This window comes from Endothiovibrio diazotrophicus, assembly GCF_054657215.1.
On record NZ_BAAHXB010000039.1, the window covers coordinates 1 to 47,237 of the forward strand.

Below are 47,237 nucleotides of genomic sequence, written 5' to 3' on the forward strand. Positions count from 1 at the left end.
CCTGACCTCCCGCGGCTCGATCCCCCATAGTCCGACAGGCTCCTAGAGATTTCGGTCGTCAGACCTGCTGAACGATTCCCCCGCGACGCAGCCGCTCTCGATATAGCGCCTTGTCCTCTTCCAGTACCTGATGAAGGTAGGCCAGATTCTGTCGGATCATCCGCTGGTAGAGATCCTCCTGGATGCCCCAGCGCTCTCGGAAATGGGGCACCATGTGTCGGTAGACGCCGCCCAGTTGCTCTTCCAGGCGCCGCTTGACCACCCCGGTGTAGAAGGCTTCGGTCTTCTCCAGCAGAATCAGTTCACTGTCGAAACCGGGGATCTCCGCCTCTTCGAATTCGCGAAACAGCAGCAGCAGTTTCTCCAGATAGGTCCGTTCGGCCATCTGGGCCAGCAGGTCGGCGGTGCCAACCATGAAGCCGAGGAGCCGCAACTCGTCGTTGCCGAAACGGAACTCCTGCGGGGAGCGGGACATGATGGTACAGCCGATGAGTTGGCCCGCCTCTTCGATGGCGTCCTGGCCGATGCCCACTTCGGCAAGGTAGCTGCCGAGAAATTCGACACTGCGATGCTCATGGCCAAGGGTGTATTTGGCCCCGGTCCCCTCCAGGTCGTCGCTCTTCTGGATCAGGCCGACATCGTGGAACAGCGCGCCAAGCAGCCCCAGAGCGACGCCGCGGTCGCTCCATCGAACGCCCTCGCAGTGGGCGCCATGGAGCAACCGTGCCATGGCGAGGACCACCGCGCAGGTGTGGTCGAGATCATGGTAGCGGGTGTTGCTGGCGCGGTATCCGGGGTATTCGCCATGGAACAGTCGGATGGTGTCGTGAAAGGCGCGCCTGATCAGCTCCTTGTCGCCGGCGCCGATCCGCTCCACCAACAACAGAATTTCGATCAGGGTCAGCTCAGGCTCCCCGGGCGGAATGAGGTCCTCCAGATGGGTGGCGCTCATGCTCTGTTTCTCCCCTTACCGGTCTCCGGCTGCCATAATTACTCCTCAATATTTATTTTGTTTTCCATGAACATATCATACAAACCTGAAGTCGATTATTTCTTGTACCAACGCCCATCCGAGGCTTGGCACCACCAGCCGGAATGGGCGTTGACGCGCCAGCGGTCGGCGAAGGTGGCTCGTACCCGGGCTTCCCACTCGGGGTGGCCGTTGGCCTGGGCGATCTCGCGATAGAGGCGATTGCGGTCCTGATTTTCCTGATCGACCAGTTGCTTGACCTCGTTGCGCTGGCGCAGCGCCACCGCCGCCGGATCGCGCACGGTGAGCAGTCCCTGGCGGTCCAGCCCCAGCGCACCACTGCCGTAGTGGGGCTCCAGCTGGCGGTGGCGCGCCTGCATCGCATCCCGCAGTGAGCGGATCGCAGGGGTATTGATGTTGAGATCCGGTTCGGCGGCCCGGGCGGGCGGGATCAGCCAATCCAGGGCGGCGACCCACACCCCCGGGCGCTCGTCGCGGGATTGCGGCGACGGTGCGTCCCGCGGTGGCGTCGGTGACTGGGGCTGCCCCTCCTCCCCCCCCGACGGCGCTCCCGCCGGTTTCTCTCCCCACACCCCTTCGATGATCCGGTCGGCCGCCTTTTCGGCGGCGGCGGCGGGAAAGTAGATGTTGATGGTCACGCAGGCGCCGAGCAGCAGCGTAGTGAACCATAAAGGCAGGACGCGGATCGTTTTCATCTCATTCGGCTCCATACAAGTTGGATTGGACCTAACGAATTTCGGGGTTTTCCAGGGTGACGCTGCGCAGGCGGGCGATCAGCTCGTCCCAGTCGACGTCACGAGCGTAACCGATGACGTCGATGCGCGGCAGCCCCCCCCCCTTCACCAGATAGTAGCCGCCATCATGGGGAGCCACGCCGCGCATCCGACAGACCCCGTCCCGCAGCCGGCAACCGATGCCGATGCGATCGTAGCCGAACTGCTCGAACAGCCCGAGCAGCCCGCGGGAGAGGGCGCCGCCCATGGCGCCACCGCCCACCTTGGAGAGGTTTTCCACCGCCTTTTGGCTGATCCGGTGACGGCTGTCGTCGTCCTTCGGCGTGGAGAACCAGGCGTCGAAGGCGACCGGCTTCCACTGCACCAGACGGAGCCCCGTCACCTCACCGTCGAGGCGGCCTTGGATACTACCAAAGGAGAAGGTACGGGTCAGTTCGTCCAGGTCGAGGCGGTGCGCCTGCACCTCCGCGTCGACCCGGCAGAGCGGGCCGAAGGGGTGTTCGAGGCGCAGGCCGCGGATCAGCACCTCCCCGTCGAAGAGCCTGGCCAGCAGGTCGCCGCCGACGCTCATCACCCCGTCGTGGTAGCCGAGGCGCGGAATCACCCCGGAGAGCCGGCCGTTCATCCGCGGCCACCCCAGGGCCTCGCTGAGTCGTCCCATGGAGACCGGGGTGAGCACGGCGTCGAGGTCCCACCCCACCGCCCCGTCCGGCGCGAGGGTCAGCTCCACGCTGTCCACCAGAAGCCGCCCGTCCAGCAGCGGCTGCTCCATCGCTTCGCGCAGGGCGAGCCGCCCCTGTCGGCTGCGTGCGTGGAGTCCGCTCGCGCCGAGGTCGAGGGCGAGGAAGTGGCCCCCCTGCCACGTCAGGTCGCTGTCGCGGGAGCGGTCGCTCCCGCTCCAGCCGAGCGTTCCATCCAGGTCGTAGAGCCCGAACCGCCCGGCGGGGTCGTCGATGAAGAGGTGATCGATGCGCAGCTCCGCGTCGGCCACGCCCCCGCTCCCGCGCCAGCTCAACGCGCCGGCGAGGCGCCCCTCCACCTCCAGCGGCGGCTGGCCGCCGCCGAGCAGCGGCTGAAGATAGCGCCGGTAGGCGGCACCGGCCACGACCTGCTCCAGGTTCGCGTCCATCCGGAGAAGCCGCCACTCCCCTTGCCGCTCCGTCAACACCCCCTCCCCACTCCCCTTCACCGTGCCGGGGTCGTCGACGGTGATGCGCTTCACGTTGATCTGCGCAGCCCCGTCCCGGGTCCCCTGGAGCAGTTCGAAGCCGATCACGGTAGGCCGTTCAGCGGCCTGCCAATAGAGGGGGTCGGCATACAGCTCCCCTCGTTGGAGGGAGATCTCGCCGCTGCTCTCTCTGTCCTCCTTCCGAAGTTCGCTGTGCAACTGGAAAGCGGCTTCCAGTCCGGCGGTCGCCAGCCGGCCATCCGGGCTCTCCACCGCGGCCGCGGATATTCCCCCATCCAGCGACAGCGCCTCCACCACCGGCCCGCGCCCCGCCAGGCGGAAACGCAGGTCGCCCGCTCCCCGGGCCGCCCAACCATCCAGTTCGGGCCGCAGCCCTTTGGCTGAGGAGATCAGCTGTTCCAGCTGCGCCCCCGCCAACGCTCCCCGTGCCCGCCAGTGCAGCTCGTCGTCCCGTTCCAGATGCAGGTCGAGACGGCCTCCGGCGAACCGCTCGCCACGCAGCGCGACGCTCCCGCCGCCGCTGGCCGGCTGGAATTCGAAGGAGATCGCCAGGCGCAACGGGCCGAGCGGACCCTCACCGAGGCTCAACGTCCCGGCGGGGCAGCGGATCCGCTCCGTCTCCAGGGAGAAGCCGGGACAGCGCAGGGAGAAGGCGGCCGCGCGCAAGGGGCCGTTCAGAACGATCCGCTCGACGTCGAGCGCAAGGCGGGCACCCTCGACGGAGACCCCTTCCAAGCGAAGATCGACCCCCTCCAGCGTTCCCCACGGGGCGATCAACCGCGCCAGGGCGAGCTGCACCCCCTCCACTGCCCCTGCCACCATCGTCACCCCGAACGCCAGTAGGAGTAGCGGGATCACCGTCAGCCGTGCAAGGCGGCGCTTCATCTATGAGGCGGGGAACACGCCGGTGGAGAGGTAGCGGTCGCCACGGTCGCAGATGATCGCCACCACCACCCCCCCTTCCACCTCGGCGGCCACCTTCAGCGCGGCGGCCACCGCGCCGCCCGAGGAGATGCCGGCGAAGATCCCCTCCTCCGCCGCCAACCGGCGGGCCGTCTCCTCCGCCTCGGCCTGGGTGACGTCGATCTGGCGGTCGACCCGCGAGGCCTCGAAGATCTTCGGCAGATAGGCCTCCGGCCAACGGCGGATACCGGGAATGGAGGAGCCCTCCGCCGGCTGTACGCCGACGATCTGCACCGCGGCGCTCTGCTCCTTGAGATAGCGGGAGGTACCCATGATGGTGCCGGTGGTGCCCATGGCGGAGACGAAGTGGGTGACGGTGCCGGCGGTGTCGCGCCAGATCTCCGGACCGGTCCCCTCGTAATGGGCCCGGGGGTTGTCGAAGTTGGCGAACTGGTCGAGCACCTTGCCCTTCCCCTCCGCCTGCATCCGGTCGGCCAGGTCGCGCGCGCCCTCCATCCCCTCCTCCTTGCTCACCAGCACCAGCTCCGCGCCGTAGGCGGCCATCGAGGCGCGCCGCTCGACGCTCATGTTCTCCGGCATGGTCAGGATCATCCGGTAGCCCTTGATCGCCGCGGCCATCGCCAGGGCAATGCCGGTATTGCCGCTGGTCGCCTCGATCAGGGTGTCTCCGGGCTGGATCTCGCCCCGCGCCTCGGCGCGCTGGATCATGCTCAGCGCCGGACGGTCCTTCACCGAGCCGGCGGGATTGTTGCCCTCCAGCTTCACCAGCACCGTGGAGGGGAGCCCCGTGGCGAGGCGCTGCAGACGGACCAACGGCGTGTTGCCGACAAACGATTCGATGGTGGGAAAATCCATGGGCGACGGGCTCCGAGGGGGCTGAAGGTGTGCCGATGATAGCAATCGAACGGGGATCCTTCCCCCCTTCGCCGTGGATTTTCCTTGAGGTAAACTCGGCCGTTCGGCATCCCGCGCCAACCTGGCGGGAGCGCCAACCGCCACTAGTCGTCTGTCAATACTTCATTGACGGACGACTAGCCTCCCCCCGGGAAGGGGGGGCGTCGAAGGAATCGAAGGATCGACCGCATTTTGGGACGGATCGCCATCAAGACCCGCATCTTCCTCGCCATTCTGCTGCCGGTGCTGGCGGCCGTTGCCATCCTGTTCCAGCTCACCGTCGGCCAGCGGATCGAAGACCTGGAGGCGCGTCTGGTCGACCACGGCCGGCAGCAGGCCCGGCGCCTCGCCCACTTCGCCCTCGGCGAGGAGGTCGACGGCGAGCGGCTCGCCCTGGTGGCACGTCAACTGCTGGACCGGCAAGTCATCGCCCTGCGACTGGTCGACGGCCAGGGACACGAGCAACTCGCGGTCGCCAACCCCTCCACCCCCGCCGCCAGGCCACGGCATCCGAGCTACCGCTGGCTGACCGGTCCACAAAGCGAACTGATCCTGCACCTCCCCTTCGGCGACGGTCGACCGCCGCGTGCGGAGGTGACCGTCACCCTCTCGCGGATCGGCCTCCGCCAGGAGCAGGAGCAGATCATCGACCACCTGGCGGCGAGCGCCCTGCTCTCGCTGCTGCTGGCGGGATTCGCCGCCGAGTGGCTGCGCCGCGCCATCCGCCACCCGATTCGCGAGCTGGGCCACGCCTTCCATCAGCTCCAGGCCGGCGAGCTCAACCTGCGCCTGCCGGAGGGGCGCCGTGACGAGCTGGGCGAGCTCTATCGCGGCTACAACCGGATGGCCACCACCCTGGAGGAGAGCCGCGAAGCGATGGAGCGGCGGGTCGCCGAATCGACCAACATGCTGAGCACCACCATCGAACAGCTCGACGACTCCAACACGGTGCTCCGCGCCACCCTGGAGTCGAGCGCCGAGGGGGTACTGGTGGTCAACGTCGACGGCCGCGTGGTCAACTTCAACCAGCGCTTCCTGGAGATGTGGGGGGTCGGCTCCAGCGACGCGGCGCGCAACGATGCCGCTACCCTGCTCTCCTACCTGGCCGGCCGGCTGATCGATCATCAGGCCTTCCTCGCCCTGACCGAACGGCTCGCCGAAGAGCCCGACGCCAAGATCACCGAGGTGCTGGAGTTCCGTGACGGCCGCCTGCTGGAGCTGTTCACCATCCCCTACGCCCTCGGCGGCCTCTTCTCCGGACGGGTCTGGAGCTTCCGCGACATCACCGAACAGCGGCGCATGGCCGACGCCCTGCGCTGGGTGGCCGAGGGGACCGCCTCGAAGACCGGCGACGACTTCCTTCTCTCCCTGGTCCACCACCTCGCCACCACCCTCAACGCCGACCACGTCTTCATCGGCGAGTTCGACCCCGAGGCCCCCAGCGGGCTGCGCATCCTCGCCCACTGGGGCAACGCCCCGGCGGAGCAGTTGGTGGCGGTGGCCAAGCAGTGCTGCGGCGACCGCTACACCCGCCAGCCCTGCCTGCGCACCCACGGCCTCGGCGAGCACCAGGAAGAGGAGGTGTTGCGTGAGCTGAAGGTGGAGAGCTATCTCGGCATCCCCCTCTACAACGCCCGCGAGGAGAGCATCGGCCACCTGGCGATCCTCGCCGGCAAGCCGATCGAAAGTGAGGAGCGGGCCACCGCCATCGCACGCATCTTCGCCGCCCGCGCCGGTGCCGAGGTGGAGCGGCGCAACACCGAGATCGCCCTGCGTGCGGCCAAGGAGAGCGCCGAGGCGGCGAGCCAGGCGAAGAGCGAATTCCTCGCCAACATGAGCCACGAGATCCGCACGCCGATGAACGGCATCATCGGTTTCACCAACCTGCTGCTGAAGACCGACCTCGACAAGGAGCAGCGCGACCACCTGGAGACCATCCGTAAATCCGCCTCCAGCCTGCTGATGATCATCAACGACATCCTCGACTTCTCGCGCATCGAATCGGGCAAGATGTCGATCGACGAGGTCCCCTTCAACCTGCGTCAGGTGCTCGAGGACGCCCTCTCGCTGCTCGCCCCCACCGCTTACGACAAGGGGCTCAACGTGGCGCTGATGATCTATTCCGACGTCCCCGAGGAGTTGATCGGCGACGGCCTGCGGGCGAAGCAGATCCTCATCAACCTGCTCGGCAACGCGATCAAGTTCACCATCACCGGCCATGTGGTGATCCGGGTGATGCTCGAGGAGGGGCTCGACGAGGAGGAGGAGCTGCTGCTGCGCTTCACCGTCACCGACACCGGTATCGGCATCAGCCGCAGCGACCAGCAGCGGCTGTTCGGCGCCTTCTCCCAGGTGGACAGCTCCGCCACCCGCCAGTTCGGCGGCACCGGCCTGGGGCTGGCGATCAGCCGCCGGCTGGCGCAGCTGATGGGCGGCGAGATCGGGGTGGAGAGCGATGAGGGGCAGGGTTCCACCTTCTGGTTCACCATGGGCTGCCGGCGCGGCGCGGCGAGCGAGGAGTTCGGTCGCCACCACCCCACCCTCTTCGGCTGCCGCGCGCTGCTCTACGACGCCCTGCCGATCTCCCGCCTGGCGCTGCGTCACCGGCTGCTGGAGATGGGGATGATCGTCGAGGAGGCGGAGCAGAAGTCGGACCTCTACCGTCTATGGAAACGGGCCGAGGAGTTCGAGCTGGTGGTACTGGGCCTCTCCCGGGAGGAGCAGAAGGAGGTGATCAAGCACCACTTCTGGCGTCCCGACACCACCGCCGCCGCCCCCCCCATCGTGGTCCTCGCCAACAGCGTCGACGGCCGCTGGCACCAGCGGATGCTGGAGGCGGGGGCGATCTGTTCGCTGCCGAAACACATCACCCGCGAGACCCTATACGGCGAACTTGCCGCCCTGTTCCGGCGCGACGAGCCCGCCACCGAACCGGAGGCGCTGCCGGCCGCCCCGCCGCAGCTCGATCTCCACGTGCTGGTGGTCGACGACAACGTGGTCAACCGCAAGCTGCTGGTGGCATTGATGCAGGAGAAGGGGGTCGAGGTGGACGAGGCCGCCGACGGTGCCGAGGCGGTGGAGATCTCGGCGCGCCACCGCTACGACATCATCCTGATGGACATCCACATGCCGGAGATGAGCGGCATCGAGGCCACCGAACGGATCCGCCGACGGGAGGGGGAGACGCGACATACGCCGATCATGGCGGTCACCGCCCTGGCCCTGCCCGACGAGCGGGAGCGGGTACTCGCCTCCGGGCTGGACGACTGCCTGACCAAGCCGATCGACGAATCGCGGCTGTGGGAGTTGATCACCCATTGGTCCGGCCGCCGATTGGGCGGCGCCACCGGGAACGGCGACGATACCTCACCGAGACGCAAGGCGTTGAACGACGAATTGACCGGGATGCTGCTCGCCGAGCTGCCGGAGCAGCGGCGCCTGATCCAGCAGGCGCTGAGCGACCGCGAGTGGGACACCCTGCGCTTCCACTGCCACAAGATCAGCGGCGCCGCCGCCTACTGCCAGCAGCCGGTGCTGCGCGAAGCGGCGAAACAGGTGGAGCGCGCCGTCCTCAGCGATCAGCTCAGCGGCATCGACCACCGCGTCGCCGATCTCGACCTGGTGATCGAGGGGCTGCTGACGGAAAACGGCTAGTCCTTCTCAAGCTGCGCCAACCAGTTCGCGATATCCTCCGGCGCCATTTGCGGATTGCTTGTCAACTTACGAGCAAACCTCATGCGTAGTTTGGGTGAGCGCACATTCCATTTTCCTCCATGAGCAGCTCGAACCAACATGCTGCCCAAGAAGTATCCGGATGCCACATTTCCCTGAACCGAGAACAAGATGTCGTCGCGAACTTGAGCGGGCTTCTGTAAAGGAAGGTGTCTACACCACGCCGAAATGAAACGACCACCGAGGACATAGCCGTTGGAAAGCCCGTTGTCGGGAGCACCAGGGGACGCCGGCTTCATCAATTCGTGGAAGTGTTCAAGAGACTGGGCCAGTCGCAGGGGATCGAAGCAGTCTCCCCAATACAGTCGCCCCGAAGAGGCGAGAGTGGCGATTCGTCGTTGGAACGGAGACCAGTACTGGAGCTTTTCGATGAACTCGTAATAAGCGGATGAGGATACATCCAGATCGTCCGAATCAAGAAGTCTTTGCAGCACCCCCCTTCCTCGAATATTTCGAGATATCATCCGCATCCCCTTGTTTCTTTTCTCTATTTTCTTGAGTAGAGCCATTCAATCCAAAGGCATCAAAAGTCGCCTCTCCCTCATCCCTCGCGTGCGCAACGGCAGCCTTATCCAGCTCATCAGAGGAAAAAGAGACCCCCTCAAAATCGGGTGTATTCGAAACGAAATCTCCCCCTCGCGTGGCGGCGTTTGCCTTCGCACGCATTATGGATTTCCACTCTTCCGCAAGTAGCTCTTTGAGCTTCGCTTCCATCTTCTTGGCAGGGGTCGCCATATCGAATCCTCAGTTTAATAGTCCAGTCTTCCGCAGAGCGCAAGCAACTGATTTACAGAAGAATTTGAGGTGCGCGAGTGATAAGAAAATTTAATCGACATGCGCACTTTCCTACCGACCGAACAGAAGTATAGCGCGCACCCCTACCCCTCGCTACACTGCGCACTTTCATACAAAACGCCGCGCACAATAGCGCGCGACGACGACAACAAGACTAACGCGCCGTCTCGACAAAATAACTAACGGGCGAATCGGCGGCAAAGTGGCTAACAGATACTGGCCGTTACTTAATAAAAACAGGATGTTGTTATGGGAAACGAACGATCGGTCAATGATCATGAAAGCGCTGTCGTCATCGAAGTGAACAGCCAGCCTTCGATTCCCCACTCCATCGATGACGGTTTTCCCCGAAGATTGAGCAAGGTTGTAAAGAACAGTGGAAAGAGTCTTCGGCAGTTCGCGATAGAAGCGGGAATTTCCGACAGCATATTGAGGAAATATCTGGCTGGAACAAGCGATCCAGGCCGAAAGAATTTGATATCGATATCCGAGGTAGGGCGTGTATCGATCGAATATCTCGCAACCGGTGCGGAACACCTCGCTATCGGCACGGTGTCACCGAAAGAATACGTTCCAATCCCCATGTTGAACTTGGAACAGTTCACCAATTTTGGAAAAAACGTGGGGCATGAGTTCCCCGAAGAGAGCCCCTTCTCCTTTCATCGAGAATGGATCGATCGTCTATCTCTCCATCGAGAGAGAACGCTCGAAATCATCATTACCCCCAACGACAATATGGCCCCTACCCTATGCAAAGGAGACTGGATGCTGGTTGACCGAAGTGCCACCACCCTCCGCAATGGCGTCCTATATGTATTCGCCTTCGCGCAGGAAAAAGTGGTAGACGTCCGAAGGGCACTGTTGAGTGAAGATGGCGGATGTTGCCTACTCAAAGTGGACCACAACCCGAACATGGATCAGCTGTTCAAACTTGATGACAAGGGGATACCCAAGATTTTGGGAGAGGTGGTGTGGGTAGGACGAGTGATGACCGGGGTCTATCGGTAACTACTACCTCCCCACAGGCATTCTCAACAGTCTCCCCTTATATGGCTGACGCCGTCTGCTCAAGAATGACATAAGCGATGGCGTGCTCCTCCTCGTCGGAGAGGCTGAGGTGGGCGGCGGTGACCCCGCGCTCCGCGATCAGCTGCGCGGCGCGACCGCTGAAGCTCAATAGCGGACGGCCGAGGGGGTCGTTCTCCACCTGGATCTGGGGCAGGGTGAGGCCGTCGCGGAAGCCGGTGCCGAAGGCCTTCGCCACCGCCTCCTTGGCAGCGAAGCGCTTGGCCAGGAAATGGGCCTGGCGCGGTGCGCGGCGGAACCCCTCCAACTCGTCGGCCCCCAACACCTTTTTGGCGAAACGTTCGCCGAAGCGCTCCAACGAACGCTTCAGCCGCTCGACACGCACCAGATCGACGCCGATGCCGACGATCACCGGCGCGCGTCCACCATCAGCCGCTTCATCTCGCGCACCGCCTCCTCCAGCCCGGTGAACAGCGCGCGGGCGATGATCGCGTGGCCGATGTTCAGTTCGCGGATCGGCGCCAGCGCCGCGACCGGGGTGACGTTGTGGTAATTGAGGCCGTGGCCGGCATTGACCTGGAGACCCAGCTCCACGCCCTTGGCGACCCCCTCGACGATCCGCCGGAACTCCGCCTCCCGCGCCTCCCGCCCCTCGGCGTCGGCATAGCGGCCGGTGTGGATCTCCACCGCCGGGGCGCCGACCCGGGCGGCGGCCTCCAACTGGCGCGGGTCGGCGTCGATGAACAGCGAGACCCGTACCCCGGCGGCGGCGAGGCGGGCACACGCCTCCCCCATCTTCGCCTCCTGGCCGACCACGTCGAGCCCCCCCTCGGTGGTCAACTCCTCGCGCCGCTCCGGCACCAGACAGCAATCCTCCGGCCGCACCCGCTCGGCGATGGCGAGCATCTCTTCGGTCACCGCCATCTCCAGATTCATGCGGGTCTGCAGGATATCGCGCAGCATCGATACGTCCCGCTCCTGGATGTGACGTCGATCCTCCCGCAGGTGGAGGGTGATGCCGTCCGCCCCCGCCTGCTCGGCGAGGATCGCCGCCTGCACCGGGTCGGGATAGCGGGTGCCGCGCGCCTGGCGCAGGGTCGCTACGTGATCGATGTTCACACCGAGAAGAACGCCGTTGTCCATGGTTCCTGCCTGCCCTAACAAGTGAAATTGAAGAATTTAACGCAAAGGCGCAAAGACGCTAAGGACGCAAAGCGGGAATTGCACTTAGCGTCTTTGCGCCTTTGCGTTGGATGTTCTCGCTTTCCCGTTCCCATACATCGACAGAAAAAGCTCGCGGCTCTTCAACGGACGGTCGCCGAGATGCGGGGCGAGGGCCACGCGCATCAAGCGCTTCGCCTCCGTCAATCCCCTGGTATCCAGCTCTCCGTTCGCCAAGCCGGTCAGGGTGGCACCATGGAGGCGTGGACCGGGCAGATCGTCACTCACCGCTTCGACGGCCACCGGACCGGATTCCAGCGAGTAGCAGTAGCGCCGCTCCGCCACGATCGGCTCGCCGACGCCGTCGTGGTCGAGGATCAGGCCGTAGCCGACCTCCTGCAGCAGCTCCGCCTCGAACAGCCGCAGCGCCGCCTCCCCCTCCCCCAGCGCCAACCGATGGAGGGCCAAGGTGTACTGTCCGTAGAGCCGCTCCATGGGATCATTGCGCCCCACCAGGCGGATCAGCAGCTCGTTGAGATAGAAACCGCTGATCAGCGCCGCTCCCTCGGGGGCGGCGACCACCCCATCCGCCTCGGCAGCGGTGAGCGTCCCCAGCTCGCCCTTGGCGCTCCACGAGAGGAGCAGCGGCCGAAACGGCTGCAACAGCGCCGCCAGACGGGAGCGCCCACTACGCGCGCCGCGCGCCACCAGGCCGACCCGCCCGAACTCCCGGCTGAACACCTCCAGCAACAGGCTGGTGTCCCGGTAGGGCCGGTGGTGCAGGACGTAGCCCGGCTGCAACGCGACCCGCTGGGTCATTGCGCGAGAGATTTCAACGCGAAGGCGCAAAGACGCGAAGAACGCAAAGATGAAAAACCATTCTTTGCGATCTTTGCGCCGCTGCGCCTTTGCGTTGGATGTTCACAACGCTCAGTGGTCGGTATAGCCGAGGCTCTGCAGGGCGCGCTCGTCGTCGGCCCATCCCTCGCGCACCTTGACCCATAGCTGGAGGAAGATCTTGCGCTCGAAGTTCTTCTCCATGTCGAGCCGCGCCTCCTGGCCCACCGCCTTGAGGGTGGCGCCCCCCTTGCCAATGACGATCGCCTTCTGGCCGGGGCGGTCCACCAGGATCACCGCGGCGATGCGGGTGAGCTTCCCCTCCTCCTTGAACTGCTCGATCTCCACGGTGAGCGCATAGGGCAGCTCCTGACCCAGCTTGCGGGTGAGCTTCTCGCGGATCAGTTCGGCGGCGAGGAAGCGCAGCGAGCGATCGGTTACCTGATCCTCGGGGTAGAACGGCTCGCTCTCCGGCAGCAGTGCGGCCACCTTCTCCTCCAGCGCCTCCAGGTTGGTGCCGTCGCGCGCCGACAGCGGGATCACGTCGGCGAACTCGCGCCGCGTGGCCAGCTCCTGGAGATGGGGCAGCAACGCCCCCTTCTCCTTCACCTTGTCCACCTTGTTGACCGCCAGAATCACCGGCTTGTCGGTCTCCGCCAGCCGCTCCACCACCAGTTGGTCCTCCTCGGTCCACCGCATGCCGTCGACCAGGAAGATGATCACGTCGGCCTCCTCGATGGAGGTGGTGGCAGCGCGGTTCATGTAGCGGTTCATCGCCTTCTTGCCGCCCTGGTGGACGCCGGGGGTGTCCAGGTAGACCGCCTGGAAGCCGTCGCCGGTACGGATACCGAGGATGCGATGGCGGGTGGTCTGGGGGCGGCGGGAGGTGATACTGATCTTCTGGCCGAGGATCCGGTTGAGCAGCGTCGATTTGCCGACGTTGGGCCGCCCGAGCAGCGCCACGTAGCCACACTTGTGAGGTTGGTTGGTCATGATTTAAGAAGAAGAGGGTCCGCAAATGAACGCAAATAAACGCGAATGAAAGAGATAGGAAAAGATCATGGGCGAGGCGATGATGCCGTCCGCGAAGCGGACGCAATTCCAGATTTGCGTTCATTCGCGTTCATTTGCGGACTCATCTTCTCTTCAGGAGGCGGTGAGCTGGGCGAGGGCCTTGTCGGCGGCCTTCTGTTCGGCGCGCCGACGGCTGTTGGCTTTCCCCTCGGTGGGGGCCGGCAGCTCGTTGACCAGACAGCGGACGTGGAAGGTCTGGTCGTGGGCGGCGCCGATCACGTCGATCACCTCGTAGCGCGGCAGCTCCAGGCGCCGACCCTGCAGCCACTCCTGCAAGCGGGTCTTCGGGTCCTTCAGCTCGCGCTCGGCGTTGACCCGCCCCAGCCGTTCCTCGTAGAGGGCGAGGATCAGGCCTCGTACAGCCTCGAAGCCGCCGTCCAGGTAGACCGCGCCGAACACCGCCTCCATGGCGTCGGCGAGGATCGAGGCACGGCGGAAGCCGCCGCTCTTCAGCTCACCGGAGCCGAGCCGCAGATAGTCGCCCAGCTTCAGTCCGGCGGCGATCTCCGCCAGGGTCTCGCCCTTCACCAGGGAGGCGCGCAACCGGCTCAGGGTCCCTTCCGGGGCCTCGGGGAAACGCTGGAAGAGGGCCGAAGCGATGACGAAGTTGACCGCCCCATCGCCGAGGAACTCCAGACGCTCGTTGTTCGCCGCGCCGAAGCTGCAGTGGGTCAGGGCGACCCGCAGCCGCTCGGGGTCGTTGAAACGGTAGCCGAGCCGCTCGGCCAACCGCCCGAAGTCATCGCTCAATTACCGGGCCCCACGGTCACGGTCTTGCTGAAATCGGCCACCGCACTGAGGTTCTTGAACAGCGGCACGCGCGCCTCGTAGGCGATGGTGATCTCCATCTGGCCACCCTTCACCCGCTTGAGCGTCAGGTGCTCCTTGAGGTTGACGTGCTCGACGCTGTTGACGTCGAGGCGGCGCTGCAGCAGGTCGGTGATCTTGGCCTTGGTCTCCATCTTGGTCGAAAGCTCCTGGGCCAGCCCGTCGAGCGAGGTGGTGACCTTCCCCCACTCCATGTAGAGCGGGCCGATCTTCAGGCCGAGCAGGGTGAAGAAGCCGATCAGGACGAGCATCATCATCCAACCGGAGAGACCCATTCCGCGCTGCTTGTGAGGCATCCGCATATCCACTGCTCCTCTCGAAATATTTGGCTCTCGAAATACTTGATTAGTGGATGGTATCACCGATCCGCCCCCACTCGCCCCAGTGGAACCAGATCAGGAACGCCCGCCCCACCAGGTTTTCGTCGGGGACCACCCCCCAGTAACGGCTGTCGTTGCTGTTGTCGCGGTTGTCGCCCATCACGAAGTAGCTCCCCTCGGGGACCACGAACTCCCCCTCGACGCTGAACGCCTGGGGGCGGATCAGCAGTTGGTGCTCGACCCCGGTGAGGTTCTCCTGGATGCGCACCGCGCCCTGCATCTCCGCATCGTCCAGCGGGCCGACGTAAGGGCCCAGGTACTGCTGCTCGGCCGGGGTGCCGTTGATGAAGACCGTCTTGTTGTAGTAGCTGACCCGGTCGCCGGGGAGACCGACCACCCGCTTGATGTAGTCGGTGGAGGGGTCGCGCGGATAGCGGAATACCACCACGTCGCCGCGCTGCGGGTCGCCCAGGTCGATGATCTTCTTGTTGATCACCGGCAGGCGGATGCCGTAGGTGAACTTGTTGACCAGGATGAAGTCGCCGGAGAAGAGGGTCGGCATCATCGACCCGGAGGGGATACGGAACGGCTCCACCAGGAAGGAGCGCAACACCAGCACCGCCAGCAGCACCGGGAAGAAGGAGCGGGCGTACTCCACCAGCAGCGGCTCGGAGACCGTCACCGGGGCGGCACTTCCCTCACCCGCCCCCTCGGCGGCGCGCGCGGCGGCCAGCCGGCGCCGCGGCGCCAGGAGCGCGGCGTCGAAGGCCCAGATCGCGCCGGAGATCCCCACCGCGAAGGTCAATATGGTCGGAAAATCAAAATTCATAAACTCATCTCAACGTTGGTTCCATTTGCCACGGAGCCACGGAGGGCACGGAGCAACCGATCGAGAACTCCGTTCCCCGTGCCCTCCGTGGCTCCGTGGCCAATCATCTTCACTACTTGCTGTCGCCCACCTTGAGCACGGCGAGGAAGGCCTCCTGGGGGATCTCCACCCGGCCCACCGTCTTCATCCGCTTCTTGCCCGCCTTCTGCTTCTCCAGCAGCTTCTTCTTGCGGGTGATGTCGCCGCCGTAGCATTTGGCCAGCACGTTCTTGCGCAGCGCCTTGACCGTGGTGCGGGCGATGACGTGGCTGCCGATGGCCGCCTGGATCGCCACCTCGAACATCTGCCGCGGGATGATCTCCTTCATCCGCTCGGCCAGCTCGCGGCCGCGGCTTTGGGCGAAGTCATGATGGACAATCACCGCCAGGGCATCCACCTTCTCGCCGTTGATCAGGATGTCCACCCTGACCAGCGGCGCCGCCTGGAAGCGGACGAAGTCGTAGTCGAAGGAGGCGTAGCCCCGCGACACCGACTTCAACCGGTCGAAGAAGTCGAGCACCACCTCGGAGAGCGGCATCTCGTAGTTGAGCGAGACCTGATTGCCCAGGTACTGCATGTTCTTCTGCACCCCGCGCTTCTCGATGCAGAGGTTGATCACCGCCCCCAGGTAATCCTGCGGCACCAGGATGTTGGCGAGGATGATCGGCTCGCGGATCTCCTGGATGTAGTTGGTCGCCGGCAGTTCCGCCGGGTTAGAGATGTCCACCACCTCCCCTTTGGTGTTCTCCACCTGATAGACCACCGTCGGCGCGGTGGTGATCAGGTCCAGGTCGTACTCGCGCTCCAGCCGCTCCTGGATGATCTCCATGTGCAGCATGCCGAGGAAGCCGCAGCGGAAGCCGAAACCGAGGGCCTGGGAGGTCTCCGGTTCGTAGTGCAGCGCCGAGTCGTTGAGGCGCAGCTTGGAGAGCGCATCGCGGAAATTCTCGTAGTCGTCGGAGCTGATCGGGTAGAGCCCGGCGAAGACCCGCGGCTGCACCTGCTGGAAACCGGGCAGCGGCTTCGATGCCGGATTCTGTTCCAGGGTGATGGTGTCGCCCACCGGGGCGCCGTCGATCTCCTTGATGCCGGCGATGACGAAGCCCACCTCACCGGTCCGCAACACCCCGGTCGGCGTGCGCTTGGGGGTGAAGACGCCCACCTGCTCCGCCTGGTAGCTGCGGCCGGTGGACATGATTTTGATCTTCTTCTTGGCGGAGAGTTCCCCGTTGACCACGCGCACCAGGGAGACCACGCCGACGTAGGAGTCGAACCAGGAGTCGACGATCAGCGCCTGCAGCGGTCCGTCCTCGACCCCCTGCGGGGCGGGAATGCGCTGGACCAGCTCCTCCAACAGGTCTTCGATGCCCAAGCCGGTCTTCGCCGAGGTGCGCACCGCGTCGGTGGCGTCGATGCCGATGATCTCCTCGATCTCGGTGGCGACGCGGATCGGGTCGGCCGCCGGCAGATCGATCTTGTTGAGCACCGGCACCACCTCCAGGCCGAGGTCGATGGCGGTGTAGCAGTTGGCCACGCTCTGCGCCTCGACGCCCTGGGCGGCATCGACCACCAGCAGCGCCCCCTCGCAGGCGGCGAGCGAGCGGGAGACCTCATAGGAGAAGTCGACGTGGCCGGGGGTGTCGATGAAATTGAGCTGGTAGGTCTTGCCGTCGCGGGAGTGGTAGTCGAGGGTTACCGCCTGCGCCTTGATGGTGATCCCCCGCTCGCGTTCCAGGTCCATGGAGTCGAGCACCTGGGCCTGCATCTCGCGGTCGCTGAGGCCACCGCAGACCTGGATGAAGCGGTCGGCAATGGTCGACTTGCCGTGGTCGATGTGGGCGATGATCGAGAAGTTGCGGATCTGTTCCATAAGGGGGGGGCGGTTACCGGGCCGTAAAAGCCGCGCATTATAACGTAGCGGGAGCGTAACTACTCGCTCCATCACAGAGAACCAACCGCAGATCAACGCAGATTTCCGCAGATTGAACCGACCGTTCAGAGACTCCCGGGCGCCCTTCCCCGGTAGGTCGGCGATACTTCGCCGACGCAAACGAAGGCACGACATAAACACCGGCATCCGCCGTCCGAGTACTTGCCCGTCCGGGGCATACCGCGCGGACGGGTGAAGGAGACCGAGTCGCCCGAATCCAGAGCGAAGACGCGGCCAATTACCTTGCAAATTGATGATGCCATCATCATTATTACAGACATGTACCGCCACCGTCTCCTTTCCGACCGCCTCCGCCGACTGACCGACGCCTTTCCCGTGGTGGTGGTGAGCGGGGCCCGGCAAGTAGGCAAGACGACCCTGCTGCGTCACCTCTTTCCCGACCTGGACTACGTGGTCTTCGACGCCACTCAGGACCTGGAAAACGCCCGTGGCGAGCCCGACCTGTTCCTGAAAAACCATCCGCCGCCGCTCATCCTCGACGAAATCCAGTACGCACCGGAGGTGGCAACGGCGATCAAACGCCGGGTCGACCGCGCCGAAGGCGCCGCCGGCCAATATCTGCTGACCAGCTCCCAACAGTGGCAGGTCCTCCGCTCGATGGCCGAGAGCCTGGCCGGCCGGGCCGCCTTCCTCGATCTCCAGGGCTTTTCGCTACAGGAGCTCGGCGGGAGCCGCGACGGCTGGATCGTCCGCTGGCTGGACGATCCCGACGGATTCCCCGCCTGGAGCCGGGGGGCGCAACGCTATGGAGGGACACTCCAGGAGTGGCTCTGGCGCGGAACGCTGCCGCGGGCCACCACCATCGACACCGCCCTGGTGCCCGATTTCTGGACCGGTTACCACCGCACCTATGTGGAGCGCGACGCACGGCTGGCCGGCGACGTGCACGACTGGCAGGAGTTCGGCCGCTTCGTGCGCCTGATGTGCGCGCTGACCGCCCGGGAGATCAACTACAGCCAACTCGGCCGGGAGATCGGCATGACCCCGCAGACCGCCCGGCGCTGGCTGAAGGTGATGGGTGACACCTTTCAGTGGTTCGAACTGCCGGCCTTCTCCGGCAATCCCGCCAAGCGGGTCTCCTCGCGCCCCAAGGGGTACATCGCCGACACCGGGCTGGCGTGTCACCATGCCCACCTCTCCGCGCCCGGCGCCCTTGGCGGACACCCCCTGTTCGGCGCGCTGTTCGAGACCGCCATGGCCAACGAGCTGTTCAAGCAGACGGCGCTGCTCGGCACCCGTCCCCTTTTCTCCCATTGGCGTTCGGCCGGCGGCGCCGAAGTGGACCTGATCCTCGAACGCGACGGCGTGCTCCACCCCATCGAGGTCAAGCTCACCGCCAACCCCTCGCGCCGTCACGCCTCCGGATTGAAGGCATTCCGTCAGGCCCACCCCCACCGGCAGGTGGCCCCCGGCGCGCTGATCTGCGCGGTCGACGAGGTGCGCTGGCTGGCGGAAGAGGTGCTGGCCATTCCCTGGGATCTGCTGGGGTGATGCGCCCTCCTGTTTGGGCCCGCGGAAAAGAACAAGTCATGTGTGCCGGGGCGGTATTTCGGTACTCCTGCACGAGATGCCGGCGTTGGTCGGCATTATTACAAAAGTGGGGATCTCTCAGCCGACGGCACGGAAAGCACCGGGTAATCCCCCATCGCGGAACCACCACCGCCGGTCCGCTCGGCGTCATCGTGCCTGTCGAGGCCACCGGCTCTATGGTAGAGTTTCTCCTGCTCCAACCCGCTTATACCGGTCTTTTATGCGGCATTTCATCCCCCGGGTCCCTCTCATGCCGAAACTCCCCCTGCTTCCCCTCCTTTTCGCACTTTTCGCCCTCGCGCCGCCGCCCGCCGCGGCCGCCCCGACGGAGGCCACGGACTACGACGAGATCCACGCCGGGGCGATGCGCGCGGAGGAGGCCAAGCCGGGCAAGAAACACGTGCTGGTGATCAACTCCTACAGCCAGGGCTATGCCTGGACCGACGAGGAGGTGCGCGGGATCGAGGAGCGGCTGGCCGGTGACCGCAATCTGGTGCTCCACATCGAGTACATGGACACCAAGATGATCAACGACGCCCGCTACTTCGACCTGCTGGCGGAGGTGTTCGAGCACAAGTACCAGCAGCTCCGCTTCGACGTGCTGCTCACCACCGATGACGACGCGCTGCGTTTCGTCCACCGCTACCGCGACCGGCTGTTCCCCGGCGTGCCGCTGGTGTTCGCCGGGGTCAACAACTTCGACGACGCCAAGGCCGCCGGTCTCGCCAACTACACCGGGGTCAACGAGGCGGCCGATTTCCCCTCCAACCTGGCGCTGATCGTCCGCCTCTATCCGCACACCCGCAACGTCTACGTGATCAACGACACCCTGACCAGCGGCCTCTCCCTGCGCGATGAGCTCGACCGGGCGGCCGCCGGCTACCGCGATCGGCTGCGCTTCCACTATCTGGTGGACCTCTCCATGGCCGAGCTGAAGGAGCGCCTCGCCCGGTTGCCCGAGAACAGCGTGGTCTTCTACCTCTCGTTCTTCCGCGACGCCACCGGCGCCACCTTCACGCCCTGGGAGGCGATCCCGCCGATCTCCGCCGCCGCCAAGGCGCCGCTGTTCGGCGCGGTGGACTACATGCTCGGCAAGGGGATCGTCGGCGGCATGCTGAAGAGCTCCTATTTCCAGGGTGAGACCGCCGCCCGGCTCGCCCGGCGGGTGCTCGACGGCACCCCGGCGGAGGCGATCCCGGTGGTGATGGAGAGCCCCAACCGCTTCATGTTCGACTACCGCCAGCTGACCCGCTTCGGCATCGACCCGGGCAGCCTGCCCGAGGGGAGCCAGCTGATCAACGAGCCGCAGACCTTCTACTACCGCTACAAGGAGATCATCTGGGCGACCCTCTCGCTGTTCGCCTTCCTGTTGATTTTTATCGTGGTCCTGCTGTTCAACATCCAGAAGCGCAAGCGCGCCCAACGCGGCCTGCAGCAGATCCTCGAATCGATGTCGTCGCTGTTCGAGTTCCACTCCCTGGAGCGCTTCAAGAACGATATGCGGCGCAAGCTCTCCGGCTTCCTGCCGATGAACGAGCGTAGTGAACCGCTCGCCCTCTACCGCTACGTCGCCGCCGAGGGCGGCCGGCTGGAGGAGGCGCGGGTGACGGCGCTGGAGGAGAGCGGCGGGGGGGCGATCCCCGGCGAGCGCGAGCAGCTGATCCGCGAATCGCTGGCGGAGAACCAGTGCGTGGTGAAGAAGCGCCACGGGGTGGCGCTGTTCAAAAGCACCAACATCCCCGGCAACCTGATCTACTTCGAAGGGCTGCGCGACTTCGATGCCATGGACCGCGACCTGCTGGAGATCTTCACCAACAACGTCTCGATGGCGATCGAGAACTTGGAGAAGCACAAGATCGAAGAGTCGCTGGAGACCGCCCGCAAGATCCAGCTCTCGATGCTGCCGCAGTCCTTCAGCGCCCTGCGCGAGCGCTTCCGGGTGGACCTGCACGCACGGCTGATCGCCGCCAAGGAGGTGGGCGGCGACCTCTACGACTGCTTCGCCGTCGACGAGCACCACCTCGGCTTCACCGTCGGCGACGTCTCCGGCAAGGGGGTGCCGGCGGCACTCTTCATGGCCATGGCCAAGACCCTGGTGCGCTCCGCCGCCGAGGGCAACCTGGACCCGGCGCGGGTACTGGAGAAGGTCAACACCGAGCTGGCCCGCGACAACGATCAGGCGATGTTCGTCACCCTCTTCTTCGCCATCCTCGACCGCGACAGCGGCGAGCTGCGCTTCGCCAACGGCGGCCACAATCCGCCCTACCTGCACCACCTCGACGGCAGCGTGGAGCGGCTGGCGGTGAAGCCGGGCATCGCCCTCGGGGTGATGGAGGAGATCCCCTTCGAAACCCAGCAGATCACCCTCGCCCCGGGTGAGGCGATTCTGGTCTATTCCGACGGGGTGACCGAGGCGATGGACCCGGCGGACGCCGAATTCACCGAGGCGCGGTTGCGCGACTTCCTCGCCGCGCGCGGCGGCGGCGAGGCCGAGCGGGTGACCGCCGAGCTGATCGAGACGGTGGAGCGCTTCGCCGGCGGCGCGGCGCAATCCGACGACATCACCGTGATGTACCTGCGCAACGGGGCCGCCTCATGAGCGGCGAGAACCACGCCGAACGGGTGGCGGCCAAGCCGTGGGCGTGGCTGCTGGCGATCGCCGCCCCGGCGGCGATCTACGCCTACCTCACCACCCAGGGGGTGAACCGGGAGATCGTGCTCTTCAGCGCCATCGTCGCCATCGTGCTGGTGCTGTGGATGTTCTCCCTGGTGGCGGACTTCATCCCCGGCCTGCTGGCGGTGCTGCTGATCCTGCTGTTCGGCCTCGCCCCCTCGGAGATCGTGCTGTCGGGCTTCTCCTCCCCCGGCTTCCTGCTCGCCTTCAGCATCATGGGCCTCGGCGCGGTGGTCACCTCCTCCGGGCTCACCTACCGCTACACCCTGATCCTGCTGAGCAAGCTGCCCGCCAACACCTTCGCCCACCAGGCGGCACTGTTTCTCACCGGCTTCGTCCTCAACCCGGTGGTGCCCACCATCACCGGCCGCGCGGTGATCATCTGCCCGGTGCTCAACGAGGTGGCGCGCAGTTGGGACGAGCCGACCCGCCGCCGCTCCTCCACCCTGCTCTACACCGCCGGCATCGACGGCATCAACTACCTTTCGCCGCTCTTTCTCACCGCCGCGCCGGCCAACTTCCTGGTCTTCGGCCTGCTCCCCGCCCAGGAGCAGCAGGCCTACCAGTTCCTCTTCTGGGCCTACGCCGCCGCGGTGGCCGGGCTGGCGATGCTGCTGCTCTACTTCGTCCTCACCGCGCTGTTCTTCCGCGACTACCACCGGGTGAGCATGTCCAAGGAGCGGATCCGCGAGGACCTGAAGAAGCTGGGGCCGCTGAGCGGCTCGGAGCACGCGGCGCTGCTCGGCATCGTGCTGCTGACCATCGGCATCGCCACCGCCTCGATCCACAAGATCCCGATCCCCTACCTTACTTTTGCTGTGCTGTGCTCGCTGCTCTACCTCGGCGTGCTCAGCCGCAACGACTTCATCCAGCGCATCGACTGGGCCTTCCTGGTGCTGCTCGCCGGGCTGATCGGGGTGCTCGCCACCATGAACCACCTGGGGATCAACCAGATCCTGATCGACCACCTCGGCTGGCTCGGCGACTACATGCGCAACGATTTCCCGCTGTTCGTGCTGCTGCTCTCGCTGACCATCCTCGCGGTGCGCATCCTGATCCCGCTCAATTCGGCGATCCTGATCTTCGCCGCCGCGCTGATCCCGATCGCCGACGGCGCCGGCGTCACCCCCTGGGTGGTCGGCTTCATCATCCTGGTGATGGCGGAGACCGCCTTCTTCGGCTACCAATCCCCGTACATCCTCTTCTTCCGCGCCCAGACCGCCCCCGAGGTGGCCTACCGCGAGCGCAAGGTGCAGCTCTTCCACGGCGTGCTGGTGCTGGCCAAGCTGGCCGCCATCTATCTCTCCATCCCGTTCTGGAAGGAGATCGGCGTGCTATGAACCGGGTCACCGTTAGCCGATTACTCAGCGCCGTTCTGCTGTTCACCATCCTGGTGGTGGCGGTCCTCTTCAACATGGCCAAGCCGCGGGTGATGATCCTGCAGAGCTACGACCCCAACTACGCCTGGACCCGCGACATCGACGTCGGCCTCCACCGGGTGGTGGACGAGTGGAGCGACTACGCGGTCAGCTGGCACTACATGGACACCAAGAAGCACTCCGGCGCCGACTGGCTGCGTCGCGCCGGCATCGTCGCCCGCCGCGCCATCGACCAGGCCGACCCCGACGTGCTGATCGCGGTCGACGACCTGGCGCAGAAGCTGGCCGCCAAGTACTACGTCGACCGCCCCGGCATCGAGATCGTCTTCGCCGGGGTCAACGGGGCCATCGACTCCTACGGCTACGACAAGGCGAAGAACGTCACCGGCATCTACGAACACAAACAGCTCAAGGCGGTGAAGGAGACCCTGCTCGCCCTGGAAGGGCAGCGCCCGCAACCCAAGGCCCACCCGCGGGTGCTCTATCTCCTCGACCCCTCCGCCTCGCTGGCCCGCGACCGCCCCTTCTTCGACCACTTCGACTGGTCGCCGGTGGAGTATGCAGGCTCGGTGCAGGCCCGGGACTTCGACCAGTGGCAGGAGATCGTCACCTCCCTCAAGGGGCGGGTCGACTACCTGCTGGTGGCCAACTACCGTACCCTGCCGCGCAGCGCCGAGGATTCCGCGGTTCCCCCCGCCACCGAGGTGATGGGCTGGACCGAGAAGCACTCGCCGGTGCCGGTGATCGGGGTCAATGTGTTCAACGTGGAGGACGGCGGCAGCTTCTCGGTGGGGGTCTCCCCCTACGAGCAGGGCGAAGTGGCGGCAAGGATGGCGCAGCGGATCCTCGAAGAGGGGATCCACGCCAGCGAGATCCCGATCCGGGTCAACCAGCAGTACGTGGTGGCGCTCAACGACTCCGCGATGAAGTCCCGCGACCTCCACATCCCCACGGTCTACGAGGCGTTCGCCCGGGCCACCGCCAATTTTGTCGAGTAACCGAGACGCTCCTTCATGACTCTCCCGAACGCCCTCAAACTCCCCCAACGTACCGAAAAACCACGCAACACCGGCCTCACCGCGATCAACGACGTGGGCGTGCCGGTGGGAGAACAGCGCCTGATCCTGGAGGACTACCACTCGCTGGTGGATCTGGCCAAGATCGGCGTCGGCTCCGCCTACGTCCTGCCGCGGCTGGAGGAGAAGGTCGCCCTCTACCACGAGCACGGCATCCCCGCCTGCTTCGGCGGCACGCTGTTCGAGAAGTTCCACCACCAGGGCAAGCTGGACGACTACCTCGACTACCTGCGCCACTACGGCGTGCAGTGGGTGGAGGTCTCCTGCGGCACCATCGACATCTCCGTCGACGAGATGGTGCGGGCCATCGAGCGGTTGGAGCAGGCGGGCTTTCAGGTGGTGACCGAAGTGGGCAAGAAGTCCGAGGAGGAGACCCCGGATATCCGCGAGTGGATCGCCGAGGCCGAGGCCTTCCTCGCCGCCGGCAGCCGATACGTGATCCTCGAAGGGCGGGCCAGCGGCACGGTCGGCCTCTACCACGAGACCGGCGAGCTGCGCCACGAGCTGTTCGACGAGATCGTCGAGCGGCTGCCGGTGGAACGGCTGATCTTCGAGGCCCCCACCGAGCACTGCCAGATCCAGATGATCAACCTGCTCGGCTGCAACGTGAACCTGGGCAACGTCGACCCCCGCGGGCTGGTGATGCTGGAGACCCAGCGCCGCTACCTGCGCAGCGATACCTTCTTCAACCCCCTGGGGCTGTAAGGGACGCGGGTAACGGAACCCACCGTCAGAAGCAGATGAACCGCAGATTCGCGCAGATTGACGCAGATTTTTCTTCATCCGAATCTGCGTCAATCTGCGTTAATCTGCGGTCAATAGCATTCCAGAGAGCGTGATGACCCTGATTCTGATCCGCCACCTGCCCACCGCCTGGAATCGCGACGGCCTGCTCCAGGGACGGCGGGACCTGCCGATCCTCGAACCGGGCCCCGACGAGCAGGCGGCGATCGCCGACAACCGCCACCGACTGGCCGAGCTCGGTCCCTTCGACGCGGTGCTGGTGAGTCGCCTGCAACGCACCGCCATGACCGCCGACCGGCACGGCTACCAGGGGCGCTACCGGGTGGAGCCGCTGCTCGACGAGCTGGACTTCGGCCCCTACGAGGGGCGTCCCCGCGCGGAGCTGCTGGCGGAGGTGGGGGCACGGTGGCGGGAGGCGCCTCAGCAATTGGTGCTGGGAGAGGCACTCACCGATCTGGAGCAGCGGGTGCGCACCGTATTACAGCAATACGATGGGGATAACGTGCTGATCTTCGGCCACGGCGCCTGGATCCGCGCCGCCGTCGCCATCGTCCGCGAGGGGGGTATCGAGGGGATGAACCGGACCGTTATCGACAACAATCAGCTGGTGATCCTCTGATGTGGGAGACGATGGAACAGCGCCTCCCCGGCCTGGCGGTGGATGCCGACACCGCCTCTCCCGAAGCGTGGATCGCCGCCATCGAGGGGCTGACCGCCCGCGGCCAGCCCTTCCTCGCCTACGACCTCTGCCACCGCGCCGAGGAGCGCTTCCCCGAACGCGGCGAGATCCACCTGCTGGGCATCCTCGCCCTCTTCCAGGGCCACTCCGGCGGTGCCGCCCGCAAGGCCCTGACGGCCTACTCCCCGAAAGCCGAAGCAACGCCGCGGGAACGGGAGCTGCTGGCGGAGATCCACCGCCTCAGCTGGGAACAGTGGGGCGGCGAGCAGGACCTGAAGCGCGCCCGCGCCCTCTACACCGAGCTGTTCGAGCAGCAGGCGAGCTGCCGCCACGGCAGCGAGGCGGCGGTGATGGGGTGGTGCCTGGGGCACCGGGAGGAGGCCCGCGAGATCGCCCGCCGCCTATTGGAGCAGTGTGCCGAGCCGGCGCCGGGCGAAGACGTCGACGAGCGCTTCCAGCGCCTCCTCCACCAGGGTCAGGGGGCCCTGGTGCTGGGAGAGAACGATGCCGCCGAAGCGCTGTTCCGTCGGGCGGCCGAAGCGAGCGGCCGCGACTACCGCCCGGTGGTGGAGGCCCTCCAGCGCCTGCGCATCCTGGAACGCATGGGGATGGCGGTGCCGGCGGCGCTGGCCGACATCCTGCAACCGCCACGGGTGGTGATCTTCGGTGGCCCGCTGATCGATCCGCCGTCCCCGGCGGGCGGGACGGGCGAAGCGATTTTCCCTCCCTCCAAGGAGGGCCCCCTGGGGCGCGCCATCGCCCAGCGCCTGGGAGAGATCGACGCCCGCATCGGCTACAGCAGCGCCGCCTGCGGCGCCGATCTGCTATTCATCGAGGCGATGCTGGAACGCGGCGGCGAGATTCATCTGGTACTCCCCTGCGCCCTGGAGGACTTCATCGAGGCGCGGGTCGCCTACGCCGGTGCCCGCTGGCGGGAGCGGCTGGAGGCGGTGCTGCCGCAGGCCGCCACCATCTCCTACGCCACCCGCGAACACTACCTGGGCCACCGCGCCCTGCTGCGCTACGCCAACCACATCATCACCGGCCTCGGCTGGCTGCGCGGCGAACAGTTGCTCACCGAGCCCCACCTGCTGGCGGTGTGGGACTACCGGGCGATCAACACCCCGGGCAGCAGCAGCGACTTCATCGACCACTGGCCCGACATCACCACCCTCCACCTGATCGAACTGGACGAACTGGAGGAGGAGCCGGGGAGTGCCATTGACCCGCCGCGCCTCCCGGCCTACCAGGAACCGACGCTTCCCGAGCGGACCATTCGCGCCATGCTCTTCGCCGACGTGGTCGGCTACAGCAAGCTGGATGAGGAGTACCTGCCCAACTGGTTCCGCCTGTTGGAACGGATCCATCAGCTCTGCGCCACCCTGGAGGTCGCCCCGGAGCTGGTCGAGACCTGGGGCGATGCCCTCTACATCGTGATGCCCGACGCGCGCAGCGTGGTGCGCTACGCCTTCGTGCTGCGCGAGGCCTTCTCCCGCCTCGACCACCACCAGTTCGGCTTGCCCTATCAGCTCAACGTGCGCATCGGACTGCATGCCGGCCCGGTCTTCCACGACGTCAACCCGATCACCGGCCGCTCCGCCTTCTCCGGCCGTCAGGTCAACCGCGCCGCCCGCATCGAGCCGATCACCATGCCCGGCGAGGTCTACGCCTCCCAGGAGCTGGTGGCCCTGCTCACCGCCGAGGAGAACGCGGTGAAACACGAACTGGCCTTCCGCCGGGAGCCCTATACGCCCTGGTTCAAGGCCGAATACCTGGGCATCCTGGAGATGCCCAAGCGCCACGGCGACCAGCCCATGTACCACCTGCTGCCGGCGGATGACGCAGAGTGAGGAAGGCGGAGGGGATAAACGCCCCATCAAGAGGCTCGACCGCAGATTTCCGCAGATTGGGCCGAGAACTCATCTGCGAAAATCTGCGTTATTCTGCGGTTCAATCAGCGGGACGAATAGTTACCCGCGTCCCTAAACTTGTCGAAACCCCGTTCACCGGGGACAATGCGCCGACCATCCGGGAATACAGAGAACGACGCCATGAATCTGAGCGAAGAGCAACGCGACCACGCCGTCCTGCTGACCCCCGAGGGGCGCCTCGACAGCAACACCTCCCAGGCGTTCGAGAAGCGGGTGATGGAGCGTATCGAAGGCGGCGACCTTCGCCTGGTGATCGACTTCAGCCAGCTCGACTACATCTCCAGCGCCGGCCTGCGGGTGCTGCTGATGACCGCCAAGCGGCTGAAGCCGGCCGGCGGCGCGTTGGCGCTGTGCGGCATGCGCGACCACATCCGCGAGGTGTTCGAGCTGAGCGGATTCCTGCCGATCCTCACCGTGGTAGCGGATACCGAGGCGGCGTTGACAAAAGTAAACGGTTAAGCTGCGGGGCTAACACTTATTCCCCAAAGGCTACTAGATTGCCGATGGACTGGTCGGAAGTTCATCAGGGATGATCATCATTGTTCGTCGGCGCACCATTCGTTCCTTGCAATCTGGTGGACATTCTTAGCTCCGTGACGTATTCGCGAACCGCCTGCGTATCCGGATGTTCCTCTCCCTGTATTTCCCGGAAAATGGATAGGCTCTCGATGAAGCATTTTTCCGCCTCATCCAAACGCCCGGCGCCCATCAGAATAAGTCCCAAATTCTTTAAGTCCCAAGCCACATCCCGGTGACCATCAGAATAGATTTTCCGATCTATCGCCAACGCCCGGCGCATGGGAGGTTCCGCTTTGTCATATGCCCCCATCTCTTTGTAGAGCATCGCGAGATTGTTAAGTCGGATGGCAACACGATAGTGTTCTGCACCAAGGGTCTCCTCTCCTATCCGTAGCGCTTCGACTAAGCAGTGTTCAGCGTCAGACCACATTCGCTGTTTTTTGTAGGCGTTTCCTAGATGACTGTAGTCTCGGGCAACACCTTCCTTTCCATCCTGACTTGAAAACGATTCTTTCCTATTGATCTCCAAAGCGCGCTCAAAATAGCTGATCGCTTCGTCGTAACGCCCCATTCGGCCCAGCACAAGCCCCTGATTACTCAGACGAATAGCGAGCTTTGGATGTTGAACACCGAGAACTCGCTCACCGATCCGAACTGCTCGGTCCACCGCCTCCAGTGAGTCGGGTAACAGATTCATTTCCTTTAATAGGACACCGAGATTATTCCAAGTCGATCCTTCATCGGCGAGCCCTCCATCTCCCGCTCTCCGTGCGGCGTTTAATGCTTCCTCATAACACACACGGGCCTGTTCATGTTGACTCATCTTCCAGAGAGTACTGCCCGCACGATCCAGCATGCCGGCAACAAGCAATTCATCTTCTTCGGACTTGATATAGGTAGAAACAATCAGTGCGTGTGGCACTAGGGAAAGAGATGAACGCCACGTTTCCTGGTTGTTTTCATCGTAATCGAGAGAGCGATCTACCAAGCATAGCGCCTTTCGAGCATATGACTCGAACTGAGATGAAGGAGCGCGATGACGAATGGCAGCCTGAATCAGGCGATGCAGGCTAAAACAATCAGGCCCGGCTTCTACCAACGAATAGCGTCGGAGCGCCCTCCAAACGTTGTTGAGGCGGAGAGGATCGCTGAACACGTCCTCCATTGAGAAAGGCAATATTTCATGGACATTGGCAAACAGCCGCTTTGGAATATCGTCTGGAGCAAGATAAGCCGCGAGGTAAAGAACTTCTACCGCTTCCGGGCACTCCTTGCCAAGTCGCTCCAAGGAAATATCCCAAGTAGTCGCGACAGAGTCGGGATAAACGTTAGGACTTAATCGCCCCTCCTCGAGTAGTTGCAGTTGACGTTCTTCGAAAAGGCTCAGGTATGTAATGAAGTCATCCCCACTTTCCTCCAAATATGCTGCCGCTTGGGCCAAAGCCAGCGGTAGATCGCCAAGCGCTTCAGCCAGACGCCCGGCACCCTGCGGGTCCGATATCCCGGTTCGGCGAACGAGAAAGGCGATTGACTGTTCTCGATTGAAAACATCCACTCGTACGGATTGCGCGACATCCCCCCAGGAACGAAAACGCGAGGTGATAATGATGTTCCCCGTCTTCGACTGAGGAAGGAAGGGGCGCAATGAATCCGGGTGCTCAGCATTATCGAAAATCAAAAGCCACCGATCACTCTCTTCAAGCCACTGCTTCACAGCATCCAACGTCTCCTCTTCTCGACGGATCGGGAAGCCGGCTTTATAAGCCAGAGCCAATAGATCCGCTTTCAGTGTTGCCTCGGTTTCCGCCCGTACCCACCATACAACACCATATTCCTGCTGATGCTTATAAGAGTATTCGTTTGCCAACTGGGTCTTCCCAACACCGCCCATCCCATGAGCTGCTTGGGTTAGCGCAGAATGAATGCCTGACGTCAGGTCTCGGTGTAGATTGCTCAAATACTCTTCACGCCCAACAAAATTCCGATTGCGCGCCAAAGGCAATCGACGAAGCTGGCGGACTCCTCCCGGATAAGGAGGAGGAGAGAGAAAAGTTGGTACTGTTGCACCGGGAAAAGAATGACCAATTGGCTTCTCTCGAATACCGACAAGACGGCGAGCGCTGGTTACAAGCGTTTCGCGGGCGGTTATCTCGTCCAACCCTGCGAGATTCACGGCGTTCCCGACATTCAACAAAGGGGGAAGCAACAGATGAGAAGGATCGGCAATATATACGGAAACCAAATGGACTATCTTTTCTTGAACTCCTCGCATCCAAGCCGCATGCCACTCTGTTTGACAAAATACCGAGTCCAGAAAGTCTTGGGAAAGGAAAATGAACGTAAAATCGGCATCCCGCAAGGCGGAATCAATAGCGCCTGGAATACTATCGCCGGGAGAAAAGTCTCGATGTTGATAAATAACATGGAAACCTTCGTTTCTTAGTTGCCATGCTGCCCACTCGACCCAAGCCCGGTCTTCCCCGGCATAACTGAAGAATATTGTCGTTCGACCGTCTTTCATCTTCTACCTCCTGACCAACTTCACAGGCGAGTCTTCACGTGACTGGCCTGACTACCCCGTGGTTCCTCTTGACGATTGTGCCATTGGCAGGGGTCTACTAGCCAACGAGTTCGACGCAACGGAAGTGGCCGACGTCGCCCACGGAGGCGGCGAGGTATTCGAGCGTCGGGGTCATCGCCGCGGCGAGGGGATAGGGCGGGCTCACCACCACCATACCGCTGGCGGTCATGCCGTGGCCGGGACGATCGGGGCGGATGCCAAATTCGAGCGGCACCAGCCGGTCGTCCGGGCGCAAGGGGCGTTACCCGAACCGGGGGGAACCGGGGTGGCGTTCAGCCGGTCGCCGTCATGGAGTCGGCTCACCAGCGCCACGTAGTCGGCGACGACCTCCAGCAGGTCCTCACGCGACCACAGGCGGCCGATCCCGCTCTCTCGAACCACCGGGTCTTGCCGGCATGTTCCGACGTGAGGGCGTAGAGCCGCCCGTGCTGGCGGGGTGTAGAGGTAGAGGAGCGGCTTCTCCTTCCGCAGCAGATAGCGCAGCAGGCGCACCGATACCTAGTACTTGAGGACGTCGGAGAAGTTTCCGGCGTGGAAGGAGTGGCGATAGCTGAACGGGGAGTTTCCGGAAGGTGTCAGGCGGCGTCGCCGTGGGGTGCCGCGAGATGTCGGGCCAGCGCTTCCTCATCGAGAAAGTAGTGACAGATCTCCTCGTCACCCGCGCAGAGCACCGGCACCTTGTGGCCGTAGCGCGCCTCCAGCTCCACGTCGCCGCTGATCTCCACCGCCTCCAGCTCCACTCCCAGCGCCTCCCTGCGCCGGGTCAGCTCGCGGCCCATCTCCTCGCAGAGATGGCAGCCGTCGCGCCAGTAGAGGGTCAAGCGTCGGCTCACTCCTTGCCGATCTTCAGCGCCAGGAACAGCGGGCTGCCCTTGCGCAGGACGAGGACCGGCAGGGACTTGTCGTCGGGCAGTTCGGCGACCAGCTTGGCGAACTGCCCGGCATCCTCCACCGCGACGTTGTTGATCCGCTGGATCAGGTCGCCGGGGCGGATGCCGGCGTGGGCGGCGGGTCCCTCCTCCACCGACTGCACCAGCACCCCCTTCTCGTCGCCCAGCTCCATCTCATTGCGCTGGTCGGCGGTGGGATCGGACACCACCAGACCGATGCGGTCGGCACTGGTCTTCGCCTTGCCGCCGCCGGCGGCCGCCATCTCTTCCTCCTCGGGGAGTTCGCCCAGGTTCACCTTGAGGGTGGTGCGCTTGCCGTTGCGGATCACCACCACCGGTACGTCGCTGCCCACCTTGGCGCGGCCGACCATCGGCGGCAGGGCGCCGGAGCGCTCGACCTCGCGGCCGTCGAACTCGATGATCACGTCCCCCACCTTGAAGCCGGCGGCCTCGGCGGGGCTGTCGGGGAGCACCTTGGAGACCAGGGCGCCGTAGGGGCGCTCCATGCCGAACGATTCGGCCAGCTCGCGGGTGACGTCCTGGATCAGCACGCCGAGCCAGCCGCGGCTCACCTTGCCGCTCTTCTTCAACTGATCAGCCACCTCCATCGCCATCTCAATGGGGATCGAGAAGGAGAGCCCCATGTAGCCACCGGTACGGCTGTAGATCTGGGAGTTGATGCCGATCACCTCGCCGTCCATGTCGAACAGCGGGCCGCCGGAGTTGCCGGGGTTGATCGCCACGTCGGTCTGGATGAACGGCACGTAGTTCTCGCTCGGCAGCGAGCGGCCGGTGGCGCTGATGATGCCGGCGGTGACCGAGTGGTCGAAGCCGAACGGGGAGCCGATGGCGAGCACCCATTCGCCGCGCTTGAGCTTGTCGCTGTTGCCGATCTTCACCACCGGCAGGTGGTCGGCGTCCACCTTGAGCAGCGCGATGTCGCTCCGCGGGTCGCTGCCCACCACGTCGGCCTTCAGCTCGCGGCGGTCGCTCAGCCGCACGATCACCTCGTCGGCGCCATCGATCACGTGGTGGTTGGTGAGCAGATAGCCGTCCTCGGAGATGATGAAGCCGGAGCCGAGGGAGCGGGCGTCGTGCTCGGGGGCACCGCCGCCGCCCTCGTCGTCGAAGAAGCGGCGAAAGAAGTCGTTGAGCGGGCTATCATCGGGCAGCTCGGGGAGCTTCCAGCCGTGGGGCAGGATCTTCTTCCCCTCCACCTTCTGCACCGTACTGATGTTGACCACCGCCGGACTGGTCTGCTCCACCAGGTCGGTGAAGTCGGGCAGGCCGGCGCGGGCGGCGGCGACGTTCGACAGCAGCAGGGCCGCGCCTGCGACCAACCAGCGGGTCAGTGGGGATGGTACAACCTTCATGGTTCACTCCAGGATTTTCGTGAAGGGGAAAGATGCGCTCCGGGATTCGCCTTCCCGGGGGTCACCCTTTGAGTTCGACGATCGGGAAGACCGGGGCGAGGCGCTTCAGGGTGACCGGCTGGAAGCGGGGATCACCGGCGATGCGGTGGGTGTAGCCGCGCAGCCAGAGCAGGCCGACGCCGAGGCCGCCGAGACCGCCGACCACCCCGCCCACCTGCACCGCGATGGAGAGCTGGCCGGCCATGTGTTCACCAAAGACGCCGCCGGCGAGCAGCGCCAGCAGGGGCACCAGGTAGACCGCCACCGAGCCGCGCACCAGCGCCGACTCCTCGATGCCGATCACCACGGTGTCGCCCGGGGCAGCGCCGACGGTGTTGAGTACTCGCATCCGGTTGGAACGGGTGCCGAACACCTGGGAGAGGCTGCCGGTGCCGCAGCCCCCCTTCGCCTCGCAGCTGCCGCAGGCACTCTTGCGCTCCGCCTCGACCCAGGCGACCTCGCCCTCGACGGCGACCACGCGGGCATTCTCTTCGATCACGGTGCCTCTCTCCGGCGAACCGATTCGCCGATCATCTTCACGGTGGTAGCGGGGACCTCGCCGACGACGGTGATGCGGTGGCCGTCGCGGCGGTCGATGAAGGCATGGACCGCCCCCACGCCGTGGCTGCCGCGCCCCTTGGCGCGCGCCGCGCCCTCCCCCTCCTTCTCGATGAACACCGAGACCGAGGCGAGGCCGTCGCTGAACAGCAGGTGACGCACCGGCGTGGGGTGGTCGGGCAGGGTGTGGCCACTCTCCAGGGAGAGCTCGAAGCCGGGCGGCAGCAGGGTCACCTGCCAGCGCCCGGCCTCCGCCGACTCGTCGCCGCTGGGCGCCTGATGCTCCCAGCTGTGGCGCTCGCCGGAGAGCGTCGGGGCCACCGCTTCGGCGCTGATCGGCACGCCGTGCTCGAGCTTGGTGAACATCACCTGCTCCAGCACCTGCTCGCCAGCGCCGATGAGCTGGGACTTGAGCGGCAGGGCGCTCTCCTCGTCGAGCCACAGCCGGTAGCCGTAGCGGAAGTGGTCGCGGGGGATGATCTTCAGCTTGCGCGCCGGGCGACCGGCGATCCGCTCGTCACCCTCCAGCTTCAGCACGTAGCTGCCGGCGAGCCGCTCGACGCCATGGCCCGCCTCCTTGCCAAGCAGCCCCTGCAGGGGCAACCCGGGGGTCTCCACCACGGTGTTCTTCTCGGGTTGGATGCAGGTCACCCGGTTGCCGTCGCGCACCACCTCGCGGGCGGCGCCACTGCGCGCGCTGATCCGCTCCTGTTCGTCGCCGCCAGCCATCCGGTGGACGATCTCCACCGTCTCCATCCGCTCGCCCTCCTGGAACACCAGGGTGCCGCGGTAGTCGAGGGTGTGGGCCGCTTCGCTCATCCGCTCCAGCCACTGCGCCGCCGTCGGGTCGGCGAACACCGGCACGGCGTCGAGCAGCGCCGCCGAGACCACCAGGGTCCTGAGAGCTCGCGAAAGAATCAACGCATCACCTCGTGGCTGACGATGCGCACCGAGGCGGGGACCGCCAGGGCATTGGAGTGGGCGTGGTGGTTGACCAGGTAGGGGGCCAGCTCGCGCTCGTCGAGCCGCTCCCACTCGCCTTGTCCGGGACCGTTGTCGCGTACCACCACGAAATTGGTGGGACGGTTCGCCTGGGCCAGGGTGGTGGGGGTCGCCGACTCGTTGAGCGGCCGGGTCGCCACCAGCAGCACCGCCGCCAGTGCCGCCGAGGCGGCCATCGCCCAGCCGAGATGGGGGGAGAGACGACGACGCACCGGCAGGTGGAGCGGCTCGCTCTCGAGCTGCTCGCGCACCCTGGCGGCCAGGTCCATCGCGATCTGCGGCGCCGCCTCGCCACGTATCACGTCGCCGATCAGGTGGTAACGCTGCCATCGCTCACGCAATCGCTCGTCGCGCAAGGCGGCCAGCGCCGCTTCCCGCTCACGCCCGTAAAGGTTGTCGTCCGCCAGGGCGGAGATCAGTTCGGCCTTTTCGCTGTTCATCACGCGGGCTCCACTTGTTGCGGCCAGAGGGTCGATGCCTCGAAAACGGTTCCGGTGGTCCGATGGTACCCGCCGCTCAGTCGAGCAGCGGGCGCAATTTCTGGTCGATCGCCTCGCGTGCCCGGAAGATGCGCGAACGCACGGTACCGATCGGGCACTCCATCGCCTGGGCGATCTCCTCGTAACTCAACCCCTCCAGCTCGCGAAGGGTGATGGCGGTGCGCAAGTCCTCCGGCAACGCCTCGATCGCCGCGAACACGGTGCGCTGGATCTCGTCGCGCAGCAGTTCGCGTTCCGGGGTGGCGTACTCCTTCAGTCGCCCCTCCCCCTCGAATTGTTCCGCCTCTTCGATCTCCACCCCGTCGGAGAGGGGGCGGCGACCGAGGGCCACCAAGTGGTTCTTGGCGGTGTTGATGGCGATCCGGTAGAGCCAGGTGTAGAAGGCGCTGTCGCCGCGGAAATTGGGGATGGCGCGGTAGGCCTTGATGAAGGCCTCCTGGGCGACGTCGAGGGACTCGGAAGGGTCGTGGACGTAGCGGCCCACCAGGTTGACGATCTTGTGCTGGTACTTGCGCACCAGCAGATCGAAGGCGCCGCGTTCGCCGCGCTGTACCCGCTGCACCAGTTCGATATCGGTGACCTCACTCCCACGCTCCCGGCCTTTCAACACACCAAGTTCCTCGCTCTTCGTGGAGTAGACAATGTGGGAGGCAGATAGTTCGTCATGATTCGGTTATATTTGCCGCTTCGTCCCCGTCGCGGGGTCACTTTCCGATCCGCCATTCTATCCGCTAACGCCGCAGCCAGCCATGAGTGATACCCCCTCCCACTTCCACGACGTCCTGATCATCGGCAGCGGCGCTGCCGGACTGGGGGTGGCGCTGCGCCTGCCCGGATCGTTGCGGGTGGCGGTGCTCTCCAAGGGGCGGCTGCGCGAGGGGGCGACCCTCTACGCCCAGGGGGGCGTCTCGGCGGTGCTCGACGAGAAGGACTCGCTGGAGTCCCACACCCAGGACACCCTCGACGCCGGCGCCGGGCTGTGCGAGGAGACCACCGTCCGCTTCACCGTCGAGCGCGCCCCCGGCGCGATCCAGTGGCTGATCGACGCCGGCGTCGCCTTCACCCTGGAAGAGGGGCCGGACGGCGATTCGCGCTTCCACCTCACCCGCGAGGGGGGCCACAGCCACCGCCGGGTGATCCACGCCGCCGACGCCACCGGCAAGGCGATCGAGAAGACCCTGGAGACGGCGGTACGCGAACGGCCCAACGTCGAGCTGTTCGAGGACCACATCGCCGTCGACCTGATCACCGGGCGCAAGCTCGGGCGCGACGACGACCGCTGCCTCGGCGCCTACGTGCTCGACCGCGAGCGCGGCCGGGTGGAGGTGTTCCGCGCCCGCTTCGTGGTGCTCGCCACCGGCGGGGCGAGCAAGGTCTACCTCTATACCTCTAATCCCGACATCTCCACCGGCGACGGCATCGCCATGGCGTGGCGCGCCGGGGCGCGGGTGGCGAACATGGAGTTCATCCAGTTCCACCCCACCTGCCTCTACCACCCGCACGCCAAGTCGCTGCTGGTCTCCGAGGCGGTGCGCGGCGAGGGCGGGCGGCTGCTGCTGCCCGACGGCGAGCGCTTCATGCCGCGCTTCGACCCGCGCGCCGAGCTGGCCCCCCGCGACATCGTGGCGCGGGCCATCGACCACGAGATGAAGCGCCTCGGCCTGCCCCACGTGCTGCTCGACATCAGCCACCAGCCCGCCGAGTTCGTCACCTCGCATTTCCCCAACATCCACCGCCGCTGCCTGGAGTTCGGCTACGACATGACCCGTGAGCCGCTGCCGGTGGTGCCGGCGGCCCACTACACCTGCGGCGGGGTGATCACCGACCTGCGCGCGCGCACCGATCTGGCCAGTCTCTACGCCGTCGGCGAGACCGCCTACACCGGGCTGCACGGGGCCAACCGGATGGCCAGCAATTCGCTGATGGAGTGCCTGGTGTTCGCCGAGGCGGCGGCGCTGGACATCGCCGCCGAGGCGGCGCGGGCGCCGCTGCCCCCCGAGCTGCCGGCGTGGGACGAGAGCCGGGTCACCGATTCCGACGAGGAGGTGGTGGTAGCGCACAACTGGGACGAGCTGCGCCGCTTCATGTGGGACTACGTCGGCATCGTGCGCACCGACAAGCGGCTGGAACGGGCCAAGCACCGGGTCGACCTGCTGCTCGGCGAGATCGACGAGTACTACGGTAACTTCCGGGTGACCAACGATCTGCTGGAGCTGCGCAACCTGACCACGGTGGCCGATCTGATCATCCGCAGCGCCCAGGCACGCAGGGAGAGCCGCGGGCTGCACTACACCCTCGACTACCCCACCCCCGACGACGACCGGCCGCCGCAACCCACGGTTCTGACCCCGTCATAGGACACCCGGCGGTCGCCGTCGCCGTGGAACGAAGGCACGTCGCCGAACCAAGGGCTCGCTGCCACCATCGGCACGGCGCGCACGGCACGCCCTATAAGGACGAGGCGATCGATGCTGTCGCCGCGGCACGGGCGGCGCAATGGAGGGCCGGATAGATCTGCTCGTAGTCGTAGGCCACCAGCAGCAGATCCACGCCGGCCGCCAGTGCCCTCTCCGTCGCCCCGCAGATCCCGCGATCATAGACCGCCGCCATGGTCAGGTCGTCGGTGATCAAGGTCCCGTTGAAGCCCCACTCGCCGCGCAACAGCGCCACCGCCTTGCGGGAGAGCGACACCGGCCCGCTCGGGTCGATCGCAGGGAGACGCACGTGACTGAGCATGATCAACGCCCCGTCGATCGTCGTCGCGCGCCGGAAGGGGAGCCACTCCCGCGCGGCGAGGCGGGCGCGGGAGCGCGTCACCGTGGCGGAGAAGTGGTGGGTGTCGCCCGCGATCCCACCGAGGCCGGGGAAGTGCTTGAAGGTGGGGCGTACGCCGTAGGCGAGCAGGCCCCGGGCATAGGCCTCCGCAACCCGCGCGACCCGCCGCGGGTCGGCACCCGGCGAGCGCTGTTCGATACGCGAGTGGAAATCCAACGGTGACGGGGCCTCGCCGCTCTTCAGGTCGACCACCGGGCTGAAGTTGACGTTGACCCCCAACTCCGCCAACGAGGCCGCCTGCCGCTCGCCGTAGGTACGCGCCAGCTCCGCCGCCTCACGCTCGTCACGGGCCCCCTTCACCACCTCTCCCAACGACGGCGACCGCTCCAGCGGGGGGGAGAGGCGGGAGACCGCCCCACCCTCCTGGTCGGTGGCGATCAGCAGTGGAGGCAACCCGGCAGACTTTCGCACCGCCTGCAGAGCAGCGATCTCCCGCCGCAGCGCACCGCTGCCCCGGCCGGCGACGTTCCGCCCCGAGATGAAGACCCCGGCGACGAGCCCTCTCCGCACCAGGGGTTCGATCTGTTCGAACGAGCGGTAGCCGGCGACGAAGCGGGCGCCTATGTGTCTCGCGATCTGCGGCTCGAAACGCATCACCTCCCACGCCTGATAGCGGTACCACGCCTCGCCCGTGAGGGTGATCGCCACCACCGCCAGGGCCGCGCCACGCAACACCCCCTTGGTCACGCGCCCACCCTCGATCCGGCGCACAGCGGCGAAGAGCACCACGCCGACGGCCACCAACAGCGGCGTCTCGTAGGATCGAATCGTCAACAGGTGGGGGTTCTTCAGATGGACCGCCCAGAAGAGCAGGATCAGGTTGGCGGCGGCCACCCCCCAGGTGGCGACCGCGGCGGGATACGGACGCATCGCGGACCTCCTCAAGTTCGTCAAAGGCCCCGATTCTGCCCTCGCTTAGCGGAAATAGATTGGAGAAACCCTGGAACGTTACGGGGGGGCGCAACCGATACCGGGTTCAGTGGGCGTGAAAGTACGTGGGGAAGTGGAGGCGAGCGTAGGGTGTGCCGAGGTACGAGGCGCACCACTCTCCGACTGGTGCGCCTCCTGTCGTCGGCACACCCTACCCGACGATTTGGATGGATCAAAACCAACAATAACAGTTAAATAAAATCAATATATTAAAACAATAAATTAATGCGATATCTTAAATATAGAGCCCCGGTATCGGCGATTCCGCCGCCGCCGTCCCCTTGACGCCCTTCAACGCCGGAGAAACCCGCTCCAGCCACGCCTTGGCGGACCATGCGCCCTCGTCCGGGTGGTAGAGGAGGCGATCCAGTTCACGCAGGGCGTCGACCGCCGGCCCCGGCTCCAGCCGCTCCGCTAGGGCCCCGAGACTGAACGGAGGGCGCTCGGGCCAGCGGGCGGCGCCCCACGCCAGCAGGGCGGCGCGGGCCGCGGCGGCATCGCCGGCCTCGCAGGCACGACGCAGGCGCTTGCGGGCCTCGCCCTCCCCTACCGCGGGTGCCGCCTCTCGCTCCCGCTCCGGCGCCGCTCGCCCCCGCCCGGATTGCCGGGTGTGGCGCCACCAGAGCAGCCCGGTGATCACCCACAGCGTGGCGAAGAGCAGCGTCAGCCAGCGCCACAGCGGCCACTCGGTGACCACCGCCGGAGTCGCAGCGAGGAGCGGTGACACGCTCTCGGCAGGCTTCGCGACCGGCGTCGCCGACGGCGTGGATTGCGCCGGCGGCGGCGCACTGTTCCCGCTCCCATCGGCGGCAGCCACCTGGATGGTGTGGGCGGGAATCACCGCCTCTCGCGCCCGGTCGGCGGCGGTATCCCACCAGTGGATGCGGATCTCCGGCAGGGTGAACGGGCCGGGGCGGCTGGGGACCAGGGCGATCCGCTCGGTGCGCGTGCCGATCATCCGGTCGCCGTCGGCGGCATTGCCGATGGTGGGCTGGTCGGGGTAGCCATTGACGTCCGCCCCTTGGGGCGCGCGATAGATCGGCGGCAGGTGGGCGCCGGTGAGGCCCGTCGCCACCAGGGTGAGGGTGCGGGTCACCGGCTCGCCCACCTTCCACTGCGGCGTCTCCGGTGACCACTTCTCCTTCAAGGTAAGTGCCTCGGCGGGCAGCCAATCCCCCTTCTCCGCGGCCGGACGGACTTGGACGGTACGGTCCTTGCCCTTGATCTGCACCGGCCGGGTACGGGTGAACAGCCCTTGGAAGGGGTCGCGCCAACCGCCGCCACCCCGCTGCGGGATCTCCGCATTGAGCACCGGTCCGGTGATCTTCAGCGGGCCGGCCTGCTCGGGGAAGATGGCGTAGCGCCGTTCGATCACCTGATAGCGGCGGCCGTTGCGGGTGGCGTCATAGCTGACGTCGTCACCGATCCGCTCGATCACCGCCCCCTCCACCTCCGGGTCGCTGAGGGAGGCGTTGCTGAAGTCGACGGTGCGCAGGACGCGTACCCGATAGGTGAGCTGGGCCTGGACGTAGGGGGATTCAGGGGAGGTCTCCACCTCCAGGAAGAGATCATCGTTGCCGCTGGCGGCACCCTTTCCATTGCTACCGCGGTTCGACGGGGCGGTGGAGGCGCCCACCCGGATCGGGAAGGAGGGAGTCCAATCGCCATCCAATTCGATCGGCGGCACGGTGAGGGTGCCGCTGCGCTTCGGCGCCAGGGTGATCGTCCATTGGGTCGTGGAGCTCATCTGCCCGTTGACGATGCTGATCTGGGAGCTGCGGCCGTTGCCGAGCAGGTCGAAGTCCCGGTCCAGAGGCGACAGGTCGGGGCCCTCGCCGTCGTACTGGCCGCTCTTCTCGATCAGCAGCTGGAAGCTTTCACCGGCCCGCACCCGGGCACGGTCGATGTGGGCCGAAAGGCCGGCCCAGACGGGCAGCGCCGCGCACAGCAGCAGCAGGGCCAGCCACCGTTTCATCACGTTCACCATTGCTTCTCACTCTCCGTCTGCTCGCCGTGGCGCCGGTGCTCCAACTGGAATTTCCGCCGCAGCAGGCCGCCGGGATCATCCGGCACCCGCCGCAACCACATCCGCAGATTCTTCTCCGCCGGATCCTCCTGCGTCGGATCCGGCGGAGAAGAATCTGCGGACATTGGGGGTTGTTGATCGGGTGATTCCTCATTCGCCTCGGTGGCGTCGGCGGCTTGTGCTTGCTTGGCGGATTCGGCCGCGTTCTGCGGGTCCTCCTTTTCGCCTTCGTCTCCCACGTCTCCCTGTTCACCCTTTTGCGCGTCCTTTTCCGTACCGGGACTGGGCTGGCTCCCATCCCGAGGCTGGGATTGAGGCTCCGAGGCCTCATTGGGTTGGTCGGACGACTGCCCCCGGGACGGCTGTTGGGACGAGTCACCCGGTTGGGGATTGCCGCCCTGGTCGGGATTCGACGAGCCGCCTTGATCCTGCTGCGGCTGTTGCTGGCTGTCGCCCTCCTGGTTCTCCCGGGAATCGCCGCCCTTCTGTCCCCGGGGCGGCTGCTGCTGCTTCAGCAGCTCCTCGACCAATTTCCGGTTGGCCTCGGCGTCGGCCATCTTCGGATCCGCCTTGAGGGCCTGCTCGTAGGCGGCCAGGGCCTCCTTCAGCTTGCCCTGGCGGGCCAGGGCGTTGCCTTGGTTGTAGTGGGCGTCGGCGCTGTCGATCCCCTGCCACGCCTTCAGCGCCTCGTCGTACTCCCCCGCCCGGTAGTGGGCACTGGCGCGCCAGCCGGGGTCCTCGAACTGCTTCGCCGCCTCCGCCGGCGCCTGCTCGAAACGGGCCGCCGCCCGCTGGTCGGGACGGGACCAGAGGTTGGCCCACTGCTCGGTCCAGCCGGCGGCATGGACCGGCGGCGGCAGCAGGCTCACCAGCAGCAGCGCCCCCAGCCAGCCGCGGCGGAAGGCGACCAGTGCCAGCGGGAGCAGCGCCAGCACCAGCCACGGCCCCTCCTCCCGCCAGGCATCGCCGCCGTGGACCGCGGATTCGCCGTCCCGTTTCGTCACGTCGCCCCGCGAGGGCTCAACGAGCAGGCCGCGCAGGTCGCGGTCGTCGGCGCTGATCCGCCGATAGTGGCCGCCGCCGGCCGTCGCCACCCGGCGCAGCGCGTCTTCCTCCAGCTTGGGGATGACGATGGCGCCGTCGGCATCCTTGAGGAAGCCGCCCCCTTCGATGGGAATCGGTGCACCATCGGCGCTGCCCACGGCGAGCACCGAGACGGTCCGCCCGAGGCCGCGCAGCTCCTCCGCCACACCGACGGCGGCGGCGTCGGCCCCGTCCCCCACCAGCAGCAGTTCACCGCCGGGCACCCCCGCCTGCTTGAGCAGCGCCTCACCCTTGCGCAGGGCGAGGTCGGGACGGCTCCCTTGGACCGGCATCAACGCGGTGGTGAGCGGTCGCAGCAGGTTGGCGACGGTAGCGGTATCGTCGGTCAGCGGCGCCACCACGTAGGGCTCGGCGGCGAAGGCGATCAGCGCGGTCTGCCCCCCGCGGCTGCGCTTGAGGATGTCGAGGATCTTGAAACGGGCGCGCTCCAGGCGCGACGGGGCGAGGTCGCCGGCGTCCATCGAGCGGGAGAGGTCGAGCAGGATCACCCGCGCCGCCTGGGGCTTGTAGAGGGGCTGCGGCAGGCGCTCCCAGCTGGGACCGGCCAGCGCCACCACCGCCGACAGCCAGCCGAGGGCGAGCAGCGCCCGCGGCAGCCGGCCGCCGCCCTCCCCCTCGCTGCCCACGGTGAGCGCCGCCAGCAGATGGGGATCGCATACCGTGCGCCACGCCGCCAGGGCGCCGCCGCGACCGCGCAGCCGCCACAAAAGCAGCGCCAACGGGAGCAGCGCCAGCAACCACAACGGACGGATGAAGTGGAAGTGCTCGATCATCGTCTCCCCCGCAACCACACCAGCGGCAGGGAGAGCAGCAGCGCCGCCCCCAGCGGCCAGTGGAACAGCGTGATCACCGGCCGGAAGAACTCCTCGTCACCCGCCACCGGTTCCAACTGGTCGATCTCCTTGTAAACATCCCACAACTGCTCCAGATCCTTGGCGCGGAAGTAGCGCCCGCCGGTCTTGTCGGCGATCTCGGTGAGCGCCGCCTCGTCCAGGTCGGCGGAGGGGTTGACCCGCCGACGGCCGAACAGCGAACGCACCTCCATCTGGTCGGCGCCGACGCCGATGGTGTAGATGCGCACCCCCGCCTCGGCGGCCAAGCCGGCGGCCTGACGCGGGGAGACCTCACCAGCCGTGTTGGCGCCGTCGGTGAGCAGCACCAGCACGCGGCTCTCCCCGTTCTGCCCTTGGGGCCGCTCACGCATCCGCTTGATGGCGAGGCCGATCGCGTCACCGATGGCGGTGCGCTTCCCCGCCAGGCCGATCACCGCCTCGCCGAGCAGGCTCTTCACGGTCTCCCGGTCGAAGGTGAGGGGGGTTTGGAGGTAGGCCTGATCGCCGAACAGGATCAGCCCCAGGCGGTCCCCCTTGCGCCCCTCGATGAAGCGGGCGGCCACCGCCTTCACCGCGGTGAGACGGTCCACCGGGGTCTCCTTCACCACGAAGTCGCGGGTCTGCATGCTCTCCGAGAGATCCACCGCCAGCATCAGGTCGCGTCCCTCGCGCGGCAGGGCCACCGGGTCCCCCAGCCACTGGGGGCGGGCGGCGGCGGCCAGCAGCAGCGCCCACACCACCACCGCCAGCCAGAACAGGGCGCGCGAAGGGGGGGCCGCCGCCGCGCCGGCGGAGGCCCCCGGCAGCGCCGCCAGTTCGCTGAAGAAGGGGACCCGCAACGCCGCATCGCCTCCGCCGCGGGCCGCGGGCAGCAGACGCCGCGCCAGCCACGGCAGCGGCAGCGCCAGGAACAGCCACGGCCACTGGAACTCAAACACGGCGCCGCCCCCCCATGGCCCGCTTCACCCAGCGCTCGGCGACCGCGGCCAGCGCCGCCACCTCCACCAGCTCCTGTGGCCGGTAGGGGGCGGTGACCAGGCTCCGTCCCGCACCGCGGGTGAAGGCGTCGCCACCACCGCTGCGGTCGAGGAACTGCAGCCACGCCTCGCCGACGCAGCCGGCCGCCGCCTCCCGCGGGAAGCGCGCCAACGCGCAACGGCGCAGCAGGATCGAGAGTTCCGCGGCGAAGCGCGACGGCTCGTCGGCGTAACGGGCGCGCAGCCGCTTCAGCTCGCGTAACGCCGCCCGCCGCAGACGGGTGGCGCGCCACCACCAACCCAGGGCCAGCAGCAGCGCAAACGTCAACCCGACCAGCAGCCACCAGCCGGGGGCCGGTGGCCACCAGGAGACCGGCGGCGGCAGATGGATGTCGCGCAGCCCCTCCAGCGCCTGCGGCGGCAGCGCGGGGGTGGCGGGCAGCGGTGCCGAGGCACTCACCGGCCACCTCCGCGCAGGCCGTCACGCAGGGTCTCCACCAGCGGGGCGTCGGTGGCCAGCGGGATGAACGGGATACCGAGGCGGCGGGCGTGGCGCCGCACCCCGTCGCGCCGCTCGGCGAAACGCTCCCGGTAGGCGTCGGCCAACCGCCGGTCGGCGGTATCCAGCACCAACCGGCGCAGGCCGTCACCCACCGGGTAGCGCCCCGGCGGCGGCGCGGCCTCCTCCAGCGGGTCGTAGACGAAGATCAGCACCAGGTCGTTGTGGCGCGCCAGCTCCGCCAGGTGGGTGCGGGCGGCGGCCTCCTCCAGCCCCTCGAAGAAGTCGCTGATCAGCAGCAGCAGGCTGCCGGGGTGGGCGACCCGCCGCAGACGGGTCAGTGCCGCCACCAGGTCGCTACGCTCGCCGCCGCCGAGGGGGGCGTCGGCCTGTGCGCTCAGCCGGTTGAGCAAAGGCAGCACCCCCGCCTTGCGCGCCTTCGGGCGCAGCTCCAGGTGCTCGCGACCGCCGAACAGCAGGCCGCCGACACGGTCCCCCCGCTCCACCGCCGCCCACGCCAACAGCGCCGCGGCACGCGCGGCGACCACCGACTTGAAGGCGACCCGCGAACCGAAGCGCAGGGTCGGCCCCTGGTCGACCCACAGCAGCACCGGCCGCTCCCGCTCCTCGCGGAACAGCTTGGTGTGGGGGCGGCCGGTGCGCGCGGTGACCCGCCAGTCCATGGAGCGGATGTCGTCACCGGGCTGATAGCCGCGCACCTCCTCGAAATCGATCCCCCTTCCCTTGAAGGGCGAGTGATAGCCGCCGGCCTGCTGACTGCGCACCTGCCGCTGCGGCGAGAGTCGCAGCTCCCCGGCCCGCGCTCGCAACGCGATCAGTTCGGCGAGGGAGACCTCGACGCCATCCCGGCGGCTGTTGTTCGATTGGGCGGTGGTTTTCAACACTTCGTGGTGATCAGGGCGCGGGCACCCGGGCGAGGAGTTCGACCACCAGGCGGTCGGGGGTGATCCCTTCGGCCTCGGCCTCGAAGGAGAGCAGGATGCGGTGGCGCAGCACGTCGAGGGCCATGGTGTGGATGTCCTCCGGCGAGACGTAGTCGCGGCCGTTGAGCCAGGCGTGGGCGCGGGCGCAGCGCTCCAGGGCGATGGTGGCGCGGGGACTGGCGCCGAAGCGGATCCAGTTCCTGATCTCCGGGGCGTAGGGGGAAGGGTCGCGGGTGGCGGTGACCAGCCGCACCAGATACTCCTCCAGCGCCGGGGTGAGATGCAGTTGAAGCACCTCGCGACGGGCGGCGAAGAGCTGTTCCTGGGTGATCTGCGTGCCGTGGCCGGTGGCGGCCACCCCCTCCCCCAGCGCCTCCTCCCGCGCCAGCCGCAGGATCGCCTGCTCGTCCTCCACCCGCGGGTAGCCGACCCGCACGTGCATCAGGAAGCGGTCGAGCTGCGCCTCGGGGAGCGGATAGGTCCCCTCCTGTTCGATCGGGTTCTGGGTCGCCATCACCAGGAACAGGCGCGGCAGCGGGTAGGTGGTGCGCCCGACGGTGATCTGCCGCTCGGCCATCGCCTCGAGCAGCGCCGACTGCACCTTGGCCGGTGCGCGGTTGATCTCGTCGGCGAGCAGCAGGTTGTGGAAGATGGGCCCCTGCTGGAAGTGGAAGCTCCCCTCCTGCGGGCGGTAGATCTCGGTGCCGGTGAGGTCGGCGGGGAGCAGATCGGGGGTGAACTGGACGCGATGGAAGTCCCCCTCGATCCCCTCGGCGAGACTCTTCACCGCTGTGGTCTTGGCCAGCCCCGGCGCCCCCTCCACCAGCAGATGGCCGTCGGCCAGCAGCGCCACCAGCAGCCGGGTAACCAGCCCCTCCTGACCGATGATGCGTCGCTGAAGCGCCTCCTTCAGTTGCAGAATCGACTGTTGTGCGGTCATGCAATCTCCCATCTTTCTGCAGTCAAAAACATCGCGTTAGATGGGGCTGACAGAGAGAAGTTCCAAGGGCCGTCCCGGCACTTGGCAACCCGTCGCCCGGCCAAACCGTCTCCTCCCCCATCTTCCTGCACGAAGCCCCCCTCATTCTGAAATAATTGGGATGGCATCCCCCTTGATTGAAGCTCCGACGTTCAGCCCCATGTAAACACCAGGAATTACCCACGTTACGCCATCCCATGCAGTACAAAGACTATTACCGGATCCTCGGCGTCCCGCGCGACGCCCCCCAGGACGAGATCAAGCGCAGCTACCGCCGCCTCGCCCGCAAGTACCACCCCGACGTCAGCAAGGAGACGGACGCCGAGGCGCGCTTCAAGGAGGTGGGCGAGGCCTACGAGGTGCTGAAGGACCCGCAGAAACGGGCGGCCTACGACCGGCTCGGCGCCAACTGGAAGGCGGGCCAGGACTTCCGCCCGCCGCCCGGCTGGGAGCGGGAGTTCAATTTCGACTTCGGCGGCAATCGCGGCGGCTTCCATCGCCGCCGCAGCGGCTTCTCCGGCGGGGAGTTCAGCGACTTCTTCGAAAACCTCTTCGGCCAGGGCTCCCCCTTCGGCGGATCGATCGACGAGGAGGCGTTCTCCAAGCGGCGCGGTGCGGACCGCCGCGCCACCCTGAAGATCACCCTGGAGGAGGCGTTCCAGGGCGGCACCCGCCGGGTGGACGTGGCGGGAAGGGCGCTGCAGGTGAAGATCCCCGCCGGGGTCAGCGAGGGCAGCCAGATCCGCCTCGCCGGCCAGGGCGACATGCCGTTGGTGGGCGGACCGCGTGGCGACCTCTATCTGGAGCTGAAGATCGAGCCCCACCGGCTCTTCGAGGTCAACGGCAAGGATCTCACCCTGCGGCTGCCGATCGCCCCGTGGGAGGCGGCCTTGGGGGGCCGCGTCCCGGTCCCCACCCTCGCCGGGAGGATCGAGCTGACCGTCCCGGCGGGCTCCCAGGGCGGACGCAAGCTGCGCCTCAAGGGGCGCGGGCTGCCGGGCAGCCCGACCGGGGATCTCTACGTGGAGTTGAAGATCGTCACCCCACCGGCCGATTCGGAGCAGGCGCGAAACTTCTACCGCCGAATGGCCGAGGAACTCGCCTTCGACCCACGGCGGGAACTGGGGGTTTAGGGCCCGCGAAAGAATAACTTCCTGTTTTGGGGCGTCGAGACGCCCGCCCGGCAAGGCGCGCAAAGGGGCGCAAAGGGGCGCAAAGGGGCGCATACTTGCCGTATGCAACCCTTTGCGCAACGCCGCCGGGCGGAGTGGATCGGCGTTCCAAAACAGGAAGTTATTCTTTCGCGGGCCC

The 47,237-nt window shown here is 66.3% G+C and carries 41 protein-coding genes; 12 read left to right on the plus strand and 29 right to left on the minus strand.

Translation table 11 applies throughout. The features are described 5' to 3' along the window. Positions 1-58: 58 nt before the first annotated feature. From ACYQ2W_RS11520 to cysM, 4 genes are all read right to left on the minus strand, one after another. Positions 59-952, minus strand: a complete 894-nt coding sequence (locus tag ACYQ2W_RS11520; RefSeq protein WP_459866741.1) for a hypothetical protein — start codon at positions 950-952, stop codon at positions 59-61. A gap of 95 nt (positions 953-1,047) precedes the next feature. Continuing rightward, a complete protein-coding gene (locus ACYQ2W_RS11525) occupies positions 1,048-1,686 on the minus strand; it encodes a YdbL family probable chaperone protein (protein WP_459866744.1) in 639 nt (212 codons plus the stop codon). A gap of 31 nt (positions 1,687-1,717) precedes the next feature. Beyond that, positions 1,718-3,799, minus strand: coding sequence for a translocation/assembly module TamB domain-containing protein (locus tag ACYQ2W_RS11530; protein WP_459866747.1), 2,082 nt, complete (start codon positions 3,797-3,799; stop codon positions 1,718-1,720). Then, a complete protein-coding gene (cysM, locus tag ACYQ2W_RS11535) occupies positions 3,800-4,693 on the minus strand; it encodes a cysteine synthase CysM (protein ID WP_459866750.1) in 894 nt (297 codons plus the stop codon). It lies immediately after the preceding gene. A 231-nt stretch (positions 4,694-4,924) separates the two neighbouring features. Between cysM and ACYQ2W_RS11540 the strand changes: the two genes are divergently transcribed. Further along, positions 4,925-8,386 (plus strand): response regulator, encoded by a 3,462-nt coding sequence (locus ACYQ2W_RS11540; RefSeq protein ID WP_459866753.1) that lies wholly within the window; start codon positions 4,925-4,927, stop codon positions 8,384-8,386. Here the strand turns inward: ACYQ2W_RS11540 and ACYQ2W_RS11545 are convergent. Continuing rightward, positions 8,383-8,898 carry a hypothetical protein gene (locus tag ACYQ2W_RS11545; RefSeq protein ID WP_459866756.1) on the minus strand — a complete coding sequence of 172 codons (516 nt, stop codon included), beginning with the start codon at positions 8,896-8,898 and terminating at the stop codon, positions 8,383-8,385. The genes ACYQ2W_RS11540 and ACYQ2W_RS11545 overlap by 4 nt on opposite strands. Continuing rightward, positions 8,879-9,199 (minus strand): hypothetical protein, encoded by a 321-nt coding sequence (locus ACYQ2W_RS11550; RefSeq protein ID WP_459866759.1) that lies wholly within the window; start codon positions 9,197-9,199, stop codon positions 8,879-8,881. Before ACYQ2W_RS11550 ends, ACYQ2W_RS11545 begins: the two co-directional genes overlap by 20 nt. Before the next feature lie 309 nt (positions 9,200-9,508). Here ACYQ2W_RS11550 and ACYQ2W_RS11555 point away from each other — a divergent pair, with 309 nt between their 5' ends. After that, positions 9,509-10,267, plus strand: a complete 759-nt coding sequence (locus ACYQ2W_RS11555; protein WP_459866762.1) for an XRE family transcriptional regulator — start codon at positions 9,509-9,511, stop codon at positions 10,265-10,267. Positions 10,268-10,304: 37 nt separating this feature from the next. On the opposite strand, the gene acpS is transcribed toward ACYQ2W_RS11555, so the two are convergent. The 8 genes from acpS to lepA form a co-directional block, all read right to left on the minus strand. Continuing rightward, positions 10,305-10,697 (minus strand): holo-ACP synthase, encoded by a 393-nt coding sequence (gene acpS, locus ACYQ2W_RS11560; protein WP_459866765.1) that lies wholly within the window; start codon positions 10,695-10,697, stop codon positions 10,305-10,307. Continuing rightward, the gene (gene pdxJ / locus ACYQ2W_RS11565; RefSeq protein ID WP_459866768.1) at positions 10,694-11,428 is read right to left on the minus strand and encodes a pyridoxine 5'-phosphate synthase; all 735 of its coding nucleotides are present in this window, start codon (positions 11,426-11,428) and stop codon (positions 10,694-10,696) included. The genes acpS and pdxJ overlap by 4 nt, the downstream gene beginning before the upstream one ends. A gap of 84 nt (positions 11,429-11,512) precedes the next feature. Next, entirely contained in the window at positions 11,513-12,265 is a 753-nt protein-coding gene (recO, locus tag ACYQ2W_RS11570) for a DNA repair protein RecO (RefSeq protein ID WP_459866771.1), read from the minus strand. Between the two features lie 111 nt (positions 12,266-12,376). Further along, positions 12,377-13,276: a GTPase Era gene (gene era, locus ACYQ2W_RS11575; RefSeq protein WP_459866774.1), complete on the minus strand. Its 900-nt coding sequence runs from the start codon at positions 13,274-13,276 to the stop codon at positions 12,377-12,379. A 153-nt stretch (positions 13,277-13,429) separates the two neighbouring features. Next, positions 13,430-14,107 (minus strand): ribonuclease III, encoded by a 678-nt coding sequence (gene rnc, locus ACYQ2W_RS11580; RefSeq protein WP_459866777.1) that lies wholly within the window; start codon positions 14,105-14,107, stop codon positions 13,430-13,432. Beyond that, positions 14,104-14,487, minus strand: coding sequence for a DUF4845 domain-containing protein (locus ACYQ2W_RS11585; protein ID WP_459866780.1), 384 nt, complete (start codon positions 14,485-14,487; stop codon positions 14,104-14,106). The genes rnc and ACYQ2W_RS11585 overlap by 4 nt, the downstream gene beginning before the upstream one ends. A gap of 43 nt (positions 14,488-14,530) precedes the next feature. Further along, positions 14,531-15,334, minus strand: a complete 804-nt coding sequence (gene lepB / locus ACYQ2W_RS11590; RefSeq protein WP_459866783.1) for a signal peptidase I — start codon at positions 15,332-15,334, stop codon at positions 14,531-14,533. A 112-nt stretch (positions 15,335-15,446) separates the two neighbouring features. Next, the gene (gene lepA / locus ACYQ2W_RS11595; RefSeq protein ID WP_459866786.1) at positions 15,447-17,243 is read right to left on the minus strand and encodes a translation elongation factor 4; all 1,797 of its coding nucleotides are present in this window, start codon (positions 17,241-17,243) and stop codon (positions 15,447-15,449) included. Between the two features lie 339 nt (positions 17,244-17,582). On the opposite strand from lepA, the gene ACYQ2W_RS11600 reads away from it, so the two are divergent. The 8 genes from ACYQ2W_RS11600 to ACYQ2W_RS11635 all read left to right on the plus strand — a co-directional run bounded on the left by ACYQ2W_RS11600 (position 17,583) and on the right by ACYQ2W_RS11635 (position 27,796). Further along, positions 17,583-18,815, plus strand: coding sequence for an ATP-binding protein (locus ACYQ2W_RS11600; RefSeq protein WP_459866789.1), 1,233 nt, complete (start codon positions 17,583-17,585; stop codon positions 18,813-18,815). A gap of 289 nt (positions 18,816-19,104) precedes the next feature. Next, complete coding sequence (locus ACYQ2W_RS11605) at positions 19,105-21,453, plus strand: SpoIIE family protein phosphatase (protein WP_459866792.1); 2,349 nt, start codon at positions 19,105-19,107, stop codon at positions 21,451-21,453. Next, positions 21,450-22,868: an SLC13 family permease gene (locus ACYQ2W_RS11610; RefSeq protein WP_459866795.1), complete on the plus strand. Its 1,419-nt coding sequence runs from the start codon at positions 21,450-21,452 to the stop codon at positions 22,866-22,868. Before ACYQ2W_RS11605 ends, ACYQ2W_RS11610 begins: the two co-directional genes overlap by 4 nt. Then, positions 22,865-23,905, plus strand: coding sequence for an ABC transporter substrate-binding protein (locus ACYQ2W_RS11615; RefSeq protein WP_459866798.1), 1,041 nt, complete (start codon positions 22,865-22,867; stop codon positions 23,903-23,905). Before ACYQ2W_RS11610 ends, ACYQ2W_RS11615 begins: the two co-directional genes overlap by 4 nt. 15 nt (positions 23,906-23,920) lie before the next feature. Further along, on the plus strand, positions 23,921-24,688 hold the full coding sequence (locus tag ACYQ2W_RS11620; protein WP_459866801.1) for a phosphosulfolactate synthase: 768 nt from the start codon (positions 23,921-23,923) through the stop codon (positions 24,686-24,688). A gap of 133 nt (positions 24,689-24,821) precedes the next feature. Beyond that, complete coding sequence (locus ACYQ2W_RS11625) at positions 24,822-25,346, plus strand: histidine phosphatase family protein (RefSeq protein ID WP_459866804.1); 525 nt, start codon at positions 24,822-24,824, stop codon at positions 25,344-25,346. Further along, a complete protein-coding gene (locus ACYQ2W_RS11630) occupies positions 25,346-27,256 on the plus strand; it encodes an adenylate/guanylate cyclase domain-containing protein (protein ID WP_459866807.1) in 1,911 nt (636 codons plus the stop codon). Before ACYQ2W_RS11625 ends, ACYQ2W_RS11630 begins: the two co-directional genes overlap by 1 nt. A gap of 201 nt (positions 27,257-27,457) precedes the next feature. Further along, entirely contained in the window at positions 27,458-27,796 is a 339-nt protein-coding gene (locus tag ACYQ2W_RS11635) for an STAS domain-containing protein (RefSeq protein ID WP_459866810.1), read from the plus strand. 64 nt (positions 27,797-27,860) lie between these two features. Here the strand turns inward: ACYQ2W_RS11635 and fxsT are convergent, their stop codons facing one another. The 8 genes from fxsT to rpoE form a co-directional block, all read right to left on the minus strand. Next, a complete protein-coding gene (gene fxsT / locus ACYQ2W_RS11640; RefSeq protein WP_459866813.1) occupies positions 27,861-30,377 on the minus strand; it encodes an FxSxx-COOH system tetratricopeptide repeat protein in 2,517 nt (838 codons plus the stop codon). 97 nt (positions 30,378-30,474) lie between these two features. Further along, positions 30,475-30,651, minus strand: coding sequence for a 23S rRNA (adenine(2030)-N(6))-methyltransferase RlmJ (rlmJ, locus tag ACYQ2W_RS11645; RefSeq protein ID WP_459866816.1), 177 nt, complete (start codon positions 30,649-30,651; stop codon positions 30,475-30,477). 361 nt (positions 30,652-31,012) lie between these two features. Continuing rightward, entirely contained in the window at positions 31,013-31,270 is a 258-nt protein-coding gene (locus tag ACYQ2W_RS11650; RefSeq protein WP_459866819.1) for a glutaredoxin family protein, read from the minus strand. Next, positions 31,267-32,700 (minus strand): DegQ family serine endoprotease, encoded by a 1,434-nt coding sequence (locus tag ACYQ2W_RS11655; RefSeq protein WP_459866822.1) that lies wholly within the window; start codon positions 32,698-32,700, stop codon positions 31,267-31,269. The genes ACYQ2W_RS11650 and ACYQ2W_RS11655 overlap by 4 nt, the downstream gene beginning before the upstream one ends. A gap of 61 nt (positions 32,701-32,761) precedes the next feature. Continuing rightward, a complete protein-coding gene (locus ACYQ2W_RS11660; protein ID WP_459866825.1) occupies positions 32,762-33,238 on the minus strand; it encodes a SoxR reducing system RseC family protein in 477 nt (158 codons plus the stop codon). Continuing rightward, complete coding sequence (locus ACYQ2W_RS11665) at positions 33,235-34,218, minus strand: MucB/RseB C-terminal domain-containing protein (RefSeq protein WP_459866828.1); 984 nt, start codon at positions 34,216-34,218, stop codon at positions 33,235-33,237. Before ACYQ2W_RS11665 ends, ACYQ2W_RS11660 begins: the two co-directional genes overlap by 4 nt. Continuing rightward, entirely contained in the window at positions 34,215-34,739 is a 525-nt protein-coding gene (locus ACYQ2W_RS11670) for a sigma-E factor negative regulatory protein (RefSeq protein WP_459866831.1), read from the minus strand. The genes ACYQ2W_RS11665 and ACYQ2W_RS11670 overlap by 4 nt, the downstream gene beginning before the upstream one ends. 76 nt (positions 34,740-34,815) lie before the next feature. Next, positions 34,816-35,409 (minus strand): RNA polymerase sigma factor RpoE, encoded by a 594-nt coding sequence (gene rpoE, locus ACYQ2W_RS11675; RefSeq protein WP_459866834.1) that lies wholly within the window; start codon positions 35,407-35,409, stop codon positions 34,816-34,818. Positions 35,410-35,548: 139 nt separating this feature from the next. Between rpoE and nadB the strand changes: the two genes are divergently transcribed. Further along, positions 35,549-37,156: an L-aspartate oxidase gene (gene nadB, locus ACYQ2W_RS11680; protein ID WP_459866837.1), complete on the plus strand. Its 1,608-nt coding sequence runs from the start codon at positions 35,549-35,551 to the stop codon at positions 37,154-37,156. 91 nt (positions 37,157-37,247) lie between these two features. On the opposite strand, the gene ACYQ2W_RS11685 is transcribed toward nadB, so the two are convergent. The 7 genes from ACYQ2W_RS11685 to ACYQ2W_RS11715 all read right to left on the minus strand — a co-directional run bounded on the left by ACYQ2W_RS11685 (position 37,248) and on the right by ACYQ2W_RS11715 (position 45,887). Further along, positions 37,248-38,504 (minus strand): glycoside hydrolase family 3 N-terminal domain-containing protein, encoded by a 1,257-nt coding sequence (locus ACYQ2W_RS11685; RefSeq protein WP_459866840.1) that lies wholly within the window; start codon positions 38,502-38,504, stop codon positions 37,248-37,250. 295 nt (positions 38,505-38,799) lie between these two features. Next, positions 38,800-40,539 carry a BatD family protein gene (locus ACYQ2W_RS11690; RefSeq protein ID WP_459866843.1) on the minus strand — a complete coding sequence of 580 codons (1,740 nt, stop codon included), beginning with the start codon at positions 40,537-40,539 and terminating at the stop codon, positions 38,800-38,802. Positions 40,540-40,544: 5 nt separating this feature from the next. Beyond that, positions 40,545-42,467, minus strand: a complete 1,923-nt coding sequence (locus ACYQ2W_RS11695) for a VWA domain-containing protein (protein ID WP_459866848.1) — start codon at positions 42,465-42,467, stop codon at positions 40,545-40,547. Next, positions 42,464-43,465 (minus strand): vWA domain-containing protein, encoded by a 1,002-nt coding sequence (locus ACYQ2W_RS11700; protein ID WP_459866851.1) that lies wholly within the window; start codon positions 43,463-43,465, stop codon positions 42,464-42,466. The genes ACYQ2W_RS11695 and ACYQ2W_RS11700 overlap by 4 nt, the downstream gene beginning before the upstream one ends. Further along, positions 43,458-43,964: a DUF4381 domain-containing protein gene (locus ACYQ2W_RS11705; RefSeq protein WP_459866854.1), complete on the minus strand. Its 507-nt coding sequence runs from the start codon at positions 43,962-43,964 to the stop codon at positions 43,458-43,460. Before ACYQ2W_RS11705 ends, ACYQ2W_RS11700 begins: the two co-directional genes overlap by 8 nt. Next, positions 43,961-44,908: a DUF58 domain-containing protein gene (locus ACYQ2W_RS11710; RefSeq protein WP_459866857.1), complete on the minus strand. Its 948-nt coding sequence runs from the start codon at positions 44,906-44,908 to the stop codon at positions 43,961-43,963. The genes ACYQ2W_RS11705 and ACYQ2W_RS11710 overlap by 4 nt, the downstream gene beginning before the upstream one ends. A 10-nt stretch (positions 44,909-44,918) precedes the next feature. Continuing rightward, the gene (locus ACYQ2W_RS11715) at positions 44,919-45,887 is read right to left on the minus strand and encodes an AAA family ATPase (protein WP_459866860.1); all 969 of its coding nucleotides are present in this window, start codon (positions 45,885-45,887) and stop codon (positions 44,919-44,921) included. A 236-nt stretch (positions 45,888-46,123) separates the two neighbouring features. On the opposite strand from ACYQ2W_RS11715, the gene ACYQ2W_RS11720 reads away from it, so the two are divergent. After that, on the plus strand, positions 46,124-47,059 hold the full coding sequence (locus ACYQ2W_RS11720; protein WP_459866863.1) for a DnaJ C-terminal domain-containing protein: 936 nt from the start codon (positions 46,124-46,126) through the stop codon (positions 47,057-47,059). The last annotated feature ends 178 nt before the right edge of the window (positions 47,060-47,237 follow it).

Excerpts from the sequence above, each read along its gene's own strand:
- nadB (WP_459866837.1), top strand. The coding sequence starts at position 35,549 with ATGAGTGATACCCCCTCCCACTTCCACGACGTCCTGATCATCGGCAGC.
- ACYQ2W_RS11690 (WP_459866843.1), bottom strand. The coding sequence starts at position 40,539 with ATGAAACGGTGGCTGGCCCTGCTGCTGCTGTGCGCGGCGCTGCCCGTC.
- cysM (WP_459866750.1), bottom strand. The coding sequence starts at position 4,693 with ATGGATTTTCCCACCATCGAATCGTTTGTCGGCAACACGCCGTTGGTC.
- ACYQ2W_RS11600 (WP_459866789.1), top strand. The coding sequence starts at position 17,583 with ATGTACCGCCACCGTCTCCTTTCCGACCGCCTCCGCCGACTGACCGAC.
- lepB (WP_459866783.1), bottom strand. The coding sequence starts at position 15,334 with ATGAATTTTGATTTTCCGACCATATTGACCTTCGCGGTGGGGATCTCC.
- ACYQ2W_RS11615 (WP_459866798.1), top strand. The coding sequence starts at position 22,865 with ATGAACCGGGTCACCGTTAGCCGATTACTCAGCGCCGTTCTGCTGTTC.
- ACYQ2W_RS11530 (WP_459866747.1), bottom strand. The coding sequence starts at position 3,799 with ATGAAGCGCCGCCTTGCACGGCTGACGGTGATCCCGCTACTCCTACTG.
- lepA (WP_459866786.1), bottom strand. The coding sequence starts at position 17,243 with ATGGAACAGATCCGCAACTTCTCGATCATCGCCCACATCGACCACGGC.
- ACYQ2W_RS11630 (WP_459866807.1), top strand. The coding sequence starts at position 25,346 with ATGTGGGAGACGATGGAACAGCGCCTCCCCGGCCTGGCGGTGGATGCC.
- ACYQ2W_RS11525 (WP_459866744.1), bottom strand. The coding sequence starts at position 1,686 with ATGAAAACGATCCGCGTCCTGCCTTTATGGTTCACTACGCTGCTGCTC.
- ACYQ2W_RS11695 (WP_459866848.1), bottom strand. The coding sequence starts at position 42,467 with ATGATCGAGCACTTCCACTTCATCCGTCCGTTGTGGTTGCTGGCGCTG.
- ACYQ2W_RS11620 (WP_459866801.1), top strand. The coding sequence starts at position 23,921 with ATGACTCTCCCGAACGCCCTCAAACTCCCCCAACGTACCGAAAAACCA.
- recO (WP_459866771.1), bottom strand. The coding sequence starts at position 12,265 with ATGACCCAGCGGGTCGCGTTGCAGCCGGGCTACGTCCTGCACCACCGG.
- ACYQ2W_RS11655 (WP_459866822.1), bottom strand. The coding sequence starts at position 32,700 with ATGAAGGTTGTACCATCCCCACTGACCCGCTGGTTGGTCGCAGGCGCG.
- ACYQ2W_RS11550 (WP_459866759.1), bottom strand. The coding sequence starts at position 9,199 with ATGGCGACCCCTGCCAAGAAGATGGAAGCGAAGCTCAAAGAGCTACTT.
- ACYQ2W_RS11625 (WP_459866804.1), top strand. The coding sequence starts at position 24,822 with ATGACCCTGATTCTGATCCGCCACCTGCCCACCGCCTGGAATCGCGAC.
- ACYQ2W_RS11685 (WP_459866840.1), bottom strand. The coding sequence starts at position 38,504 with ATGCGTCCGTATCCCGCCGCGGTCGCCACCTGGGGGGTGGCCGCCGCC.
- ACYQ2W_RS11670 (WP_459866831.1), bottom strand. The coding sequence starts at position 34,739 with ATGAACAGCGAAAAGGCCGAACTGATCTCCGCCCTGGCGGACGACAAC.
- ACYQ2W_RS11605 (WP_459866792.1), top strand. The coding sequence starts at position 19,105 with ATGCCGAAACTCCCCCTGCTTCCCCTCCTTTTCGCACTTTTCGCCCTC.
- fxsT (WP_459866813.1), bottom strand. The coding sequence starts at position 30,377 with ATGAAAGACGGTCGAACGACAATATTCTTCAGTTATGCCGGGGAAGAC.
- ACYQ2W_RS11715 (WP_459866860.1), bottom strand. The coding sequence starts at position 45,887 with ATGACCGCACAACAGTCGATTCTGCAACTGAAGGAGGCGCTTCAGCGA.
- ACYQ2W_RS11585 (WP_459866780.1), bottom strand. The coding sequence starts at position 14,487 with ATGCGGATGCCTCACAAGCAGCGCGGAATGGGTCTCTCCGGTTGGATG.
- ACYQ2W_RS11635 (WP_459866810.1), top strand. The coding sequence starts at position 27,458 with ATGAATCTGAGCGAAGAGCAACGCGACCACGCCGTCCTGCTGACCCCC.
- ACYQ2W_RS11610 (WP_459866795.1), top strand. The coding sequence starts at position 21,450 with ATGAGCGGCGAGAACCACGCCGAACGGGTGGCGGCCAAGCCGTGGGCG.
- ACYQ2W_RS11720 (WP_459866863.1), top strand. The coding sequence starts at position 46,124 with ATGCAGTACAAAGACTATTACCGGATCCTCGGCGTCCCGCGCGACGCC.
- era (WP_459866774.1), bottom strand. The coding sequence starts at position 13,276 with ATGACCAACCAACCTCACAAGTGTGGCTACGTGGCGCTGCTCGGGCGG.
- ACYQ2W_RS11520 (WP_459866741.1), bottom strand. The coding sequence starts at position 952 with ATGAGCGCCACCCATCTGGAGGACCTCATTCCGCCCGGGGAGCCTGAG.
- pdxJ (WP_459866768.1), bottom strand. The coding sequence starts at position 11,428 with ATGGACAACGGCGTTCTTCTCGGTGTGAACATCGATCACGTAGCGACC.
- ACYQ2W_RS11555 (WP_459866762.1), top strand. The coding sequence starts at position 9,509 with ATGGGAAACGAACGATCGGTCAATGATCATGAAAGCGCTGTCGTCATC.